At 70.5% G+C, this 55621-nt stretch carries 55 protein-coding genes and 2 tRNA genes (1 of these 57 cut by a window edge); 35 read left to right on the plus strand and 22 right to left on the minus strand.

Features of this window, described 5'->3' with window-relative positions:
- Positions 1-272: 272 nt before the first annotated feature.
- Both ACGFIO_RS42140 and ACGFIO_RS42145 read right to left on the minus strand, forming a co-directional pair.
- A complete protein-coding gene (locus ACGFIO_RS42140; protein WP_392836359.1) occupies positions 273-2186 on the minus strand; it encodes an intein-containing Rv2578c family radical SAM protein in 1914 nt (637 codons plus the stop codon).
- A 109-nt stretch (positions 2187-2295) separates the two neighbouring features.
- Entirely contained in the window at positions 2296-2658 is a 363-nt protein-coding gene (locus ACGFIO_RS42145) for a thioredoxin family protein (protein WP_392836361.1), read from the minus strand.
- A gap of 412 nt (positions 2659-3070) precedes the next feature.
- Here ACGFIO_RS42145 and ACGFIO_RS42150 point away from each other — a divergent pair, with 412 nt between their 5' ends.
- The 4 genes from ACGFIO_RS42150 (at position 3071) to ACGFIO_RS42165 (ending at position 5535) form a co-directional block, all read left to right on the plus strand.
- Positions 3071-3691 (plus strand): TrmH family RNA methyltransferase, encoded by a 621-nt coding sequence (locus ACGFIO_RS42150; protein WP_392836363.1) that lies wholly within the window; start codon positions 3071-3073, stop codon positions 3689-3691.
- 75 nt (positions 3692-3766) lie between these two features.
- Positions 3767-4438: a DUF6758 family protein gene (locus tag ACGFIO_RS42155; RefSeq protein WP_392836366.1), complete on the plus strand. Its 672-nt coding sequence runs from the start codon at positions 3767-3769 to the stop codon at positions 4436-4438.
- 116 nt (positions 4439-4554) lie between these two features.
- Positions 4555-4713, plus strand: a complete 159-nt coding sequence (locus ACGFIO_RS42160; RefSeq protein ID WP_189078560.1) for a hypothetical protein — start codon at positions 4555-4557, stop codon at positions 4711-4713.
- A gap of 9 nt (positions 4714-4722) precedes the next feature.
- On the plus strand, positions 4723-5535 hold the full coding sequence (locus ACGFIO_RS42165; RefSeq protein ID WP_392836368.1) for a PH domain-containing protein: 813 nt from the start codon (positions 4723-4725) through the stop codon (positions 5533-5535).
- A gap of 61 nt (positions 5536-5596) precedes the next feature.
- On the opposite strand, the gene ACGFIO_RS42170 is transcribed toward ACGFIO_RS42165, so the two are convergent.
- From ACGFIO_RS42170 to ACGFIO_RS42180, 3 genes are all read right to left on the minus strand, one after another.
- Positions 5597-6415 (minus strand): RecB family exonuclease, encoded by an 819-nt coding sequence (locus tag ACGFIO_RS42170; protein WP_392836485.1) that lies wholly within the window; start codon positions 6413-6415, stop codon positions 5597-5599.
- A 71-nt stretch (positions 6416-6486) separates the two neighbouring features.
- The gene (locus ACGFIO_RS42175; protein WP_392836371.1) at positions 6487-7104 is read right to left on the minus strand and encodes a MarC family protein; all 618 of its coding nucleotides are present in this window, start codon (positions 7102-7104) and stop codon (positions 6487-6489) included.
- 4 nt (positions 7105-7108) lie between these two features.
- Positions 7109-7963, minus strand: a complete 855-nt coding sequence (locus ACGFIO_RS42180; protein ID WP_392836374.1) for a PHP domain-containing protein — start codon at positions 7961-7963, stop codon at positions 7109-7111.
- 256 nt (positions 7964-8219) lie between these two features.
- On the opposite strand from ACGFIO_RS42180, the gene ACGFIO_RS42185 reads away from it, so the two are divergent.
- Positions 8220-8456 (plus strand): helix-turn-helix transcriptional regulator, encoded by a 237-nt coding sequence (locus ACGFIO_RS42185; RefSeq protein WP_392836377.1) that lies wholly within the window; start codon positions 8220-8222, stop codon positions 8454-8456.
- A 102-nt stretch (positions 8457-8558) separates the two neighbouring features.
- Here ACGFIO_RS42185 and ACGFIO_RS42190 read toward each other — a convergent pair whose 3' ends face one another.
- Genes ACGFIO_RS42190 through ACGFIO_RS42200 form a run of 3 tightly spaced genes read right to left on the minus strand, consistent with a single transcriptional unit; the run spans position 8559 to position 10485 of the window.
- The gene (locus ACGFIO_RS42190) at positions 8559-9131 is read right to left on the minus strand and encodes a dienelactone hydrolase family protein (RefSeq protein WP_392836379.1); all 573 of its coding nucleotides are present in this window, start codon (positions 9129-9131) and stop codon (positions 8559-8561) included.
- A gap of 46 nt (positions 9132-9177) precedes the next feature.
- Complete coding sequence (locus ACGFIO_RS42195) at positions 9178-10032, minus strand: oxygenase MpaB family protein (protein ID WP_392836382.1); 855 nt, start codon at positions 10030-10032, stop codon at positions 9178-9180.
- A gap of 30 nt (positions 10033-10062) precedes the next feature.
- Complete coding sequence (locus tag ACGFIO_RS42200; protein WP_392836385.1) at positions 10063-10485, minus strand: Fur family transcriptional regulator; 423 nt, start codon at positions 10483-10485, stop codon at positions 10063-10065.
- Between the two features lie 180 nt (positions 10486-10665).
- On the opposite strand from ACGFIO_RS42200, the gene ACGFIO_RS42205 reads away from it, so the two are divergent.
- Positions 10666-11133 (plus strand): DUF2231 domain-containing protein, encoded by a 468-nt coding sequence (locus ACGFIO_RS42205; protein WP_392836387.1) that lies wholly within the window; start codon positions 10666-10668, stop codon positions 11131-11133.
- Positions 11134-11182: 49 nt separating this feature from the next.
- Here ACGFIO_RS42205 and ACGFIO_RS42210 read toward each other — a convergent pair whose 3' ends face one another.
- Complete coding sequence (locus ACGFIO_RS42210) at positions 11183-11500, minus strand: translation initiation factor 2 (protein WP_392836390.1); 318 nt, start codon at positions 11498-11500, stop codon at positions 11183-11185.
- A gap of 63 nt (positions 11501-11563) precedes the next feature.
- On the opposite strand from ACGFIO_RS42210, the gene ACGFIO_RS42215 reads away from it, so the two are divergent.
- Positions 11564-11743, plus strand: coding sequence for a hypothetical protein (locus tag ACGFIO_RS42215; RefSeq protein ID WP_392836393.1), 180 nt, complete (start codon positions 11564-11566; stop codon positions 11741-11743).
- A gap of 10 nt (positions 11744-11753) precedes the next feature.
- Here the strand turns inward: ACGFIO_RS42215 and ACGFIO_RS42220 are convergent, their stop codons facing one another.
- Together ACGFIO_RS42220 and ACGFIO_RS42225 are read right to left on the minus strand one after the other, a co-directional pair.
- Positions 11754-12086: an FmdB family zinc ribbon protein gene (locus ACGFIO_RS42220; RefSeq protein ID WP_392836396.1), complete on the minus strand. Its 333-nt coding sequence runs from the start codon at positions 12084-12086 to the stop codon at positions 11754-11756.
- 65 nt (positions 12087-12151) lie between these two features.
- Entirely contained in the window at positions 12152-12757 is a 606-nt protein-coding gene (locus ACGFIO_RS42225; protein WP_392836398.1) for a 5-formyltetrahydrofolate cyclo-ligase, read from the minus strand.
- A 72-nt stretch (positions 12758-12829) separates the two neighbouring features.
- On the opposite strand from ACGFIO_RS42225, the gene ACGFIO_RS42230 reads away from it, so the two are divergent.
- From ACGFIO_RS42230 to ACGFIO_RS42255, 6 genes are all read left to right on the plus strand, one after another.
- The gene (locus tag ACGFIO_RS42230) at positions 12830-14824 is read left to right on the plus strand and encodes a diguanylate cyclase (protein WP_392836401.1); all 1995 of its coding nucleotides are present in this window, start codon (positions 12830-12832) and stop codon (positions 14822-14824) included.
- Positions 14825-14909: 85 nt separating this feature from the next.
- Positions 14910-15830 (plus strand): UTP--glucose-1-phosphate uridylyltransferase, encoded by a 921-nt coding sequence (locus tag ACGFIO_RS42235; RefSeq protein WP_392836404.1) that lies wholly within the window; start codon positions 14910-14912, stop codon positions 15828-15830.
- Entirely contained in the window at positions 15827-17137 is a 1311-nt protein-coding gene (gene glp, locus ACGFIO_RS42240; RefSeq protein ID WP_392836407.1) for a gephyrin-like molybdotransferase Glp, read from the plus strand. The genes ACGFIO_RS42235 and glp overlap by 4 nt, the downstream gene beginning before the upstream one ends.
- Positions 17138-17776, plus strand: coding sequence for a GNAT family N-acetyltransferase (locus tag ACGFIO_RS42245; protein WP_392836409.1), 639 nt, complete (start codon positions 17138-17140; stop codon positions 17774-17776). It begins immediately after the preceding gene.
- Positions 17777-17879: 103 nt separating this feature from the next.
- Entirely contained in the window at positions 17880-18602 is a 723-nt protein-coding gene (locus tag ACGFIO_RS42250) for a hypothetical protein (RefSeq protein ID WP_392836488.1), read from the plus strand.
- 74 nt (positions 18603-18676) lie between these two features.
- Positions 18677-18750, plus strand: a tRNA-Ala gene (locus tag ACGFIO_RS42255).
- A gap of 293 nt (positions 18751-19043) precedes the next feature.
- Here the strand turns inward: ACGFIO_RS42255 and ACGFIO_RS42260 are convergent.
- On the minus strand, positions 19044-19424 hold the full coding sequence (locus ACGFIO_RS42260; RefSeq protein WP_392836411.1) for a hypothetical protein: 381 nt from the start codon (positions 19422-19424) through the stop codon (positions 19044-19046).
- Between the two features lie 84 nt (positions 19425-19508).
- Positions 19509-19802: a GNAT family N-acetyltransferase gene (locus ACGFIO_RS42265; protein ID WP_392836413.1), complete on the minus strand. Its 294-nt coding sequence runs from the start codon at positions 19800-19802 to the stop codon at positions 19509-19511.
- A 61-nt stretch (positions 19803-19863) separates the two neighbouring features.
- On the opposite strand from ACGFIO_RS42265, the gene ACGFIO_RS42270 reads away from it, so the two are divergent.
- Complete coding sequence (locus ACGFIO_RS42270; RefSeq protein WP_392836415.1) at positions 19864-21282, plus strand: sugar porter family MFS transporter; 1419 nt, start codon at positions 19864-19866, stop codon at positions 21280-21282.
- A 1012-nt stretch (positions 21283-22294) separates the two neighbouring features.
- Here the strand turns inward: ACGFIO_RS42270 and metG are convergent.
- Entirely contained in the window at positions 22295-24088 is a 1794-nt protein-coding gene (gene metG, locus ACGFIO_RS42275; protein ID WP_392836418.1) for a methionine--tRNA ligase, read from the minus strand.
- A gap of 119 nt (positions 24089-24207) precedes the next feature.
- Here metG and ACGFIO_RS42280 point away from each other — a divergent pair, with 119 nt between their 5' ends.
- Positions 24208-25488 carry a hypothetical protein gene (locus tag ACGFIO_RS42280; RefSeq protein WP_392836421.1) on the plus strand — a complete coding sequence of 427 codons (1281 nt, stop codon included), beginning with the start codon at positions 24208-24210 and terminating at the stop codon, positions 25486-25488.
- 58 nt (positions 25489-25546) lie between these two features.
- Here the strand turns inward: ACGFIO_RS42280 and rsmI are convergent, their stop codons facing one another.
- Complete coding sequence (rsmI, locus tag ACGFIO_RS42285) at positions 25547-26395, minus strand: 16S rRNA (cytidine(1402)-2'-O)-methyltransferase (protein WP_392836422.1); 849 nt, start codon at positions 26393-26395, stop codon at positions 25547-25549.
- Positions 26396-26514: 119 nt separating this feature from the next.
- Between rsmI and ACGFIO_RS42290 the strand changes: the two genes are divergently transcribed.
- The 3 genes from ACGFIO_RS42290 (at position 26515) to ACGFIO_RS42300 (ending at position 31682) form a co-directional block, all read left to right on the plus strand.
- Positions 26515-28035, plus strand: coding sequence for a dolichyl-phosphate-mannose--protein mannosyltransferase (locus ACGFIO_RS42290; RefSeq protein ID WP_392836491.1), 1521 nt, complete (start codon positions 26515-26517; stop codon positions 28033-28035).
- A 543-nt stretch (positions 28036-28578) separates the two neighbouring features.
- Entirely contained in the window at positions 28579-29319 is a 741-nt protein-coding gene (locus tag ACGFIO_RS42295; RefSeq protein WP_392836425.1) for a hypothetical protein, read from the plus strand.
- A 59-nt stretch (positions 29320-29378) separates the two neighbouring features.
- Positions 29379-31682 (plus strand): bifunctional polysaccharide deacetylase/glycosyltransferase family 2 protein, encoded by a 2304-nt coding sequence (locus ACGFIO_RS42300; RefSeq protein ID WP_392836494.1) that lies wholly within the window; start codon positions 29379-29381, stop codon positions 31680-31682.
- Between the two features lie 78 nt (positions 31683-31760).
- Here the strand turns inward: ACGFIO_RS42300 and ACGFIO_RS42305 are convergent, their stop codons facing one another.
- Complete coding sequence (locus tag ACGFIO_RS42305) at positions 31761-32996, minus strand: GAF domain-containing protein (RefSeq protein ID WP_392836426.1); 1236 nt, start codon at positions 32994-32996, stop codon at positions 31761-31763.
- Positions 32997-33035: 39 nt separating this feature from the next.
- Positions 33036-34088, minus strand: coding sequence for a hypothetical protein (locus tag ACGFIO_RS42310; RefSeq protein ID WP_392836427.1), 1053 nt, complete (start codon positions 34086-34088; stop codon positions 33036-33038).
- A gap of 109 nt (positions 34089-34197) precedes the next feature.
- On the opposite strand from ACGFIO_RS42310, the gene ACGFIO_RS42315 reads away from it, so the two are divergent.
- Positions 34198-35058 (plus strand): TatD family hydrolase, encoded by an 861-nt coding sequence (locus ACGFIO_RS42315; RefSeq protein WP_392836429.1) that lies wholly within the window; start codon positions 34198-34200, stop codon positions 35056-35058.
- 94 nt (positions 35059-35152) lie between these two features.
- Here the strand turns inward: ACGFIO_RS42315 and ACGFIO_RS42320 are convergent, their stop codons facing one another.
- Positions 35153-35695, minus strand: a complete 543-nt coding sequence (locus ACGFIO_RS42320) for a hypothetical protein (protein WP_392836431.1) — start codon at positions 35693-35695, stop codon at positions 35153-35155.
- Between the two features lie 73 nt (positions 35696-35768).
- Here ACGFIO_RS42320 and rsmA point away from each other — a divergent pair, with 73 nt between their 5' ends.
- From rsmA to ACGFIO_RS42345, 5 genes are all read left to right on the plus strand, one after another.
- Entirely contained in the window at positions 35769-36656 is an 888-nt protein-coding gene (rsmA, locus tag ACGFIO_RS42325; protein ID WP_392836433.1) for a 16S rRNA (adenine(1518)-N(6)/adenine(1519)-N(6))-dimethyltransferase RsmA, read from the plus strand.
- Positions 36657-36696: 40 nt separating this feature from the next.
- A complete protein-coding gene (locus ACGFIO_RS42330; RefSeq protein ID WP_392836434.1) occupies positions 36697-37635 on the plus strand; it encodes a 4-(cytidine 5'-diphospho)-2-C-methyl-D-erythritol kinase in 939 nt (312 codons plus the stop codon).
- A gap of 8 nt (positions 37636-37643) precedes the next feature.
- Positions 37644-39443, plus strand: coding sequence for an ABC-F family ATP-binding cassette domain-containing protein (locus tag ACGFIO_RS42335; RefSeq protein ID WP_392836436.1), 1800 nt, complete (start codon positions 37644-37646; stop codon positions 39441-39443).
- Positions 39444-39524: 81 nt separating this feature from the next.
- Complete coding sequence (locus ACGFIO_RS42340) at positions 39525-39986, plus strand: DUF4383 domain-containing protein (protein ID WP_392836438.1); 462 nt, start codon at positions 39525-39527, stop codon at positions 39984-39986.
- Positions 39986-40405 (plus strand): DUF4383 domain-containing protein, encoded by a 420-nt coding sequence (locus tag ACGFIO_RS42345; RefSeq protein WP_392836439.1) that lies wholly within the window; start codon positions 39986-39988, stop codon positions 40403-40405. Before ACGFIO_RS42340 ends, ACGFIO_RS42345 begins: the two co-directional genes overlap by 1 nt.
- A gap of 2 nt (positions 40406-40407) precedes the next feature.
- On the opposite strand, the gene ACGFIO_RS42350 is transcribed toward ACGFIO_RS42345, so the two are convergent.
- Both ACGFIO_RS42350 and ACGFIO_RS42355 read right to left on the minus strand, forming a co-directional pair.
- Positions 40408-41010 (minus strand): TetR/AcrR family transcriptional regulator, encoded by a 603-nt coding sequence (locus tag ACGFIO_RS42350; RefSeq protein WP_392836496.1) that lies wholly within the window; start codon positions 41008-41010, stop codon positions 40408-40410.
- Between the two features lie 116 nt (positions 41011-41126).
- Positions 41127-42083, minus strand: coding sequence for an acyl-CoA desaturase (locus ACGFIO_RS42355; protein ID WP_392836440.1), 957 nt, complete (start codon positions 42081-42083; stop codon positions 41127-41129).
- A gap of 202 nt (positions 42084-42285) precedes the next feature.
- Between ACGFIO_RS42355 and ACGFIO_RS42360 the strand changes: the two genes are divergently transcribed.
- From ACGFIO_RS42360 to cysN, 9 genes are all read left to right on the plus strand, one after another.
- Positions 42286-42356 (plus strand) — tRNA-Gln (locus tag ACGFIO_RS42360).
- A 40-nt stretch (positions 42357-42396) separates the two neighbouring features.
- On the plus strand, positions 42397-43842 hold the full coding sequence (glmU, locus tag ACGFIO_RS42365) for a bifunctional UDP-N-acetylglucosamine diphosphorylase/glucosamine-1-phosphate N-acetyltransferase GlmU (protein WP_392836442.1): 1446 nt from the start codon (positions 42397-42399) through the stop codon (positions 43840-43842).
- Positions 43843-43936: 94 nt separating this feature from the next.
- Positions 43937-44917, plus strand: a complete 981-nt coding sequence (locus ACGFIO_RS42370; protein WP_392836443.1) for a ribose-phosphate diphosphokinase — start codon at positions 43937-43939, stop codon at positions 44915-44917.
- 344 nt (positions 44918-45261) lie between these two features.
- Positions 45262-45906, plus strand: a complete 645-nt coding sequence (locus ACGFIO_RS42375) for a 50S ribosomal protein L25/general stress protein Ctc (protein WP_392836445.1) — start codon at positions 45262-45264, stop codon at positions 45904-45906.
- Between the two features lie 79 nt (positions 45907-45985).
- Positions 45986-46567, plus strand: a complete 582-nt coding sequence (gene pth, locus ACGFIO_RS42380; protein ID WP_392836447.1) for an aminoacyl-tRNA hydrolase — start codon at positions 45986-45988, stop codon at positions 46565-46567.
- A 532-nt stretch (positions 46568-47099) separates the two neighbouring features.
- Entirely contained in the window at positions 47100-48557 is a 1458-nt protein-coding gene (locus ACGFIO_RS42385; protein WP_392836498.1) for a sugar transferase, read from the plus strand.
- Positions 48558-48574: 17 nt separating this feature from the next.
- The gene (locus ACGFIO_RS42390) at positions 48575-49462 is read left to right on the plus strand and encodes a 3'(2'),5'-bisphosphate nucleotidase CysQ (protein ID WP_392836448.1); all 888 of its coding nucleotides are present in this window, start codon (positions 48575-48577) and stop codon (positions 49460-49462) included.
- Positions 49463-49494: 32 nt separating this feature from the next.
- Entirely contained in the window at positions 49495-50406 is a 912-nt protein-coding gene (gene cysD, locus ACGFIO_RS42395; RefSeq protein WP_392836450.1) for a sulfate adenylyltransferase subunit CysD, read from the plus strand.
- Positions 50406-51704, plus strand: a complete 1299-nt coding sequence (gene cysN, locus ACGFIO_RS42400) for a sulfate adenylyltransferase subunit CysN (protein ID WP_392836453.1) — start codon at positions 50406-50408, stop codon at positions 51702-51704. The genes cysD and cysN overlap by 1 nt, the downstream gene beginning before the upstream one ends.
- A 51-nt stretch (positions 51705-51755) precedes the next feature.
- Here the strand turns inward: cysN and ACGFIO_RS42405 are convergent, their stop codons facing one another.
- Both ACGFIO_RS42405 and ACGFIO_RS42410 read right to left on the minus strand, forming a co-directional pair.
- Positions 51756-52493, minus strand: coding sequence for a hypothetical protein (locus ACGFIO_RS42405; protein ID WP_392836455.1), 738 nt, complete (start codon positions 52491-52493; stop codon positions 51756-51758).
- 2 nt (positions 52494-52495) lie between these two features.
- Positions 52496-53014, minus strand: coding sequence for a SigE family RNA polymerase sigma factor (locus tag ACGFIO_RS42410; protein ID WP_392836456.1), 519 nt, complete (start codon positions 53012-53014; stop codon positions 52496-52498).
- Between the two features lie 126 nt (positions 53015-53140).
- Here ACGFIO_RS42410 and ACGFIO_RS42415 point away from each other — a divergent pair, with 126 nt between their 5' ends.
- Together ACGFIO_RS42415 and ACGFIO_RS42420 are read left to right on the plus strand one after the other, a co-directional pair.
- Positions 53141-54127: a LacI family DNA-binding transcriptional regulator gene (locus ACGFIO_RS42415; RefSeq protein WP_392836457.1), complete on the plus strand. Its 987-nt coding sequence runs from the start codon at positions 53141-53143 to the stop codon at positions 54125-54127.
- Between the two features lie 141 nt (positions 54128-54268).
- A protein-coding gene (locus ACGFIO_RS42420) for an alpha-N-arabinofuranosidase (RefSeq protein WP_392836460.1) crosses the window boundary here: on the plus strand, positions 54269-55621 show its 5' portion. Its footprint extends 102 nt past the window's final position; only the first 1353 of its 1455 coding nucleotides appear in the window; its start codon is at positions 54269-54271; its stop codon lies off the right edge, out of view.

Genomic DNA, 55621 nt, shown 5'->3' on the forward strand with positions numbered 1-55621 from the left:
CCCCGAAGGAACTCAGCGCCCCCGAAGGAACTCAGCGCCCCCGAAGGAACTCAGCGCCCCCGAAGGAACTCAGCGCCCCCGAAGGAACTCAGCGCCCCCGAAGGAACTCAGCGCCCCCGAAGGAACTCAGCGCCCCCGAAGGAACTCAGCGCCCCCGAAGGAACTCAGCGCCCCCGAAGGAACTCAGCGCCCCCGAAGGAACTCAGCGCCCCCGAAGGAACTCAGCGCCCCCGAAGGAACTCAGCGCGGCCCACGCCAAGAGACCGGGAACGTCACAACAGCGTCAGCTGGGTCGGCTCGTCGACGGGCGGCGGCTCGACCGGCAGGGCGCGGGCCTCGCCGGGCGTCGGCCTGTGCAGACCGTGCCGCCGGGCGGCCATCCGCACCCGGGCCGTGATCTCGTCCTGGAACGGCTGGGGCAGGTAGGAACCTCGGCCGTAGAGCTTGCGGTAGCGCGGCATCATCCCGGGGTGGTTGTGGCGCAGCCAGGCCGCATACCACTCTTTGGCGCCGGGCCGCAGGTGCAGCGGCAGCGGCGTCACGCTGGCCGCCCCGGCCCGGGCGATCGCCGCCACCGTCTCTTCGATCGACTCGTCGGTGTCGGTCAGCCCGGGCAGGATCGGCGCCATCAGCACGCCGACCGCGAAGCCCGCGTCGGTCAGCGTGCGAACGGCGTCGAGCCGGCGACGTGGGCTCGGGGTGCCGGACTCGACCGACCGCCACACCTGCTCGTCGAGGAAGCCGACCGAGAACGAGAGGCCGACCCGGGTCACCTCGGCTGCCTGCTTGAGGAGCTCGAGGTCGCGCAGGATCAGCGTGCCCTTGGTCAGGATGGAGAACGGGTTGGCGAAGTCGCGCAGAGCCTCCAGGATCGGCGGCATCAGCCGGTAGCGACCCTCGGCCCGCTGGTAGACGTCCACGTTCGTACCCATCGCGACGTGCGCACCGGACCAGCGCGCCGCGCCCAGCTCGCGCCGGACCACCTCGCCCGCGTTGACCTTGACCACGATCCGGGTGTCGAAGTCGTGACCCGGGTCGAGGTCGAGGTATCGGTGGGTGTTGCGGGCGAAGCAGTTGTGGCTGACCACCCCGTCGGCCACGAAGTCGCCGGTGCCGGTGGTGATGTCGAAGAGCGGCAGGGTGAGCCCGAGCGGCTCGATGTCGACCACGGTCAGCTGCGCGTCGCCACGGACGCCGATGCCGGACGCGTCGAGCCGGGCGCCGGTCACCCCGGTCATGTGCCGGAACCGCAGTGCCGCCCACAGGTCGCGGGGCGTCTCGACGGTCGCCGCGCCGGGGCGGCGACCGGTCGGCATCCGGCTGGCCAGACCGAGCCGGGTCAGCGCGTCGGTGACATGCCGCAGGAACATCTCGTCGTGGCTGGTGAAGACCATCGCCAGCCGGTCGGCGCGGCCGGTGGAGCCGTAGGCGCCGGCCAGGAACCCCCGGTGCCAGTCGTCGGTCGGCAGCTCGGGCCAGCGCAGCGCGTCGTGCAGCGGGATCTCGTCGAGGTAGCCGTCGGCCCGGACCCACGCGTCGCCCTCGCGTGCCCGGCCGCCGTCGCCCCGGATCAGGCCGCACAGGAAGCCGGCCTGGTAGTCGGGTGTCTCTTTGGGTGGGTCGGCGAACCGGCCGACGCCGGGCAGCCGGTCGCCCACGGCCAGCGCGGGGCACTCGGCCCGGGCCGGGGACACGTGCCGCCAGCCGCGCTCGGTGAGGAAGCGGTGCTCGCCGCCGGCGACGATGCGGGTGCCGTCGGCCAGCGTCACGCGCCAGGCCGGCTTGGTGGTGCTCCAGTGGTCGAGCACGGTGGTCGGCACATATCGCCGGTGCGGGCCGGCGCCCATGGTCCCCAGCACCGCGTCGCCGGGGCGCAGGTCGGCGATCGCTCGCGTGCCGCCGTCGGCCAGCAGCACCGGTGTGTCGCCCGCGAGGCAATAGGAGCACGCGTGTGAGCAGCCCCGATAGGGGTTGATCGTCCACTCGAACGGCACCCGGGAGGCGCCGGGCACGCGGTTGATCATGGACTTGGCCCGCACCTCGTAGAACGTCATGCCCTGGAAGGCGGGCGTGTCGAAAGTGCGCACGGTCGCGCCGGGCAGCGCCAGCGGCAGGGGTGGAGCCGCCGGCGCTGCCCTGTTCAGGAGCGAGGAGTCGGCGTCGGCCGACAGATGGGACCATCGCATGCGGATGATTCGAACACACGTTCGATAGCGCTGTCCACTCGCCTCACCCGGCTGTGGACAAAGCGAGCGCCGCGGACCCGGGGGTCCGCGGCGCCCGGTAAGGAGGTGCTCAGCCGGCCTGGGCGGCCAGCTGCTTGCGTACGTCGTCCATGTCGAGCTTCTCGACCTGCTCGATCAGCGACTCGAGGGCCGACTCGGGCAGGGCGCCGGGCTGCGAGAACACGATCACGCTGTCCCGGATGGCCATGATGGTCGGGATCGAACGGATGTCGAACTTGGCCGCCAGCATCTGCTGAGCCTCGGTGTCGACCTTGCCGAAGGTGATGCCAGGGTGCTGCTCCGACGACCGCTCGTAGGTGGGGGCGAAGCGCACACACGGCCCGCACCAGCTGGCCCAGAAGTCGACCAGGACGATCCCGTCCTTCTTGGTGACCTCGTCGAAGTTCTCTTCGGTCAACGCAACGGTGGCCATGATCTCTCCGTCCACGGGAAATGGCTTACCTGACGTGAAACCCCTCGTCACCGTAGTCAATTCCCGGACACCTGGTGGCCGACACGTGTGCTGCGGCACCTTTTGGATGACCGCATTCACCTGCGACTTGTTACAGAAAGTGACGGAACCGCTTCCGGCAAGTGACCAGCTACCTGGCGATTTGCGACCGAGCAAGGTAGCTGGCAGATACATCCTGTCGCAGATAGCGACTGGTGACGTGAATTTCGATTCAACTGGTAACAAAGTTAAATGTGACCTGGGTCACTTTGTAAAACTCTTCACATCGATACGCAGGGTGAGGCAAACTGTAAGTCCAACAGAGCGTGGGCGGCGGGTGCCGGGGAGGGCCCCGCCGCTCATTGCGTCCCGGGTCACTTTTAGCGTGATCGCTATGACGATCGACGAGGTGGGCGTCGGCCCCTGGCCCGGCGAGTGGCCCACCGACGATCATTTTGATCCCGAGCTGCTCGAGCACGGCGACCGGCGCAACGTGGTGGACCGTTATCGATACTGGTCCCGCGAGGCCGTGGTCACCGACCTGGACGCCCGCCGGCACGATTTCCACGTCGCCATCGAGAACTGGCAGCACGATTTCAACATCGGCACGGTCGTACGCAACGCCAACGCCTTTCTCGCCCGTGAGGTCCACATCGTCGGCCTCCGTCGATGGAACCGCCGGGGCGCCATGGTCACCGATCGCTACCAGCACGTGCGGCACCATCCGGCCATCGAGGACTTCGTCGGCTGGGCCGCGGGCGAGCGGCTGCCGGTGATCGGCATCGACAACCTGCCCGGCTCGCGGCCGCTCGAGACGGTGACCCTGCCCCGGCGCTGCGTCCTGCTGTTCGGCCAGGAGGGTCCCGGGCTCTCCGAACCGGCGCGGGCCGCGTGCGCCGAGCTCTTCTCGATCGCCCAGTACGGCTCGACGCGGTCGATCAACGCCGGTGTGGCCAGTGGGATAGCCATGCACGCGTGGATCACCGCGCATGCCGGTCCGCCGCCGGCGGAATGAGTGAATGCGGCGTGAGCGCGTGCGGGTTCGCCCGATTCGCTTGACGGAGGACCAGTGGACCTCCACGGTTAAGGGGTGGGTGTCACGGTCAGTTGCCCTCGATGTGCTGCACAGGTCCGGCCGCCGGACCTGATGCACACCGAGTGGCGTTGTGACAGCTGCGGTGACGTTCCGCCGTTCCGGGTGGCCAAGCACATCGGCCCGGAGATCGTGGAGGCCGTCCTGCAGCAGCCCCGGCCCACCGTCGACCACATGCCGCTCTGGTGCCCCTGGCCGCTTCCCCCGGGCTGGATGGTCACCGGTGTCGGCTGGGCCGGCGACGACCGGCTGGGCGTACGAGCGACGGCGCTCGCGTGCAGCGGTCCCGACCCGCTCGGCGGCGGACCCGCCGATGTGGTGCTCATCGCCGAGCAACCCGGGGTCGGACTGGGCACCCGGTTCGGTGGCATCCCGGGAATCGACCCGGGTTACCTGATCACCGAGTGTCTGAGCGACATGAGTGGACATGGTGGTCCACACGCGAAGATCAAGGCCGGCGGGCACCGCATCCCGCTCTGGTCGGTGAAAAGTCCCGAAGATCGATCCGCCTACGTGTCCGAGGCGAAAGGGATGTGGCTCTATGCGGTAGCGTGGCCCGCGAGTGCGGGCTACTTCCTGGCCGAACATGTCGTGCTGCACGACCTGTCCGACGGGATTCCGCCTGAGCTCGTGTATGGAGCGCCGTCCCCGTACCTCATCGGTTCCTAGTGGACCAATGAGGCCAACGGATCTTTCTGGGACAACGTTCACACACAGCAGCGTTGCTGATACCGTCAGTACACCGCGGGATGAGCCGTCACCCGCCCCGGAGGAGAAGGCCCGCCATGATCAAGAAGGTTCTCACCTGGCTTGGCATCGCTTTCCTGATCTTCTTCATCGCGTTCAACCCCAACTCTGCCGCGCAGGTCTTCTCGTCGCTGGGTAGCACCATCGGCGACATCGCGCAGGGTTTCGGAACGTTCTTCACGAACCTCGTCGCATAACATCGCTCCATGGGTCCTGGCGAGCCGCGCGAACCACGTGATGAGGGCGCGCGCCGCCCTCAGGAGGATGATCCGGCGTTCGGATTCAACGATCCGGCGTTCGACGAAGACTCCGAGTACGCCCGCCGTCGTGCGTCGGACGACACCGGGTACGCGATGGACGATGACACCGCCGAGTACGAATACCAGCGTCCTCAGTTCACCGAGGAGGAGCTGGAAGGCCTGGGCGGCGGGGGTGGCGGCGGTGGCACCGGCACGTCACGCCGGGTCCTGCCGCTCGAGGACGAACCGACCGCGCTGGTCAGCCGCTACCTCTTCCCGACCGAGCGCTACCGCGGCGAGTGGAAGCGGCACTGGATCCACCTCTCCGGTCCGCTCGGCATCGGTGCCGGCGCCACCCTCCTGCTCGGATATCTCGCCGGCTTCCTGACCCGGCAGAACATCGACGGGCTGGTGACCGCGGCCGTGCTGATCTGGGTCGCGGTGATCGGCTGGGTCGCCTGGAAGGTCTTCGACTGGTATTACGACCGCTTCATCCTGACCAACAAGCGGGTCATGGTGGTCAGCGGCATCGTCACCCGCAAGGTCGCCATGATGCCTCTGGCGCGGGTCACGGACATGAAGTACGAGCAGAGCGCGCTCGGTCGGGCCCTCAACTACGGCACGTTCGTGCTCGAGTCGGCCGGCCAGGACCAGGCCCTGCGCGAGGTCAAGCACCTGCCCAACCCGAACGAGCTCTACCTGCGCGTGGTCGAGGAGATGTACGAGCCGCAGGCGGTCGAGGCGCGCCTGGGCAAGGACGCCGACGGCGAGGACGCCTGAGGCGCCCGTACCCACCGGGGGTCATGGACCGCGCCGCGGCCCGGCCGGGTAAGACACGCCTTCAGCTGCTGACCGCCGCCCAGGGTTCTTTCTCGACGGCCTTCACGCCGGCCGGACAGGACCGGCGGAAGTCGCACCACGAGCAGAGGGAGCCGGGCCGGACCGGGAACTCCTCATCCGGGTCGGCCCCGGCGGCCACGGCCTTTTCGGCGGCCACGATGTCACGGGCGGTGTCCTCGGCGCGGGACACGTGCCGGGCCAGCGACTCGGGCGTGTGTTCGTGGGCGGCGACCGTGCCGGTCGGCAGGTGGTGCAGCTCGACGCGGCGGCACGGGCGGCGGAACACGCGCTCGGCGGCGTACGCGTACAGTGCCAGGGCTCGCGAGCCGCGGGCGTCGTCGGCGTCCAGGCCCTGGCGGCCGGTCTTGTAGTCGACGATCACCGCCTCGGGCACGCCGTCGTCGTTGCGGCGGCCGTCGATGCGGTCGGCCCGCCCGTTGAAGGCGATGACCGCGGTCTTGGTGGCCACCACTCGTTCCACCCCGAGCGGTTCGTCATCGGGATCGAGGCCCGAGGTGTACGCCTCCAGCCACTCCAGCGCGCGGCGGTAGACGACCCGCTCCTGGTCGACATCGCGGTATCCCTCGCGTACCCACGTGGCCTTGAGAAGAGTGGGCAGCGAATCCACCCGGCGGCGGTCGACGGGCAGCGCATACCAGTTCTTCAGCGCCGTGTGGACGCTCGCGCCGAGCGAATTGTGCGCCCAGGGCGGCCCTTTGACCGGGGTCGGCCGGTCGACATAGGAGTAGCGGTAGCGCCGGGGACAGTCCTCGAACGCCCCGAGCTTGCTGGGCGTGCAGACGAAGAGGCGCTCGGGCATGCCGGCGAAGCCGAGCTGCTCTGAAACGACGGGCACGGTCCAATCCTGCCAGCCGGGTACGACAGGAAAAATCAGCCTCCGGTGGTGTAAAGCTTCACGAACGAGGCGACGGCGTCGGCGATCAGCTGCACCGCGATCGCCGCCAGCAGCAGACCGGCGATCCGGGTCAGCACCTCGATGCCGCCGGGCCGCAACAGCCGCACGATCAGCCCCGAGAACCGCAGCACGAGCCAGACCAGAAACATCACCAGAACGATGCCGAGGGCGATGACCAGGTAGTCGCCGAAGCCGTCGGCCCGCCGCACGAACAGCATGGTGGCGACGATCGCGCCCGGGCCGGCCAGCAGCGGCGTACCCAGTGGAACGAGCGCGACGTTGGACGTGCCGGCCTGGTCCTCGGGTTCGTCGGTCTTGCCGGTGAGCAGCTGCAACGCGACCAGCACGAGCAGCAGGCCACCGGCGCCCTGCAGGGCCGGCAGCTGGACGTGCAGGTAGTCGAGCAGGGTCTGGCCGGCCACCGCGAAGACGACGATGACCCCCAGCGCGAGCAGCACCGCCTGGGTGCCGGCCTTGATCCGCTGCCGGGCGGGCAGCGCGCCGGTCAGGGCCAGGAAGACCGGCACCATGCCGGGCGGGTCGACGATCACCAGCAGGGTGACGAAGACCTCACCCAAGAGCTTCAGATTCACTCGTTCACCCCAGGACTGGAACGCCGGTCGCGGCGGCGACGATCTTCTCGTACGCCTCCGTCGTGGTTTGGAAGGCACCCAGCTGGACCGTCTTGTGGGTGCCGTGGAAGTCCGACGAACCGGTCACCACCAGCCCGAGCCGGTCGGCCAGGGCCCGCATCGCGGCCCGCTCGGCCGGCGAATGGTCCTCGTGGTCGGCCTCCAGCCCGAACAACCCGGCCTCGGCCAGCTCCACCACCAGGCGGTCGGGCACCACCGGCCCACGCTTGGTCGCCCGCGGATGCGCGAACACCGGCACCCCACCGGCCGCCCGGACCGCCCGCACCCCTTCGAAGACATCGAGATCAGACTTGGGTACGAAGTAACGGCCACCCAGCCAGCCGGACTGGAACGCCTCGGTCGTGGTGGCCACCAGACCGGCCCGGATCAGCGCCTGCGCGATGTGCGGGCGGCCGACCGAACCACCCGCGGCGTATTCGTGCACCTCGGGCCACGAGATCGGCACGCCGTCCGCCCGGAGCAGGTCGACTATCCGTTCGGCCCGTTGCTCCCGGTCGTCGCGCAGCCGGGCCAGGTCGGCCGCGAACCGGGGCTCGTCCGGGTCGAAGAGGTAGGCGAGCAGGTGCAGGGCGATCGGCCAGCGGCGGCCGCCGTGCCAGCGGCAGGAGAGCTCGGCCCCGCGTACCAGAGTCAGACCCTCGGGCCGCGCCTCGGTCGCCTCGGCCCAGCCACCGGTGGTGTCGTGGTCGGTGATCGCCATCACGTCCAGACCGGCCGCGGCGCCCGCCCGGACCAGCTCGGCTGGCGTGAGCGTGCCGTCGCTGGCGGTCGAGTGGCAGTGCAGGTCGATTCTGGTCACCGGAGAACGCTACAAGAGCCGCGGGCTCCGACATCCCCCGTTTGAATGTCGGAGCCCGCCGCGTCGTCGTACCGGAGCACGATCGCCGACCCCGCCGCGGAGGGTCAACGCCCGCTGCCGCGCCGTCGGCCGAATTGCGGGATACGGAAACGCGCAGGTGCGGGATACCGCAGGGGTGCGGCGCATCCATCGACGCCGTGACCCGATTGTGGTTGCATTCGCGGCACCGCCACCTGCTCACTGTTGGAGCTTTCCCGTGCCGAAGATCACCCTGACCCAACGCGAGCGCGAGCTGATCGCGTTGCTCGCCGAGGGTCACACCGACGTGAGCGCGGCGGAGCAGCTGAGGATCAGTCCTCGGTCGGTTACGAACATCCTTCGTAGCCTGATGGACCGCCTCGGCGTGGAGAACCGGTTCCAGCTGGGCCTGGCTCTGGGATTCCTGCGCAAGGCCCACGTACCCCCCGCACCCCCCACCGAGAAGGACGTCTGACGGCCCGCCGCCTCCCGAAGCCTCTTGTGCCGCTCCTGGTCGGCGGGCCGGGATCGGCCTGGCCGCGCGGTCCAGCCGCCGACGGGATGAGGCCGGCCTCGGTCAGGACCGTGCGAGGAAGGTCAGGACGCGCTCGACGACCTGGGTGGTGGCCTTGTCGTCGTAGGACGGCAGGGAACTGTCGGTGAACAGGTGACCGTCGCCCGGATAGAGGAACAGCTCACCCGCCGGGGCCTCCTCGACCAGCGCGCGGGCGGCGTCGAGGTCGCCCTCACCGGCGAAGGACGGGTCGTGGTCCATGCCGTGGATCTGCACCGGGACCGCCGGCGGCCAGGGGGTCCCGAGCTCGGCCGGCGGGACGCAGGCCTCCAGCAGGACGGCTCCGCGGGCGTCGGCGCGGGTCTGGGCCAGGCGCTGGGCCGGGAGCACGCCCAGCGAGACGCCGATGTAGACGGCCGGCCCGGCCAGGGGCTCAGCGGCCCGGACACCGCGCTCGATGATCTCGCCGAAGCCGGTGTCGCGGGCGTGGGACACGCCGTCGTCGAGGTCGGTGAAGGTGCGGCCCTCGTAGAGGTCTGGCGTGTGCACGGTGTGCCCGGCCGCGCGGAGCCGGTCGGCGAGGGCGATCACGCCGTCGGTGAGGCCCTGGGCGTGGTGGAAGAGGATGACGTCCATGCTCCGCAGCGTAGGGCCGGAACCGGACGATCCGCTTCCGGAACGGTCAGACCAGGCCGGCTCGTTCCAGGGCGGCGCGGCGCATCGGCGGGATGCGGTAGTCGGCCGGCATCGCGGCCAGGGCGGCCTGCAGGAGGAGGCGCATGCCGCGGGCCGAGAGGCTGGCCGTGGCGTCGGTGGTGGGCCAGCCCAGGCCGCCGTAGATCTTGCGGGCCCAGGGCGGCAGCAGGGCGATCGCGGTGGAGGCGATGCCCAGATAGGTCCAGCGGGGTGGGCCCAGGCTGAGGGCCAGGCGGAAGGCCCGGCCGCCCCAGGAGGGCGGGATCGGCGGGACGGTGAGGAAGGCCGCGGTCTCGGCGCCGTCCTTGGTCAGTTCCAGTTCGGGCTGCATGGCCTCGTAGTAGGCGGCCACGTCGGCGGCGGTGCCGGGGACCGAGCCGGGATCGAGGCCGACCAGCTCGGCGGCGCGGCGCTGCTCGGTGTAGTAGCCGTCGACCTCCCGGTCGCTCAGCGGCAGGCCGGCGCGGCGGGCGGTGGAGACGAAGGACTCGACCTCGGTGACGTGGACCCAGCGGAGCAGGTCGGGCTGGTCGATGCGGAAGACCTCACCGGTACGCGGGTCGGTCGCCCGCATCCGCGAATGAAGGCGGCGGAGCCGGCTGGACGCCTGCAGAACCTCGTCGGTGGTGCCGTAGAGGATCGTGCCGACGTACTCCGACGTGCGGTTGAGACGGCCCCACGGGTCGCTGCGGTAGGACGAGTTCTGGGCCACCCCGGCGACCGCGCGCGGGTGCAGCGCCTGCAGGTAGAGGCTGCGGAGGCCACCGAGCGAGACGATCGGCTCGCTGTGCACCTTCCACGTCACCGAGTGCGGGCCGAACAGGCCGAGGTCGGGTTCCACGCCATCCAGCGTGCCACAAGTTGAACCTGTTCAGGATTCGCGGAGGGAAGCGCACGATGGGCACAGCCCCCAGAACGTGACTTCCGCCTCATCGACCACGAAACCGTGCCGTGAGGACGGCTCGAGGCAGGGCTTCTCGCCGACCGCGCAGTCAACGTCCTCGATCACGCCGCAGCCACGGCAGACGATGTGGTGGTGGTTGTCGCCCACCCGGGCCTCGTAGAGCGCGGGGCTGCCGGCGGGCTCGATCCGCCGGGCCAGTCCGGCCCGGGACAGGGCGCCGAGCACGTCGTACACCGCCTGGGTGGAGACCGAGTCGAGCCGGGCGCGTACCTGCCGGGTGATCTCGTCGACCTCGTGGTGGCCGCCCGCGGTCAGCACGTCCAGGACGGCCAGGCGCTGGCGGGTGACGCGCAGGCCGCTAGCGCGCAACATTTCGGCACCGATCGACATCCCACCATGACAGCAGACGGTGCCCCGCTCCTCAACCTGCCGTACGGTGGGCCGAGATTCTTGAAAGTTTGACTTATTCGGTGAACCGAACCGTCCGGTCAGAGGTACTCGCGAGCGAGGGGTGTCCGTGACTGTCCTTGTGCCGAGGCTGTCAGCCCCGCCCGAAACGAGGAGGAGTCCGTGTTCGATCAGATAAACGGCCTGCCCGTGCACGCGCTCGTCGTGCACGCGGTGGTCGTATTCGTCCCGCTGCTGGCGATCGGCGCGATCGTGTACGCGCTGGCCGCCCGGCTGCGCCCGCGCATCGACTGGGCCGTCGGACTGCTGGCCATCGTCGCCCCGATCACCGCGCTGGTGGCCATGCTCTCCGGCAACCAGTTGCACCAGCGGCTGCTGGACCAGGGACTGAAGGGTCGCGGTGCCGAGATCATCGCCGACCACCAGGGCTTCGGGACGCTGACCTTCTGGTTCACGCTGGGCCTGGGCATCGTCACGCTGGTGATGCTGGCGCTGTCCCGGCGGCCCTCGGCGCCGCGGGCCGCCGGTGTCGGCCTGTCGGTCGTGATGGTCCTGCTGGGTGCGGTGTCGGCCTACTTCTGCTTCCGTACGGGTGATTCCGGCGCCACCGCGGTGTGGGGCCAGTACTGACCTGGTGACGCGGAGCGGCCCCGACCGGGATGGTCGGGGCCGTTTCCGTTCAGAAGACCAGCCGCCCGCACAACAGGCACATCACGATCAGCACTATCGCGCCGGCCACCAGGCCCACGCCGAAGGTCACGGTGCGAGCCGAGCCCTCCGAGTCGTCCAGCGCGTCGATGTCCTGGGCGGGCATCGACCGAGGCGGCGGCGGTGGCGTCACGGTCGGCGGCCGCCACAGCGGGTTGGGCGCCTCGGTGCGGGGTGGTCCGGTGTACGGCGGCTCGGCCGGTTCCGCGGGCCGCGGCGACCGGGCGGAGTCGTAGGCCTCATCCGGCCGTCGCCAGTACTCGTCATCGCCACCGGTGGGGGTGCTCACGTTCACCGACGGTACAGCGGGCGGGGGACGACGACGGCGGCGACGCGGCCGTACCCTGATGCCGTGGACATCCTGGACCAGCCTGAGCATGACGCGGACGGCGAGCGCATCGTCGACTTCGAGTCGGAGGAAGCGCCGTTGCTTCCGGATCAGACCCGTGACGACACCGAGCGCGGGTGGGGCGAGGTCGACCATTCGAACGACGACCGGCTCTACGAGGACCGGCCGCCGCACTGGGCCTAGAAGACAGGTCTCAGGAGGTCGTTGAGGCCGTCGTCGTCGTGCTGGAGGCGGCCGGCTTGCTCTCCGGCTTGGTGCTGGAGCCCGAGTCGGACGACGACTTGCTGTCGCCCGACGGCTTCGCCTCGCTCGCGGAGGACGACGAGGACGACTCGCTGCTGGTCGACGTCTTGCGAGAGTCGTTCCGGTAGAAGCCGGAGCCCTTGAAGACGACGCCGACCGAGTTGAACACCTTGCGCAGCCGGCCCTGGCAGGCCGGGCACACGGTCAGTGGCTCGTCCGAGAACGACTGCACCGCCTCGAGTTGCTCTCCGCACTCGGTGCAGGCGTACTGATAGGTAGGCACTGGTCCTCCGGGAAGATCGGGCTGGCACTCGCGTTCTGAGAGTGCCAATGCTGCGTCATCGGAGTTTATTTCGTCCAGCCGGACGTCGCGATGAGCCCTCCCGACGGTGTGATGACCGCGCCGACGCGCTGGTCGTGCGGCTCGGCCGGGACCGCGTCGAGCAGCTCGCCGTCGTGCAGCAGGGCGACCGTCCGGGCGTGGCCGGCGCGGGCGAGCACCCGGTCGTAGGAACCGCCGCCGCGGCCCATCCGGACGCCGTCCCGGGACACCGCCAACGCCGGCACCACGATCATCGGCACCTCGGCGATCACCTGGGGACCCAGACGTTTTCCGGTCGGTTCCAACAGCCCTCGCCGGGTACGCCGGGCCGTGCCGTCGTACACGGCCCAGTCCAGGTCGCCGTCGTCGAGCAGCACCGGCAGCAGCACGGTGCACGCCTCCGCGAGGCGTTCGGGCAGGTCAGAGCCACCGGGCTCGGTGCCGACGGGTGCGTACGCCGCACAAATCGTCGGTTGCTGTGCGCGTACCCATGTGATTGTCGAGGCCTGGACCGACGCGTCGGCCGACCGGCGGACGGCCTCAGCAAGTGATCGGCGCGCAGTGATCAGCCGATCGCGCAGCGCAACCTTCGCGGCTTTCGATCGTTCCGCGTCAAGGGCGAATTCGGACATCAAGCCCCTCTTTCCAAAACCGACAAACGGTGCACACCATGTCAGTACTGCGCCTGCTTTGATGGAGGATGCGTGACGCTACGTGGCCGACTGACCACCGCCTTCCTGGCGGTCGTGCTCGGCCCGGTGCTGCTCGGATCCTTCTTCGTGGGCCTGACCGTGGCCACCGTCAACGCCGAGCGGGCCGACGAGCGGCTCGATCATGCCGCGACCACGGTACGCACCGCGATCGGCGCGATCTGCCGTCAGCTCCAGGCCACCGCCGACGCCGTGGCCGTGCTGCCCGGCCCGCACCGCGACACGGCCGTCCGCCAGCTCGTCGCCCGGGGCCTGGCCACCGAGATCAGCGACCGGGCCGACCCGCGCTGGCGGGACTGCGCCCGGCCGGCCGGCGGCGTGGCCGCGATCTCGGCCACCAGCACCGCCGCCGACGGTGACCAGGTCGTCGCCGCGCTGCGGCTGGACGCCGGCTTCGTCGACCGGCTGGCCGCCTCCAGCGGCGCCGACGTGCTGCTGCTGGCCCACGACGGCGCCGGCGCGTCCACCGTGCAGCAGAGCAACCAGGCGCTGGGGCCCGGCGGTGGTCGCGCCGGGCTGGTCCGCTACCTGGCCGCCGGCCCCGGGCAGCCGCTGCCGCTGGCCGTGACCGTGCCCGAGGACGACCCCCGCGGCCTGTACGCGCTGATGGTGATGGGGGTGCTCGCGGTCGCCGCCGGCGCGGTGCTGGTGGCCCGCTGGCTGGCCCGGTCGACCACCCGCCCGCTGGCCGAGCTGGCCCGGGCGGCCGACCGGGTGGCCGGCGGCGAGCTCGGCACCCGGGTCCCGCAGACCCGGGACGACGAACTGGGGCGGCTGGCCGGCGCCTTCAACCGGATGACCCGGGAGCTCCAGGCGTACGTGCAGGCCCTGACCGCCAGCCGCGACCAGCTCCGCGGCCACCTCGCGATCCTCGGCGACACCCTCTCCAGCACCCACGACCTGCACCGGATCCTGCGGGTCATCCTGCGCACGGCGCTGTCCGCGACCGGGGCCCGGGGTGGCGTGGTGCTGCTCGTCGATCCCGCCGACGGCCGGCTGGTGGCCCGCTGCGCCGACGGGCTGAGCGGGCGCTGGGGCGTGCCCGAGTCCGAGCTGGCGCGGCTGCGGGTGCCCGTCGGCCGTGGGGTGCTGGGTGCGGTCGCGGCCACCGGCGAGCCCCGGCGCGGCCGCTGCGGGCTGGGCGGCGAGGTGCTGGACGAGCCGGCCTGCCGTACCTATGTCGCCGTGCCGATCTGTCCTCCCGCGAATCCCGACGAAACGGACGCCGCGCCCCCGCTCGGCGTGCTCGCCCTCTACGACCGGCTCGGCTCGGACGAGTTCGACGACGACGACCTGCTCACCCTGGGGACCTTCGCCGGGCAGGCCGGGGTGGCGGTGAACAACGTACGGGTGCACGAGGAGGTGCAGCGGCTGTCGCTCACCGACCCGCTCACCGGGCTCTGGAACTACCGGTGCCTGCAGGACTCGATGCGCCGCGAGGTGGAGCGGGCCAACCGGTTCGGGCGGATGCTCACCGTGCTCGTCCTCGACCTCGACCACTTCAAAGAGGTGAACGACACATACGGCCACACGGCCGGGGACGCGGTGCTCGGCGAGTTCGCCCGCCGGCTACGCATCGGGCTGCGCGAGGTGGATGCCGCGTTCCGGCACGGCGGCGAGGAGTTCGTCGTGCTGCTGCCGGAGACCGACGCGTACGGCGGAATCATCGTCGCCGAGCGATTGGGGGCGGCAATTCGCGACGTACCGGTACCGATCGACGCCCGGCGGGTCGACGCGGTCACCGGCCGGCCGGTCGACCGCATCCCGGTCAGCGTCTCCATCGGCATCGCCGTCTATCCGGAACACGGTGGCAACGCGCAACAGGTCCTCGACGCGGCCGACGATGCTCTGTACGCGGCCAAGAACGCCGGACGTGACACGTATCGCTTGGCCGAAGTGGTTTCACAGCCGGTACGGGACGGGCACTTCGGGCGAGCGGGCACCTCTCCCGGCGGGCCGCAGCCTCCGCGACAGAGCCGCGGCCGATAGTCTCGGCGACATGTGACGTAGCCGCGATCCGACAATCGGGGCTATCTGGGGACGATTCCTACTGAAGGTGCGGGTGACCCCTCTGATGACGACGACAACCCCCGACGCGAATCGCCGGGCGGTCAAGGCCGTGATTCCCGCCGCCGGGCTCGCCACCCGGTTCCTGCCGGCCACCAAGGCTGTGCCCAAGGAACTCTTGCCGGTGGTGGACCGACCTGTCCTGCAGTACATCGTCGAGGAGGCGGCCGCGGCCGGCATCACCGACGTACTGCTCGTCACCGGCCGGGGCAAGACGTCGATGGTCGACCACTTCGACCGCCGCCCCGACGTCGAGGCCCGGCTGGAGGAGAAGGGCGACACCGAGCGCCTGGCCGAGGTCCGCCGGACCAGCGAGATCGCCGACATCTACACCTGCCGCCAGGGCGAGCCCCTCGGTCTCGGCCACGCCGTCGGCGTCGCCGCCTCGCACATCGGCGACCAGGCGTTCGCGGTGCTGCTGGGCGACGAGTTCTGCGACGTCGACGAGCCGCTGCTCCCGTCGATGCTCGACCTGCAGGCCGAGACCGGCGGCATCGTGCTCGCCTTCGTCGAGGTCGACCCGTCGGAGACCTCGCGCTACGGCATCGCCTCGGTCGAGCCGGCCGCGCCTGAGCTCGGCGGAGACGACGTGGTCGAGGTGACCGGGCTGGTCGAGAAGCCCAAGCCCGAGGACGCGCCGAGCAACCTGGCCGTGCTCGGCCGCTACGTCCTGCCCGCGACGATCTTCGACGCGATCGCCGACACCAAGCCCGGCAGCGGCGGCGAGATCCAGCTCACCGACGCGATGGCCACCCTGCTCGAGAACGGCACCCCGGTGCACGGCATCGTCTACCGCGGCCACCGCTACGACACCGGCATGCCGCTCGGCTACCTGCAGGCCGTCGTCCAGCTCGCGGTCAAGCGCCCCGACCTCGGCCAGGAATTCCGCCGCTGGCTGGGCGAATTCGTCGGGGGCGACAAGGGATGACCGCGACGGCCGACGCCGAGGCGGCCGCCAACGAGCTGATGCCTCTCGCGGAATACCTGGGCAGCGTGCTGCGCAGGCTCCGCGCGCTGCCCCCGCTCGACCTCGACCTCACCCAGGCGCACGGCAACGTGCTCTCCGGTGACGTGCTCGCCCCGCACCCGTTCCCGGCCTTCGACCAGGCCGCCATCGACGGGTACGCGGCGCGCTGGGAAGACCTGGCGGCGGCCGGCCGCATCGGATCGCACCCGTCCTTCGGCCGGGTCGAGGGCGGGCCGCGGCCGGTCCGGCTCAACGTGGTCGGCGACCTCGGCGCGGCCAGCTGGCGACCGGTACGCCTGACCCCCGGCACCTGCTTCTCGGTGGCGGCCGGCTCACCCCTGCCGATCGGCGCCGACGTCGTGGTGCCGGTGCACTGGACCGACCAGGGCATGGCCGCCGTCGAAATCCTGCACGCACCCAAGCGCGGCTCCGGCGTCCGGCGGGCCGGCGACGAGATCCAGGTCGGGCAGGTGCTCGCCGCCGACGGCGCGTACGTCACCCCGGCCATGGTGGCCGTGTTCGCCGCCGCCGGCATCGGGCACGTGGTGGTCCGGCCCAGCCCCCGGGTCGTCGTCGTGGCGACCGGGGACGAACTGGTCGACGTGGGCCGGCCCAGCCAGCCCGGCCAGGTGGTGGACGCCAACTCGCACGCGCTCACCGCGGCCGCGGTCGAGGCCGGCGCGCTCGCGTACCGGATCGGCATCTGCGACGACGACCCCGAAGGACTGCGCGGCCTGCTCGAGGACCAGACCCTGCGAGCCGACCTGATCATCACCACCGGTGGCACCGGCACCGGCCCCGGCGACATGCTGCGCCGCGTGCTGTCCCGGCGCGACAACGGCCGCGGCGTCGTCGAGTTCACCAACGTGGCGCTCTGCCCCGGCACCGCCCTCGGCTTCGGCACCGTCGGCGGCGAAGAGGTGCCGGTGGTGTGCCTGCCCGGCGAGCCCGGCGCCGCCCTGGTCGGCTTCGAGGTGCTGGCCCGGCCGGTCATCCAGCTGCTGGCCGGGGCCGAGCCGGTGTTCCGCCCCAGCATCAAGGCGCACCTGCTGGAGACCGTGTCCTCGCCCGGCGGGCTGCGCGAGTTCCGGCCGGCGCACGTCGCCGAGCGGCGCGGCGGCGGCTATACGGTGCAACCTCTCGCCGGTGGGCCGTACACTCTGTCCGGCCTCGCCGAAGCCAACGGTCTGCTGGTCCTCGGCGAGAGGGTCACCTCGGCCGCGGCCGGGTCGACAGTCGATGTGTTGTTGCTCGACCGGAGGCGATAGATGCTGGGGTCCACGCCCGGATGGCCTGCCGTCCTGGCCGACGGGCCCGTCACGCTGCGTCCGTACCGGCGTTCCGACGCCCGGGCCTGGTCCGAGGTGCGCATCGCCAACCAGAAATGGCTGGCGCCCTGGGAGGCGTCGCCCCCCGGCCCGTGGGTCGAGATGAACTCCCCACGCGCCTACCTCTATGTCTACCGCGACATGAAACGGGCCGCCCGGCGCGGTGAAAGCATGCCGTTCGCCGTCTGCTACCGCGACGACGACGGCGACCGGCTGGTCGGCCACCTCAACTTGGGCAGCATCGTGCGGCGGGCGTTCGGTTCGGCGTACGCCGGCTACTGGGTCGACGGCCGGGTGGCCGGACGCGGCGTCATACCCACCGCCCTCGCCCTGGCCGTCGACCACGCGTTCAGCTCCGGCGGCCTGCACCGCATCGAGGTCAACATCCGCCCCGAGAACGGCCCCAGCCGCCGCGTCGTCGAAAAACTCGGCTTCCGCGAAGAGGCCTACCACCCCCGCTACATGCACATCGACGGACAGTGGCGAGACCATCTCGGGTACGCCATGACCACCGAAGATGTCGCCGGCGAGGGCGGCCTGCTGGCCCGCTGGCGCCGGTTACGTACCACGACAAAATGATCAACTCGGCGTGACGCGCCCGGCGTGCCGCCGTTATTTCCGCTGGTCCCGCCCTTAGTCTCGAATTGATTGAGACTTCACAAGGTTGACGGGAGGGGTGAGGGTGCCGACCTCGGTGCTCCTCGCCGTCCTCGCCGCGGCCGGGCTGCTCGCCCTCGCACCGGCGCTCGTCCGCCGGTACGACGCCACCGAGCGCCTCGCCGCGGAGCGGGCGCTGTCGACGGCACGGGTGCTCACCCGCGACCGCCGTCGTCGCACCGTGCCCGGACGCCGCCCGGTCAACCCGTCCCGCCAGGTCACTGTCACCATCCCGGCCACGCCCACCCGCCCCCTCAAACTGGTCACCAGGCGCCCGGCCCGAGTGGTCCCGCCCCGCCGGCACACCCCCGCGGTGGTCCGCCGGCGCCGCGTCTTCGCCGCGCTGCTCCTGCTCAACGTGATCGAACTGGTCGGCGTGCTGGCCGTCGGCCCCGGCTTCTGGATCGGCTGCGCCGTCACCGGCTCCCTGCTCGGCTGGTACCTGGTCCACCTGCGCAACCGGGCCCTGGCCGACCGCCGGCGCCGCCGGATCGAAGCCCGCGAGGCGGCCTGGCTGGCTGCCCGCCAGGCCGAGGTGCGGCGCGAACAGGCGCGGCGGGCGGCGGCGCGGCGCGAGGCGCAGCGGCGGCTGGCGGCGCAGAAAGAGGCGGTGCGGCGTACGGCCATGGGCCTGGACGGTGCCGGCGACCTGCCCGCGGCGGCCAGCGGCGGCTCGGTGTCCTACCGCCCGGCCCGAGGGCTGCGCGGCCGCCCCTACGAGGCCGGTGGCCGTTCGTTCTCGGCCTGATCAGCCGGGTGGGGTATCCGGTTCGCGGCTTCCGACGGCGACCTGTTAGCCTTGTTTCGGCTCTTCGGAGTCAAGGGGCTGTGGCGCAGACCGGTAGCGCACCTCGTTCGCATCGAGGGGGTCAGGGGTTCAAATCCCCTCAGCTCCACGAGTTGGCTGGGTGGTCTCTGTCCGCTGAAGAGCGCGGACCGGGGCCACCTCGTAATTTTGCTCCGGAGGCCGAGCCCCCGGAAGCCCCGCGTTGCGGTGGGTGCGCTTTTGTTGTTGCCGCCGGCTTTCCGTCGTAATTGATCGCTTCGCATTTGTGCGGGGCTGGTCCGCGCCTAATTTGACGATCAACGACAGTTCCGGGTTCGTGACTTTCCGTAAGAGGGGTCGGGTTCAAATCCCCTCAGCTCCACGTCGACGGAGCCTTGACCGGCAATGATGCCAGTCAAGGCATCATGCGTGGAAGAACAACCGCCACTTGCCGGTGATGCGGCGACCGCGCCGACGGGTGTTGCGATCCAGCGCAGGGCGGTGGTCGAAGGGCTCGTCGATCTCGTCGTCCCAGTCGGAGTGGTCGCGGCGGACGCCGAAGTCCGGCGAGTCGAAGTTGGCGCCGAGTTCGGGACGATTGACGTCGAGGACGGTGCCGTGGGATCCGGCGAGGCCGCGCCGGCTGACGTCGGCCGGTACGAAGGCCGGGTTGTCCAGCCAGCTGGGCCGCCTGTCGTCGAAACCCCGCTGCACCCGCGCCGCGGAGCCGGTGCGGCGGTCGCGACGATCGGGTGCCGCCACGAGTCCGACGTTCGAAACCAGGGTCTCGTCCTCGAAACGCATCGGGGGCCTCCTACGACATGTGACGGTCAAGTGTCGATAGTCTGGCCAGGCCGTCTCCAGGAAGCCTCCACAGCGGCTTCATTGCTATTTGATCTTTTTCGTCGTACGGGCGACCAGGTTCTCGTACTCGGAGTGGGAATCGATCCAGGCGGTCACCGAGGGAGCCATCGGTACGACCGTGCGGCCCTTGTCGCGGGCGTCGTCCAGGGCCGCCCGGATCAACGCGTCCTCGGCCTCCGCACCCCCATCGACCTGCGTATGGGTGAGCACGATGATCGGGCCGGTCAGCTGATAGGTCAGCACCCCGGCCAGCGCGCCCTCGGCGTCCCGGGCCTCGAAGCGCTCGCGTTCGGGCTGGTCGGCAATCGTGAAGTTCACGGTCCCATCCAAGCATCCGGCCCGAGTTGCGGGGGCCGTCGCACCCGCTGAGACTTCACAGATGAGTCGGATCAATGAAGAGGCACCGGCGCAGCGGACCGATCGGCTCACCGGTTCGGTTGTGGTCGTGGCCCTCGTGTCGGCCATCTCCGGGCTGCTCTACGGCTACGACACCGGGATCATCTCGGGCGCGCTGTTGCAGATCGGCAAGGACTTCGACATCGGCCACGTCTGGGAGCAGGTGATCGCGGCGTCGATCCTGGTCGGCGCGGTCATCGGGGCGCTGACCTGCAGCCGGCTGGCCGAGCGACGCGGCCGCCGCGGCACCCTGTTGCTGGTCGGCATCGTCTTCGTGGGCGGCGCGCTGGCCGCGTCGCTGTCCCCCGACCCGGTGCTGCTGTCGCTCAGCCGCCTCGTCCTCGGCTTCGCGGTCGGCGGCGCCACGCAGACCGCACCGGTGTACGTGGCCGAGCTGGCCCCGACCGCGTACCGCGGCCGCCTGGTGCTGTTCTTCCAGATCGCGATCGGCGTCGGCATCGTCATCGCCACCATCGTCGGCGCGGCCGAGGTGATCGACTGGCGGGTGGCGATCGGGATGGCCGCCGCGCCCGCCGCGCTCATGTTCGCGCTGATGCTGCGCCTGCCGGAGAGCCCGCGCTGGCTGCTCCGCGAAGGCCAGGCCGACCGGGCGCGGGAGGCCCTCGGCCGGGTCCGTCATCCGGACGCCGACCTCGACGGCGAGTTCGGCGAGATCCAGGACAACGTCCAGGCCGAGAAGCGGGCCAAGACGCGAGGGTGGGCTGGTCTCAAGGCCGCCTGGGTACGCCCCGCGCTGATCGTCGGCTGCGGCCTGGCCGTCTTCACCCAGCTGTCCGGCATCGAGATGATCGTCTACTACACGCCGACGATCCTCACCGACAACGGTTTCGCCGACTCGACCGCGCTGCGGGTGTCGGTGGCGCTCGGGCTGACCTACCTGGTCGCCCAGCTCGTCGGCCTGGTCATCATCGACCGGGTGGGCCGGCGCCGGCTGACGCTGCTGACTCTGCCGTGCGCCGCGGTCGCGCTGGTCGTGCTGGGCACGTTCTTTGTCACCGGCCACGACGACAAGTCGATGATCCCGTGGATCGTCGCCACCCTGGTCGCGTTCATGGCCTTCACCGCCGGTGGCATCCAGCTGATGGGCTGGCTGACCGGCTCGGAGATCTATCCGCTGGCCACCCGGGCGGCGGGCGCCGCGGCCCAGTCGGCGTCGCTGTGGGGCACCAACGTGCTGATCACCCTGACCCTGCTCAGCACCATGAAGGCGATCGGCACGGGCCAGACCTTCTGGATGTACGCCCTGTTCAACGTGATCGCCTTCGTTTTCCTGTACCGCAAGATGCCCGAGCTCTCCGGCCGCAGCCTCGAGGACATCGAGCAGCACCTGGAGCAGGGCAAGTTCACCCCGCACGACCTCCCCTCCCACGCTCGCGGCTAACCGTTGTGCGATCGGTAAGCCCGGAAAGTCGTGTATGACGGATCTTGCTGCGTACCCACGCCCGACCGCACTACCCACAGTGACGGGGAGGGCGAGCGGCGGGCTACGACTGACCGGAGTGCGAGTCGCATTAATAGAGGTTGCCCTGCGGCTAGGCGCACTTCAGAAAATGGATCCAAAATGGCGTCATGGGACTAGTAGGCGCCCGACCAGGGTGCTCGACGTCGAGGGTCACCGCTGTCGGTCCCTGGCCGGAGCATGTCTGCCGCACCTGAGAAGGCGGCCCTCCGGCGCGTCGACGCCCCACCCTCGGGGGGAACGCCGCCTCGGGGGATCTCCCGCGCAGCTCATGGACGCTGTCGCAAGCGGCCGCGCCACTGTCGACCGAGCCGTGGCACCACAGCCGGTCCGGCGTCAACGGGTTCGATTTGCCGACGTATTTCGGCTCCGGTTCGAAAATGGAAACAGGTCGCGCGTGCAATTTTGCCGCTGTCGTACGGGCCACCGATCAGGGCGCGAATGAGCCCGCGTCGTCGACCATTGTTGAGTCGACGTGAATGGCGGCTGGAAGCCAACGGCGAAGTGGCTCGGCGCCGTACCGCAGAGTAGTCATGAGACCAGATGTCTCTGGCCAAGACTCAGACCGCCATCTACCAGCGGGTCTGCATCGCAAGGCATGCGTTTCCAAAATGGATCCATGTGCGTATAGTCGGCGACGGCACGGGGCCCATCGGCAGTGCGGTGATGGCCCTTGTCTTTGAGTCTGTCCGCACTAAACGGTGTGGATCAAATGGGTAGGAGCCCCAATGAGTCGCAAGGATCATGTCACTGTCCTCATTCGCCTACCGGGCGTGGTAATCATCCGGATTCTGGTGGTGATCACCGTGCTTGTCAGCGCCGGGACAACTCTTTCCAGGATCAATTGACGCGCCGGCACAACTGCGCACCGGCGCGTCGGCGCCCCGGCTGCCTCGGCGGCCGGGGCGCACCCCTACGTCTGTGGAGCGGCCGGCTAGCCCAGGCGGGCCAGCTCCTCCTCGATCACGGCGGTGTCGAGCTTCTTGAAGACCGGCTTGGGCGCCTGCAGCGGCGTACCCGCCACCAGCGGAACCGACTCCCAGCGCGCCCCGACGGTGTAATCGCCGGTCAGGATCGGGTAGGCCGGGCCGCCGTCCAGGTCGTCGACCTCGACGATGTCCGGCATCGGCTGGTGCACGCCGGTGCTGCCGAGCAGCTCGTGCACCTTCTGTGCGGAGTGCGGCAGGAACGGGCTGAGCAGCGTGTTCGCGTCGCTGACGACCTGCAGCGCGACGTGCAGGACGGTGCCCATGCGCGGCTTCGAGGCCTCGTCCTTGAGCTTCCACGGCGCCTGTTCGGACAGGTATTTGTTCGCCTCGGCGACCACGCGCATGGCCTCGCCGATCGCGGCCTTCTGCCGGTGCTTGCCGATCAGGTCACCGACCGTGGCGAAGCCGGCCTGGGCCACTTCCAGAAGGTCACGGTCGGCGTCGGTCAGGTCGACCGCGGGCGGGATGGTGCCGAAGTTCTTGGCGGCCATCGAGATCGAGCGGTTGACCAGGTTGCCCCAGCCGGCGACGAGCTCGTCGTTGTTCCGCCGGACGAACTCCGACCAGGTGAAGTCGGTGTCGTTGGACTCGGGGCCGGCCGCGGCGATGAAGTAGCGCAGCGCGTCGGCGTCGTAGCGGGACAGGAAGTCGCGGACGTAGATGACCACCCGGCGGGACGAGGAGAACTTCTTGCCCTCCATGGTCAGGTATTCCGAGGACACGACCTCGGTCGGCAGGTTGAGCCGGCCCAGCCGGCCGGGCTCGCCGGCCTTGTCGCCCTCGCCGGAGTAGCCGAGCAGGATGGCCGGCCAGATCACCGAGTGGAAGACGATGTTGTCCTTGCCCATGAAGTAGTAGGCCAGCGCGTCCTTGCCCTCGCTGTCGGCCGACCACCACTTGCGCCACGCCTCCGGGTCGCCGGTGCGGCGGGCCCACTCGACCGACGCCGACAGGTAGCCGATGACCGCGTCGAACCAGACGTAGATGCGCTTGTCGCCACGGTCGCGCCAGCCGTCCAGCGGGATCGGCACGCCCCACTCGAGGTCGCGGGTGATGGCCCGGGGCTGCAGGTCGTCGAGCAGGTTGCGGCTGAACTTGAGGACGTTGGGCCGCCAGTTCTCCCGCTGGTCGAGCCAGGAGCCGATGGCCTCGGCGAAGGCCGGCAGGTCGAGGAAGAAGTGCTCGGTCTCGACGAACTCGGGCGTCTCGCCGTTGATCTTGGAGCGTGGGTTGATCAGCTGCTCCGGGTCGAGCTGGTTGCCGCAGTTGTCGCACTGGTCGCCGCGGGCGCTGTCGTACCCGCAGATCGGGCAGGTGCCCTCGATGTAGCGGTCGGGCAGGGTGCGACCGGTGGACGGCGACTTCGCGCCCAGCGTCGTCTTGCGGACGATGTAGCCGTTATCGAGCAGGCCGGTGAACAGCTCCTGGGTGACCGCGTAGTGGTTGCGGGTGGTGGTGCGGGTGAACAGGTCGTACGACAGGCCGAGCCCGTGCAGGTCCTCGACGATCACCCGGTTGTAGCGGTCGGCCAGCTCACGGGGCGTTACCCCGTCGGCGTCCGCCTGCACCTGGATCGGAGTGCCGTGCTCGTCGGTGCCCGAGACCATGAGCACGTCGTGGCCGGCCATCCGCATGTACCGGCTGAACACGTCGGAGGGCACTCCGAAGCCGGAGACATGACCGATGTGGCGCGGGCCGTTGGCGTAGGGCCAGGCGACCGCGGCGAGAACGTGACTCATGGTTCCCCAGCGTAGTGACAGCGGAGGTACGCCTGCGACCGAGATGGGCTCGTACCGAAAAAGGCCGACACGCCCCTTTGGTAGGTGATCGTCATGAAATTGTGCAGTCTACTGAGGTGGTGACCGGAGACGCGCCGCAGCCAGGGGAAACGCCGCGGACCGAGAGCGAGCCGTGGTCCTTTCCCGACCCCAACACCGCCTGGTGGCGGGTCGAGGAGGAACGCGACCGGGCCGACGCGCTGGCCGAGGCGGCCGCCGCCCGTCCCCGCCACCCGCGCCGCCGACCGGCGTCCAACACCCCGGCCAACGCCCTGCCCGAGGCGTACGGCGGAACCGAGCCCGCCTTCGCACCCGAAGCCCTGGACGCGCATGCCGCCGGGGCACAGGACGCCGCCGAGGGCCTGAACCCGGCGGCGCTGGTCGAGGCCGAGCGGGAGCCCGGGATCGAGCAGGTCGAGGCGACCGCGGCGGCCCAGGCCGTACAGGACGCCGCCCCCGAGCCCGAACCGGTCGAGCGCGACCACCACCGCCGGCCCAAGGACCGTTTCAACCCGCCCGAGAAAACCGCTGAGGGGTACGCCGTGAGCAGCGCCGACGAGGCCCAGGCGGACGCGTCCGCCCCGGACACCGCACCCCCGGACCCGGAGCCGGAGCCGGAAGTGATGGTCCTCCCCGAGCCGAAGGAGCGGGTGCCGGTCCCCGAGCAGGGCATCTCCCGGCTCGGCCAGGCCGCCGACGAGGCGAAACGGGAGCGCCTGGAGAACCACCCGTTCTGGCTGAGCGAGGAGGAACGGGCCGCCGCCGGCAACGCCTGGCCCGCCCCGGAGATGCGGCAGCGCCTGGCCACCTCGGCCGGCCCGGCCGACCCGCTGCGCGGCAAACCGCCCGCCCGCAGGCCGCTGTCCCCGCGCGGCCCGGTGGCCGGACTGCTCGGTCTGGTCACGCTGGCCCTGGTGGCGTCGTTCTTCTCCTGGGTCAGCGCGGAGCCGTTCTGGCTGGCCGTCGGGCACGGCGACCGGGGGGTCGCGACCATCTCCCGGTGCGTCGGAAGCGGTGTCACGCAGCGCTGTCAGGGCTCCTTCGCGGCGGCCGACGGCGGCTTCACGGTCGAGAAGGTGACGCTGCTCGGGGTGGACGCCGCCTCCCGCAACAGCGGGGCGATCGCGCCGGCCCGGATGGTCAGCCCGGACAGCCGGCAGGCGTACGTGGGCGGCACCGGCCTGATGGTGCACCTGCGCTGGACGCTGGGCTTCGTGCTGGTGCTGCTGTGCGGCTACGGCATCGCCGGGATGACCGGGGCGCGGCGGCTGGAGACCGCGCGTACCCGTCGCAACGCGGTCCTGATCAGCCTGGCCGGACCGGTCCTGCTGCTGATCGGCTTCCTCGCCGCCGCCTACTAGAACAGTGGTAGCCCCGGGCGGCATCTCGTGCCTCGATACCGCCCGGGGCTACCACTGTCTACTGGGCCTGGTGGACCAAGGCGTAGACCTCGCGGCGGCGGAGGCCGAACTCGGTCGCCACCGCGGAGATCGCGTCGCGCCGCGAGTCGCCGGCCGCCTCCCGTTCGGCCACCGCGGCCCGGAGATCCTCATCGGCCGGGCGGGCCGCGGCGGTCACCGGGGCACCACCGAGCACCAGCGTGATCTCCCCGCGGGGCGGCGACGCGGCGGCCCAGTCGGCCAGTTCGGCCAGCCTTCCCCGGCGTACCTCCTCATAGGTCTTGGTCAGCTCCCGGCAGACCGCCGCGGGCCGCCCCGGGCCGAACGTGGCCACCAGGTCGGCCAAGGCGTCACCGACCCGATGCGGCGCCTCGAACAGGATCAGCGTGCGCGGCTCGGCCGCCAGCTCCCGCAGCCGGGACCGGCGGGCCGAGCCCGAGCGGGGCAGGAACCCCTCGAAGACGAACCGGTCACTGGGCAGGCCGGACAGCGCCAGCGCGGTCGTCACGGCACTCGGCCCGGGCGCGGCGGTGACCGGGAATCCGGCGTCCAGGGCGGCCCGTACCAGTCGGTAACCCGGGTCGGAGACGCTGGGCATGCCGCCGTCGGTCACGACCGCGACGGTCTGTCCGGCGCGAAGGGCGTCAACCAGTTCGGGCGTACGCCGCTCCTCATTGCCCTCGAAATACGACACGATCCGGCCACCGACCGTGACGCCGAGATCACGGGCCAGCCGGGTGAGCCGCCGGGTGTCCTCCGCCGCGACGACATCCGCCGAGGTCAGCGTGTCGCGCAGGCGCTGCGAGGCGTCTCCGGGGTTGCCCAGCGGCGCCCCGACGAGCACCACCCGTCCGTTGGCTTCTTCCACGACAGGAAGTCCATCACACCGCGCCACGCGGGCTGGACGAGCACGGGCCCCCACGCTCGGCCTACCATCGCGGGGTGAGTGTGGCGACCGACATCGCGCCCGTGCCCGTCGAGTCCGACATGGCACCCTTCGGGAAGAGACGGGTGCCCGACGTCGTGCGTCGCCGGCTGTCGAGCCTGGAAAACTGGCTCAACCCGTACTCCTGGCTGGTCACGCTCGTGATCACCGGGCTCGCGGCGATCCTGCGGCTGGTCGGCCTGAGCAAGCCCAAGGTGCTCGTCTTCGACGAGGTGTACTACCCGACCGACGCCTGGGACATGCTGCACCACGGCGTGGAGTGGGACGAGAAGACCAACGGTCCGGCGTACGTGGTGCATCCGCCGCTCGGCAAATGGTTGATCGGGCTGGGCGAGCTGGTGTTCGGCAACACGCCGCTGGGCTGGCGGGTGCCGGCCGCGATCGCCGGCACGCTGATGGTGCTGATCCTGATCCGGGTCACCTACCGGCTGTTCCGCTCGATCGTGCTGGCCGGGGTGGCCGGTCTGCTGATCACGCTGGACGGCTTCCAGCTGGTGCTGTCACGGACGTCGCTGCTCGACATCTTCCTCGGGCTGTTCATCCTGGCCACGTTCGCGGCGCTGGTCATCGACCGGGACGCGTACCGGCGGCGATGGCTGCGCGCGCTGGAGAACGGCTTCGACCCGGAAACGTCCCGGCTGCCGCACTTCGTGCCCTGGTGGCTGTTCGCCGCCGGGGTGCTGTTCGGGCTGGCCTGCGGCGTGAAGTGGAGCGCGTTGTTCTTCGCGCCGTTCTTCGCGGCCCTGGTGGTGGCCTGGCGGATCGGGGCGCGGCGCTCGGCCGGGATCCGGCACCCGATCACCGTACGGCTGTTCGGCGACATCGGGTGGCTGGTGGCCAGCTTCACCCTGACCGTGATCTTCTACCTGTCCACCTGGATCGGCTGGTTCGTCACCAACACCGGCTACTTCCGCCACTACCGCGCGCAGAACGGCATGAGCGAGCCGCCGATCCTGGGCGCGCTGCTCAACCTCGCGCACTACCACCAGCAGGCGTACACGTTCCACAGCGGCCTGACCGACAAGCACCCGTACCAGTCCTGGCCGTGGCAGTGGCTGCTGCTGGGCCGGCCGGTGGCCTTCCACTGGAACGGCAACGGCACCTGCGGCGCCAGCAACTGCGCGACCGAGATCCTGCTGCTCGGCACGCCCATCCTGTGGTGGTCGTTCCTGCCCGCGATCGGCGCGCTGATCTGGTTCGGCATCGCCCGGCGGGACTGGCGGGCCTGGGCCATCGGCGCCGGTCTGTCCGGTGGCCTGCTGCCGTGGTTCTACTACGCGGTCGCCGACAGCCGCACGATGTTCTCCTTCTACGCCCTGCCGGCCCTGCCGTTCCTGATCCTGGCGGTCACCTACACGCTGGGCGCGATAATGACGCCACCGGGCGGCATCGAGGCGGGCGAGCGGAAATCCGACCGGCAGATCGTCGGCACGGTGATCGCGGGCGCGTTCGTGGCCATCGTCGCCCTCTGCTTCGCGTACTTCTACCCGATCTTCGTCGGCGAGACGATCCCGTACGAATCCTGGCAGGCCCGCATGTGGCTGGGTTCCCGCTGGATCTGAACGAGGCGCTCGCGACCCATGACCGAACCGTAGCTCGCCCTGCAACTCTTCGGCTCAGCCGGAGAGTGGGGGCAACGTAAAGCGCGCTCCGATCGCCTGCCACGGGGGAAGCGGGCGATAGGAGCGCGCACCACGAAGCTTAGCCATGGGCGCCTCTGTCCACAACGGCTGTCCATGCTCAATCATCAGGAAATCGGGCCAATTTTGGTTGCGGTCGCACGGACTTCGCGGCACGCCCGGTCCGATACCGGCATTTCGGACATAAGTTTACTAAAGTGATTAATAGCAGAGCGGATATTTGCGAGGCGCATTCGGGAATGGAGTCGGGAAACTGACACCGAAATTGTTCCCACAATTGCGTAACCTATTTCTCTGAGCATATTCCGTCCAGCTCAGGCGGATCTCCAACGAGGTCGATCAGATGGCCCGCCATCAGGTCAAATGCTGACCATCACCGATTCGGATGAGATTCCGTGAAAAGGCGGCGTACCCCGCGGGAGTGACGCCGATCAAGATCTCCAAAGATGTTCCTAAGCTCGCCGGGTGACTTCGCAGGAGCTTGAAAACATCCCCGACACCGAGGTGCTCTCGGTGCCCTCGGCGGCGCCGGTGTTCGTCGACGAGTCCGGTCGCCGGCGCAAGCTGCTCCGTCGCGTTGCCTACGGCTTCGGCGCGCTGTGCATGGCCTACGGCGGCCTGGTCAGCGTCAGCCTGGCCGGTGGCCCGGTCAGCTCGAGCGCGGTGCTGCCCCTGCCCGACCTGGGCCGGGACGACGACCGGCCGGCCGACGCCGCGCCAATTCCGCCTGTGCCGGCGTTGACGACGCCACCCGCGTCGCAGCCCCCGCGGCTGATCACCGAGTCGCTTCGCCGCCCGTACACCCCGGCCAACGGGGGCCCGCGACGTGCGGAGGCGTCGCGAGCCAGTCGTAGGCCGAGCGAGTCGGGGAAGGCGCCGGTCCGCGTCACCCCGACGCCGGCCACCACCAAGCGGCCCACCGAGTCCGGCACGGTCAGCCCGGCGCCGACCAAGACGACCCCGATCTCGCCGGGGCCGGCCACCACGACCCCGGTCCCGGACCCGACGACCACCCCGCCGCCGCCGGTCCCACCCAAGCCGCCGGCGACCGGCGGTCAGGGTGGCGGCGGCGAGGTCGACGGATCCGGGGCCGGTACCTTCAGGCCGCCGGTCCACACCCAGAAGCCGGCCGTCTCGCACGTGCCGTCGACGCCGCCCGCCCCGTCCGAGCCGGACCGGGAGGACCAGGAAGAGGTCGCGGAGTGACCCGGCACGGACGCGGCCGGACCCGGGCCCGCCGGCGGCTGCTGCCCCGGCCACGGATCATGCTCGGCACGCTGCTGGTCGCGCTGTTCATCGGCGTGCTCGTCGTGCAGGCATACATCAACAGCGAGTTCACCGCCGACCACGTCGAGACCGAGGTCGGGGACCAGGCCGGCGTACCCCGTGCCATCAAGCACGGTGGCCCGGTCATCAACACCACCGGAGGGCAGGTCAGCTCCAACCGCCTGCCGCCCCGGACGATCGCGCTGACCTTCGACGACGGCCCCGACCCGAAGTGGACGCCGCAGGTCCTGAAGGTGCTCGAGGACAACGGCGCCCACGGCACGTTCTTCGTCGTCGGCTCCGAGGTGACCCGCCACCCGGACGTCGCCCGGCGGATCGTGGCCGGTGGGAACGAACTCGGCCTGCACACGTTCACCCACCCCAACATGCAGCTGCTCGCGCCCTGGCGCCGCGACCTCGAACTGTCACAGACCCAGGTGGCGATCGCCCGGGCCGCCGGGGTGCACACCAACCTGGTGCGGTTCCCGTACTCGTCCAAGCCGCAGGCCATCGACGAGACGAACTGGGCGCTGTTCAAGGAGACCGGGGCCAAGGGCTACCTGGTCGTGGTCAACGACCGGGACAGCCAGGACTGGCAGCGGCCGGGCGTACCCCGGATCCTGTTCAACGCCACCCCGGAGGGCGACCAATCGGCGGTCGTGCTGTTCCACGACGCCGGCGGCGACCGGGCGCAGACCATCGAGGCGCTGCGCGCGTTCATCCCGGCCATGAAGGCCCGCGGATATCGGTTCACCACCGTCACCGAAGGGCTCAACGTCGGGCTGAAGCAGGCCGACAACGCGCCGCCGCCACTGGCCTACAACGAGCCCGCGCCGGCGACCGACCGCTGGCGGGGACAGGCCCTGATGTGGACCGTCGACCTGGCCGACGGGCTGGTGTACGTGATCGCCGGACTCTTCCTCGTCGTCGGGTTGCTGACCATCGGGCGTACCGGCCTGCTCCTGCTGCTGGCCGGGCGACACGCCCGGCACCGGCGCAGGCCCGGCTTCCGCTGGGGCCCCGAGGTGACCGAGCCGGTGTCGGTGATCGTGCCCGCCTACAACGAGAAGGCCGGCATCGAAGCCGCGGTCCGCTCCCTGGCCGGCGGCGACTATCCCGAGATCGAGGTGGTGGTCGTCGACGACGGCTCCACCGACGGCACGGCCGCCCTGGTCGAACGGCTGCGGCTGCCCAACGTACGGGTCATCCGGGTGCCCAACGGCGGCAAGTCCAACGCGCTGAACACCGGCGTCGCCCTGGCCAAGCACGACCTGATCGTCACCGTCGACGGTGACACCATCTTCGAACCGGACTCGGTCCGCCGGCTGGTGCAGCCGTTCGGCAAACGCAACGTCGGCGCCGTCGCCGGCAACGTCAAGATCGGCAACCGGCGCAGCCTGGTCGCCCTCTGGCAGCACATCGAGTACGTGATCGGCTTCAACCTCGACCGGCGGCTCTACGAGGTGCTCAACTGCATGCCCACGGTGCCGGGCGCGATCGGAGCGTTCCGGCGGCGGGCCCTGGACGAGGCGGGCGGCTTCAGCGACGAGACGCTGGCCGAGGACACCGACGTCACGATGGCCCTGTGCCGGGCCGGGTGGCGGGTGGTCTACGAGGAGGGGGCGCGGGCCTGGACCGAGGCGCCGGCCACGCTGGAACAGCTCTACCGTCAGCGGTACCGGTGGAGCTACGGGACCATGCAGGCGATGTGGAAGCACCGCAAGGCGCTCACCGAACGCGGTACCTCCGGCGCCTTCGGCCGGCGCGGCCTGCCGTTCCTGGCCCTCTTCGGGGTCGCGTTGCCGCTGCTCGCGCCGGTCGTCGACATCATGCTGGTGTACGGCCTGGTGTTCTGGGAGCTCGAGGAGACGGTGGTGGCGTGGAGCGGCATGCTGCTCCTGCAGCTGGTCACCGCGGCCGTCGCGTTCCGGTTCGACCGGGAGTCGATGGGACCGCTCTGGCGGCTGCCGCTGCAGCAGTTCGCGTACCGCCAGCTGATGTATCTGGTCCTGATCCAGTCGGCCACGACCGCGCTGACCGGTGGGCGGCTCGGCTGGCACAAACTGCGCCGGGCGGGACTGGTCCGCTCCGGCGCTCCGGCCGGTCCACCGGTCGAGCCGCGGGCGGCGCCGCAGGTGGACTCGTGGCCGCCGACGCTGCACGAGATCCGGCTCGATCCGCATCCGGCGGCGGGGCGGGCGCCGGCCCGGCCGCACGTACCCACTCAGGCGTTTTCCACCGATGACATGCCGTCCGCCGGCTCGCCCCCGGGTGGCGGCTCCGGCCCGGTGCGCACCGGGTGAGAAACGGCCCCGCACCGCCCGAACTGCAGCCGGGCGGTGCGGGGCCGGTCTGTCGGTCCGTCGATCCGAACGACAGTCTCAGACGGCGATCAGGTCGCGGTCGGTCTCTTGCTCGGCGAACGGGAACACCACGTGCAGTGACGTACCGTCGCCGGGCCGGTCGGACAGCGCGACCGTCGCGTGGTGCGCGTCCAGGATCCGTTTCGCCACGGCCAGCCCGCGGTCCGGTCCCGGCACGGTCGCCGGGTTCGCGATCGCACCGTAGTAGAGGTGCGGGAACAGGTCGGGCCGCATGCCGTCAGGCAGGTCCATGTCGTCCAGCCGGACGGCCGGTCCCGACTCGATCTCGGTGCCGACCCGCACCCGGCCACCCGACGGCGTGTACTTGACCGCCGCGAACAGCAGCTGCATCAGCACCTGCTCCAAGCGGACCGGGTCGGCGACGATCGGCAGCGCCGGGCCGCCGGCCTGGTTGAGGATCCAGATCTGTTTGGTCGCGGCGATCGGCCGGACCGCCTCCACCGCGCGCTGGGTCAGGCGGGTCAGGTCGATCTGCCGCATGTGCAGGCTGTCGTGGCCGGCCCCGGCGTCGGCCAGCCGCAGCAGGTGGTCGAGCAGGTCACGGAGCCCGCGTACGTGGGCCGCGGCGGCGTGGCCGACCAGGTCGGCCAGCTCGGCGTCGTGGTAGCCGGTGCGGCCCAGGCCTTCGAGGTACACGTCCATCAGCCGCAGCGAGGCCTTGAGCTCGCCGCCGACCAGGGCGGCCAGCTCGTCCTTGCGGCGTTCCAGCTCCTGCAGCCGGGCGGTGGTGTTGGCCAGCGTCACCGCGTAGCGCCGCAGTTCCAGCTGGGCGGTCACCTGCCGGGCGAGCGCGCGCAGCGCCTGTAGCTGTTCCATGTCCAGGCGTCGCGGCTCGGAGTCGACCACGCAGAGCGTGCCCAGCCCGAAGCCGTCGGTGGTGATCAGTGGCGCGCCGGCGTAGAAGCGGACGCCCTCGGGCTGTGTCACCTGTGGATTGTCGGCGAACCGCGCGTCCTGGCGGGCGTCGGGCACCACCAGCAGATCGCGACCGAGGATGGCGTGGGAGCAGAAGGAGATGTCACGCGACGTCTCGGTGAGGTCGGTGCCGATCCGGGCCTTGAACCACTGCCGATCGGTGTCGATCAAAGACACCAATGACATGGGTACGCCGCAGACATTCGAAGCCAGCGCGACGATGTCATCGAAGTCCTTCTCCGCCTCGGTGTCGAGCACGCCGAGGGCGTAAAGGGCGGCCAGTCGATCGGTCTCGTTGCTGGGGCGGGGAGCATCCATGCCTTAGGGATACCACCGGAAAGTAGCAATCCTCGCTTTTTACTCTTTTTGCCCGACCGGCAACTCGTAGGGCAGATCCATGATGTGGTGGTCGGCCAGCTCGCCGAGCGGCGCCCACGCCTCGTAGACACCCCGCTCGTAGCACCGGGCCCCAGTCGTGGACAGGCTCTCCGCGTCCGGATGGAGCAGCCGCAGCCGGGCCCAGCGCTCGTCGCGCTGCAGCACCCAGCACGCCGTGCCGCGCCAGAGGGCCTGCTCGGCGCGGCGGCTCAGGGTCTGCACCGGGTAGCGGGCGGCGCGCGTGAGGGCGCGTACCCGGAACTCCTCGGGCGGGTCGGCTACAGCCTGATATTCGTGCTGGTTGATCCGGCCGACCAGCTGGGCGGTGGGCGCGTCGGTGCAGGGGATGTACTCGCGGTCGGGCGTGATGCCGGGCAGACCCTCGAGCATCCGGCGCCACTTCGGGCCGGCCAGACGCAGCCAGCCGTGCTGCTCCGGCTGATAGGTGAAGAGCACGACCTCCTCGCCGGTGGACGAGTAGCCGAGCAGCTGCGCGTTCGCCGGGATGGGCAGGTCGGCGAAGCCCGCGGTGACGTACTCCGGGATCAGGTCGTCGGTGCTGGGCGTGAAGCCGGTGCCCAGGACCAGGGCGCCGATCCGCTGGTGGGCCGGGAGTGAGGCGAGCCCGGGCTGGCCCGGGCCGCCGGGGATCTCGTAGTCGATCGGGTCGACCGCGCGCCAGCGCAGCGCGTACGCCACCTCGGTGTCGATCGCGCCGTCGGTGCGCAACAGGCCCAGATCCTCGGGCCGCCGCAGGTGCTCGATGTCGCACGAGCGATAGCAGAAGCCGTACGGCAACCAGCCGCCCAAATGCCCGGCGACCTGCGCGGCGGACAGGATCTTGGTCATCCGGGTGCCGCGCCGGACGGCGGCCGACTCGCGGATGCGGCGCAGCATCGGATCATCGCGGTGCGCGGCCGACTGGCTCATCCGCTGGACCTGTGCCCAGCCCAGGTCGCGGTGCAGCGGAGCCATCAGAGGTGGCTCCAGTGGCTCGAGGCCGACCGAGCTGTCCTCACCGGTCACGGTCACGAGCGGAAAGTAATCGCGCGGGATTGATTCAAGGTGAACGATGGGTTACCCGGACCTGGGTGTATGCAGGATCACTCACCCTATCGAGCGTATGGCAGAGTTGACCTCGATGAGTACGCGCGAGGAGCGGGCCACGCGCCGGGCGGGCGAGTTCCCGCCGCCGCCGGAACCGCTGGCAGTGCCGGTCTTCGACAGCCACACCCACCTGGACATCACCGTCCAGGAGACGTCCGGTCCCGGGGTCACCGAGCTGATCGACGCCGCCGTCCGGGCCGGAGTGGACCGGGTTGTCCAAGTCGGTGTCGATGTAGCCTCCTCGACATGGAGCGCTGACCTCGCCGCCCGCGACGACCGGGTGCTGGCCGCGGTCGCCATCCACCCCAACGACGCGCCCCTGCTGGCCGACCTTGACGAGGCCCTGCGCGAGATCGAGGCGCTCGCCGCGCGGCCGCGGGTCCGAGGGATCGGCGAGACCGGGCTGGACACTTTCCGTACGGGCGCGGCCGGTCGCCCGGCCCAGGAGGAAAGCTTCCGGGCGCACATCGCGATCGCCAAGCGTCATCACAGAGCGTTAATCATCCACGATCGCGACGCCCATGCCGAAGTCCTGGCGGTCCTCGACCAGGAAGGCGCTCCGGAAACCGTAGTGCTGCACTGTTTCTCCGGTGACGAGGCGTTCGCGGCCGAATGTGTCAGGCGGGGATACTTCCTCAGCTTCGCCGGAACGGTCACTTTCGGTAGTGCGGGCAACCTTCGCGACGCCGCCCGGATCACCCCGCCGGAACAGATGCTGGTCGAGACCGACGCGCCGTACCTGACCCCCAAGCCCCACCGCGGCCGGCCGAACGCGTCCTTCCTCATCCCGCACACCATGCGCGCGCTGGCCGAATACACCGGCCGCGACCTGGACGAGCTCTGCGCCGCGGTCTCGGCCAACGGCGAGCGCGTCTTCGGGCCCTGGGTGAACTGAGGCGCGCTCCGGACCACGCCTCGCTCTCGGCCGGGGGTGTGAAACGCGCCTCAGAAGCCGGTCTCCAGGGCTCGACCGCGAGGCCTGCCGCTTGTCAGTCCTCCTCCACCCAGGCGTTGACGCCCAGCTCGCGACCGAGGGCGGCGAGCTGATCGGCGAAGGCGCGCGGTGCGGCGTTGAGCGGGCCGCGGGACACGAAGCGGACCGCCCAGTGCCGGCCGGTCGCCACATCGAAGACGCGGTGGACGATGCGAGAACCGCGAGGGTCGGGCTCCACGCTGGTCACTCCGCGGTACCACCACTCGCCCTGCAGGGTGACCGAGCGCCGGGCCCGGTCGACGGTCACGGTGAGGACGCTGCCGTCCCTGGTCACGGTGAACTCGTCGCTCTCGGCCGGCCCCGCCTGGCCGGTCGCCGCCGGCGGTGCCTTGTCGCTCCCGGCCGGTGGCGCCTTGTGGCGCTCGGCGGAGCGCGCCTCGTTGCTCTCGGCGGGTGGCGCCTGGGGGCTTTCGGCCGGGGCCGTCCGGCCGGTTGTGGCCAGCGGGGAACGGCCGCCGGGGCGCACGTCGAGCAGGACGGCGGCGACCGCGTCGGGGGGTGCCTCGACGATGCCGTGCAGCTTCAGCAGCTCAGTCACGGCGGCGGGGTCGGCCGGTGGACAGGTCACTCATGCGTTCCGTTGTATCAGCGCACCCGTAAGCTCTGCCCCCATGGCTGACGCACTGCTCGGGCCGGTGGAGATCCGGGAGCTCGCCGCCCGGTTGGGGGTGGCGCCGACCAAGAAGCTCGGCCAGAACTTCGTGCACGATCCGAACACGGTGCGCCGGATCGTGGCCGCGGCGGGGCTGCGGGACGACGACGTGGTGGTCGAGGTCGGGCCGGGGCTGGGGTCGCTCACGCTGGGGCTGGTCGGCGGGGCGGCGCACGTACACGCGGTGGAGATCGACCCGGCGCTGGCCGCCGCCCTGCCCGAGACCGTGCGGTCCGACCGGCTGAGCGTGCATCCGCGGGACGCGCTGCGGGTGACCGCGGCCGAGTTCGACCCGGCGCCCACCATGCTGGTCGCCAACCTGCCCTACAACGTGGCCGTCCCGGTCGTCCTGCACCTGCTGGCCGAGCTCCCGACGCTGCGCGGGGGGCTGGTCATGGTGCAGAAGGAGGTCGCCGATCGGCTGGTCGCGGGACCCGGATCGAAGGTGTACGGCATCCCGTCGGTCAAACTCGCCTGGTATGCCGAGGCGCGCGCCGCGGGCCGGGTACCCCCGGCGGTGTTCTGGCCCGTGCCCAACGTGGACTCGGGGCTGGTCGCCTTCACCCGGCGTGACCCACCGGTGACCGCGGAGCGGACGAAGGTCTTCGCGGTGATCGACGCGGCCTTCGCGCAGCGCCGCAAGACCCTGCGCGCCGCCCTCGCCGGATGGGCCGGCGGACCGGTCCGGGCCGAGGCGGTGCTGCTCGCCGCCGGCGTCAACCCGCAGGCCAGGGGGGAGTCGCTGTACGTGCGCGAGTTCGCCGCGATCGCGGCCGCCGCCGATTCTTCAGAGTGCGGCGGTAAGCTCAGCGCGTCCGGCCAAGAGCCCGAGGAGGTCGACCAGTGACCCGGTGCCCGAGCGGCGCGCTGCCCGTGAGCCGCGCCGCGTGACCGAGGCATGGGGTCCGGAGGACGGACGGCGGTCCGGACCGGTGCGCATCCGCGTCCCCGCCAAGATCAACCTTCATCTCAGTGTGGGTCCGTTGCGTCCGGACGGCTTCCACGAGCTGACCACCGTTTATCACGCGATCAGCCTCTTCGACGAGCTGCGGGCCAGCCCGGGTGACACGCTCGCGCTGACCATGGAGGGCGAGGGCCAGGGTGAGCTCGCCCTGGACGAGACCAACCTGGTGATCCGGGCCGCCCGGGCGCTGGCCGCGCACGCCCGGGTGCCCGCGTACGCCCGCCTGCACCTGCGCAAGTCCATTCCGCTGGCCGGTGGCCTGGCCGGTGGCAGCGCCGACGCGGCGGCCACCCTGCTGGCCTGCGACGCGCTGTGGGGGACCGGCCTGCCCCGCGACGAACTGGCCGAGATCGGCGCCACGCTGGGCTCGGACATCCCGTTCCTGCTGCAGGGCGGCACCGCCCTGGGCACCGGACACGGCGAGGTGGTCAGCCCGATCCTGGCCCGGCCGACCACCTGGCACTGGGTGGTGGCGATCGCCGACGGCGGGCTGAGCACCCCGGAGGTCTACCGCGAGCTCGACCGGCTGCGCGACCGGGGCCAGGCGCCGGTCCCGCTGGACACACCGGACACGCTGATGGCGGCCCTGCGTCAGCGCGACCCCAAGGTGCTGGCCGACGTGCTCGGCAACGACCTGCAGGCCGCGGCCGTCTCGTTGCGCCCGGCCCTGGCCGGAGTGCTGGCGGCCGGCGCGGACGCGGGCGCGATCACCGGCATCGTCTCGGGTTCCGGCCCGACCTGCGTGTTCCTCGCCTCCGACGCGGCTCACGCCGAGCGCCTGGCCGCCGCGCTGACCTCGTCCGGCGTGTGCCGGGAGGCGCGCACCGCGCGTGGGCCGATGCCGGGAGCCCGGATAACCTAGGTCCTATCGTGGCCAACAACATTGTGAATCTCGACCGGGTCGGCAAGGGTTATGGCGCCGCCGGTCAACTGCTCACCGACGTCTCGCTCGGGCTGGACGACGACGCCCGGGTCGGCATCGTCGGCCTCAACGGCGCCGGCAAGTCGACCCTTCTGCGCCTGCTGGCCAAGTCCGAGGAACCCGACTCGGGTCGGGTCACCCATCGCCGGGACCTGACCGTAGCCACCCTGCCGCAGAACCTCGACCTGGCGCCGGGGCTGACCGTGCGCGACGTCGTGCTCGGGTCGGCCTGGCTGCCCGAGGGCATGGGCGCCGAGCACGAGTGGGCCGGCGACGCCGGAGTGCGGACGATCCTGACCGGTCTGGGCATGGCCCACCTGGGGCTCGACTCCCCGGTCGGCCCGATGTCCGGCGGCGAGCGACGCCGGGTGGCGCTGGCCGCTCTGCTGGTCCGGGACGCCGAGCTGCTGATCCTGGACGAGCCGACCAACCACCTGGACGTGGCCGGCGTCGACTGGCTGGCCCGGCATCTGCTGACCCGGCGCGGGGCGCTGGTCGTGGTCACCCACGACCGGTGGTTCCTGGACGCCGTCTGCACCGCCACCTGGGAGGTGGCGGACGAGGCGGTGCACACGTACGCGGGCGGTTATGCGGCCTGGATCCTCGCCCGCGCGGAACGCCAGCGGGTGGCCGCGGTGGTCGAGGCCCGCCGGCAAAATCTGCTCCGTAAGGAGATCGCCTGGCTGCGCCGGGGGCCGCCGGCCCGCACGTCGAAGCCGCAGTTCCGGATCGACGCGGCGAACGCCCTGATCGCCGACGTGCCGCCGGTGCGCGACTCGGTCAGCCTGCAGCGGCTGGCCACCTCCCGGCTCGGCAAACAGGTCTACGACCTGGAGCGGGTCACGCTCAAGGCCGGTCCCAAGACCATCCTCGAGGATCTGACCTGGCAGGTCGGCCCGGGCGACCGGATCGCGCTGCTGGGTGCCAACGGTGCGGGCAAGACCACGCTGCTGCGCCTGCTGGCCGGGGTCACCGAGCCGGACGGCGGGCGGATCGTGCGCGGCTCGACCGTGCGGCCCGCGTTCCTGTCGCAGGAGCTGCGGGAGCTGCCGGGCCAGTTGCGGTTGCTGGAGGCGGTGGAGGAGGTCGCGCGGCGGGTGCAACTGGGTGACCGCGAACTGTCCGCGTCCCAGCTGGCCGAGGTGTTCGGCTTCACCGACAAGCGGCTGTGGACGCCGGTCGGCGACCTGTCCGGTGGTGAGCGGCGGCGGTTGCAGATGCTGCGCCTGCTGGCCGCTGAGCCCAACGTGCTGCTGCTCGACGAGCCGACCAACGACCTGGACACCGACACCCTGGCCGCGCTGGAGGACCTGCTGGACACCTGGCCGGGCACGATGATCGTGGCCAGTCACGACCGTTACCTGGTCGAGCGGGTGACCGAGACGGCGTACGGGGTCTTCGGCGACGGCCGCCTGGTGCACCTGCCCGGCGGGGTGGACGAGTTCCTGGCCCGGGTCCAGTCGCCGGACGCCTCACTCGCCGCTTTCGACAGCAAGCCGGCCGCCGCCCAGCCGAGCGGAATGTCGGCCGCCGAGGCCCGCGCGGCCAAGAAGGACCTGTCCCGGCTGGAACGCCAGCTCGCCAAGCTGGAGGACCGGATCGCCAAGATCAACGAGGGTCTGGCCGAGCACGGGCACGACTACGAGCGCGTGATCGAGCTCGACGGCCAGCTCAAGGCCGTGCAGGCCGAGCGGGCCGAGACCGAGGAAGCGTGGCTGGAACTCGCCGAGCGGGTGCCCGAGGGGTGATCCGGGGGTGCTCCTGCGGCGCCGGATCACGATGAGCGAGAATCGTCGGCGAGACCACCGGCCCGACTTGGAGACGGACACATGGCGCACTATCCGGTCAACCACCCGCTGCGGCCGCTCTACCGCGCCCTCGCCGCGGTGGCCGGCCTCTTCCTGGTCCTCTACGGCGTCGTCGGGCTCATCACGGTGAGCGGTGGCGGCCTCTTCGGGCACCCCGACGAGACCATCCTCGGCCTGGGCGGCAATCTTTTCGCCTCGATCGTGGCGCTGCTGATCGGCGCCGTGGTGCTGGCCGCCACCGCGCTCGGCCGCAACGTCGACACCGAGGTCAACCGGGTGCTCGGCTGGGCGTTGCTCGCGGTCGGCAGCTACGAGCTGGCCACCAGCCGCACCGACGCCAACTTCCTCGACTTCACCATCGGTACGGTGATCGTGGTCTATCTCGTCGGCCTTATGCTGATCCTGTCCGGGCTGTACACGAAGACGGTGCGGTCGGCCGACGCCGGCGCACCGCGACAGGTGAGGGAGGGTCGCACGGCCTGATGGCGCATTTCCCCCTCAACCATCGCCTGCGTCAGACCTACCGCTTCGTCGCCGCCATCGCCGGCCTCTACCTTCTCGCGGCCGGCGTGATCGGCATCAGCCAGACCGCCGGCGATCCGTTCTTCGACCGTGCCGGCGGCGCCTGGTCGCTCGGCCTGCGGGTCAACCCGGCCGGGGCGTGGCTGCTGGTGCTGCTCGGCGTCGTCGTCCTGGGCGGGGCCGTGATCGGTGGCAACCTGCACCACCACCTGAGCATGGTGGCCGGCTGGGGCCTGCTCGGCATCGCGGCGATCCTGCTGGCGGTCATGCAGACCGACGCCAACGTGCTGCACGCCTCGATGATCAACGTGGTCGTGCTGATCCTGGCTGGTCTGGCCGTGCTGACCGCCGGCCTCTACGGCAAGCTCGAGACGGCCTAGCGCTACTTGGCCCGGCGGGTCAGCAGGGACGGCTTGGCCTCCAGGTGGGACAGGCCGTTCCAGGCCAGGTTGACCAGGTGCGCGGCCACCATCTCCTTCTTCGGCTTGCGCGCCTGCTGCCACCACTGGCCCACCAGCGCCACCATACCGACCAGCGCCTGCGAGTAGAGCTCGGCGAACTTCGGGTCGAGGTTGCGCTGCTTGAACTCGGCGCCCAGGATGTGCTCGACCTGGTGGGCCACGTCGTTCATCACGCTGGAGAAGTTGCCCGCGGGGGACAGCACGGGCGACTCACGGACCAACACCCGGAAGCCGTGCGGCTCCTCGTCGATGTAGTCCAGTAACGCCAGCGCGGCCTGTTCGAGCAGCTCGCGGGGATGGCCGGCGGTGAGCGCGGTGGCGATCCGGTCGAGCAGGGACCGCACCTCCCGGTCCACCACCACCGCGTAAAGGCCCTCTTTGCCGCCGAAGTGCTCGTAGACCACCGGCTTGGAGACCTTGGCCCGGGCCGCGACCTCCTCGACGCTGGTGGCGTCGAAGCCGCGTTCGGCGAACAACTGCCGTCCGATGGAGATCAACTGCTCCCTGCGCTGCGCAGCCGACATGCGTACGCGCGACGGCGCCGGGGCCCCGCTCGCCGCGGCCCGGGCACGTCGTCCCCGTGCCGCCGGAGCGGGACTGTCGTTCAACTCGGTCACCGGGCCATCCTGCCAGGACACCGTCAATTGGTGGCCTTCGCCATCTTCGCGGCCAGGCGCTCGGGGCGCGGCCACCGGACGTCGTACGCCGCGCCGGCCTTCTCCAGCAACCAGATGACGCGGGCCGAGATGTCGATCTGACCACGCAGGACGCCGTGCCGGGCGCAGGTCGGGTCGGCGTGGTGCAGGTTGTGCCAGCTCTCACCGAAGGACACGATGGCCAGCGGCCAGAAGTTCGCCGCCTTGTCGCCGTTGCGCACCTCGAACGGGCGCTCGCCGTAGACGTGGCACACCGAGTTGATCGACCAGGTGATGTGGTGCAGCAGGCCGATGCGGACCAGGCCGGCCCAGAAGAACGCGGTCACCGCACCTTGCCACGACCAGGTGATCAGGCCGCCGGCCAGCGCCGGTCCGAGGGTGGAGACGACCACGATCAGCGGGAAGAGGTTGTCGACCCGTGCGATCGCCTTGTCGGCCATCAGGTCGGGGGCGAAGCGGGCGCGGTTGGTCAGCTCCCGCTTGAACAGCCAGCCCATGTGCGCGTACCAGAGGCCCTTGGTCAAGGCCCAGAAGCCGGTGCCGAACCGCCACGGCGAGTGCGGGTCACCCTCCTGGTCGCTGAACGCGTGGTGCCGCCGGTGGTCGGCCACCCACTGGATGATCTCGCCCTCGATGGCCAGCGAGCCGGACACCGCGAGGGCCACCCGCAGCCACGGCTTGGCCCGGAACGAGCCGTGGGTGAAGTACCGGTGGAAGCCGACCGTGATGCCCAGGCCGGAGATCACGTAGAAGACCGCGCCGATCGCCACGTCGGTCCAGTGCAGCCAGCCGCCCCACGCGATCGGGACCGCCACCAGAACCGCCAGGAAGGGGATGATCACGAACAGGTAGAGCGCGACCAGGATGCCGCGGGACTGCGGGCCCTCGGTCAGCGGTTTCGGACCGGCCTTCGGGGCGGACTCGGCGACGGCGGAAGTCATAGGCACCTCAAATCTTCGGGTGGGGGAGATCAACAACCTACGGCTACGTCACCGTAACCTACGCAACCGTAGCTTGACCACACTCCGACTACCCGTTCGGCGGGCGCGCATGTGTGCTGAGGGTGAGGGGAGAAATCCGGCGGCGAGCGACCGCTAATATGTGCCCCGCGGGCTTCGCTCCAGAGGCGGTGCCCGATGTTGGTCCCGGATCGTCTAATGGTAGGACCGCGGCTTTTGGTGCCGTTTATAGGGGTTCGAATCCTCTTCCGGGAGCACTCAACCGCACATCTCAACGACCTCTGGAGTTTCTCGCGTGAGCCAGACTCAGCGAACCGTCATCGTTCTCGCCGCCGGTGAGGGCAAGCGGATGAAGTCCGCCACGCCCAAGGTGCTGCACCCGTTGCTCGGCCGCACCCTGCTCGGGCACGTGCTGCAGGCGGCGGCCGCGGCCCGCGCCGGGCACACGATCGTGGTCGTCGGACACAAGGCCGACCAGGTCCGCGCCCACCTCGACGAGGTCGCTCCCGAAGCCACGCCGGTGCTGCAGGCACAGCAGAACGGCACCGGGCACGCCGTACGCATCGCCCTCGAGGCCGCCCCCGACGCCGCCGGCACCGTCGTCGTGCTCAACGGCGACGTCCCGCTGCTCCGGCCGGAGACGGTCGAAGCCCTGGTCACCGCCCACGAGGAAGCCGGGTCGGCGGGCACCGTGCTGGCCGCCGAGGTCGACGACCCGACCGGGCTGGGCCGGGTCGTCCGCGACGCCGGCGGCCGCCTGGAACGCATCGTCGAGGAGCGCGACGCCGAGCCCGAGGTGCGCGCCCTGCGCGAGGTGAACGCCGGCATCTACGCCTTCGACGCGGCCCGGCTGCGCGAGGCGCTGAGCAAGCTCTCCACCGAGAACGACCAGGGCGAGGAATACCTCACCGACGTCTTCGGGCTGCTGACCTCGGTCGGGCACCAGGTCGGGGTGTTCGTCGCACCGGACGCCGAGGAGACCCTGGGCTGCAACGACCGGGCCGAGCTGGCCGGGCTCGGGGCGCGGCTGCGCGACCGGGTCAACACCGGCTGGATGCGGTCCGGCGTGACCATGCTCGACCCGGCCACCACCTGGATCGACGTGACCGTGACGCTGGAGCGGGACGCCGAGATCGAGCCGAACTGCCGGCTCATCGGGACGACCACGGTGGCCGCCGGTGCGGTCATCGGTCCGGACACCACGCTGGCCGACACCACCGTGGGTGAGGGGGCGGCCGTGCTGCGTACCCACTCGATCGGTGCCGAGATCGGGCCCGAAGCGACCGTCGGACCCTTCTCCTACCTGCGGCCCGGCACCAAGCTGGGACGCAAGGCCAAGGTCGGCGGGTTCGTCGAGACCAAGAACGCGGAACTCGGCGACGGGGCCAAGGTGCCGCACCTCACGTACGTGGGCGACGCCACCATCGGGGCCAAGGCCAACATCGGGGCGGGCACGATCTTCGCCAACTACGACGGGGTCAACAAGCACCACACCACGGTCGGCGAGGCCGCCTTCGTGGGCAGCGACACCGTGCTGATCGCGCCGGCCGAGATCGGACCGGGGGCGTACGTCGCCGCCGGCAGCGCGGTCAGCAACGTGCCGGCCGGCAGCCTCGGCGTGACCCGGGCGCAGCAGCGCAACATCGAGGGGTGGACGGAGCGTAAGCGGCCCGGCACGGTCTCCGCCGACGCGGCCCGGCGCGCGGCCTCCGAGCCGGCCGAGGCTGACAAGGAGAAGTGAGCAGTCCCACCCCGCTTACCTGAGCGGGTGGCCTTCCGGCGGTCGCGGGGGATACTGCAGTTGAACATCCCCTCGACCCACGGGAGTGCCACCGATGGGCAGCATCGTCGCGGAGAACCGCAAGAGTTTGATGCTTTTCTCCGGTCGCGGCTTTCCGGAGCTCGCCGAGGAGATCGGCCAGGTGCTCGGCATCGAGCCCACTCGTTCGGACTCGTACGAGTTCGCGAACGGCGAGATCTTCGTCCGCTTCAAGGACTCGGTCCGCGGCTCGGACGCGTTCGTCGTGCAGTCCATGACCGAGGGGATCAACACCTGGGTCATGGAGACGCTGATCATGGTCGACGCGTTGAAACGCGGGTCGGCCAAGCGGATCACCGTCGTCCTGCCGTTCTATCCGTATTCCCGCCAGGACAAGAAGCACCGCGGTCGCGAGCCGATCTCCGCCCGCCTGGTCGCCGACCTGCTCAAGACGGCCGGGGCCAACCGGATCCTCACCGTCGACCTGCACACCGCCCAGATCCAGGGTTTCTTCGACGGGCCGGTCGACCACCTGTTCGCCATGGACATCCTGGCCGAGCACGTGCAAAAGAAGTTCGAGGGCCGGCCGATGACGGTGGTCGCGCCCGACTCCGGCCGGGTCCGGGTGGCCGAGCGCTGGACCGACCGGCTGGGCGGGTGTCCGTTGGCCTTCATCCACAAGACGCGTGACCCGCTCAAGCCCAACCAGGTGGTCGCCAACCGGGTCGTCGGCGAGGTCGAGGGCCGGGTCTGCCTGGTCGTCGACGACATGATCGACACCGGCGGCACGATCGCCAAGGCGGCCGACATCCTCTTCGACACCGGCGCGGCCGACGTCGTCGTGGCGGCCACGCACGCGCTGCTCTCCGACCCGGCCACCGAGCGGCTCAAGAACAGCCGGATCAGCGAGCTCGTGGTGACCAACACACTGCCGCTCCCGCCCGAGAAGAGCCTGGACAAGATCACTGTCCTGTCGATCGCGCCGCTGCTGGCCCGGGCGATCCGCGAGGTCTTCGACGATGGGTCGGTCACCACCCTCTTCGGCGGCTTGAGCTAGCACGGGGGCCACCACGAGACCCCGTCCCGCGATCGGCTTCAGGGGCCGAGCGCCGCGGAGCGAAGCGACGCCATCCAACACCGCAACTTGCATCGGGCGGGGGCTCAATTCGCTCTTGGTGGGACCGATTCCTCAATCTGCGGCATGGGCAGGTAAGCTGGTGCGGTTGCCACGGCGAGGGTGCCCCGTGGACTGCTGAGTGTCGCAGTCCTGGTGGAGGCGCCGTTATCGACGCGGTGCTCCGGGCCTGTGCCCAGCGCGCCCCTCTCGCCTCGGCACCGCCGACGCCCGCAGCCCGCCGATTTGACGCCGCCAGTCAGTTAAGAAAGCGCAGGAGTTTCCCCGTGTCCGAGGTAAAGATCACCGCCGAGCCCCGCACCGAGTTCGGCAAGGGTGGTGCCCGCCGCACGCGCCGGGCCGGCAAGGTGCCCGCCGTGCTCTACGGACACGGCGAGAAGCCCCAGCACATCGCCCTGCCGGCCCGCGAGTTCGCGGCTGCCATCCGGCACGGCGGTCTCAACCAGGTATTCACCATCGACATCTCCGGCGGTACGGGCACCACGCTCGCCCTGCCGAAGGCGATCCAGCGTGACCCGATCAAGGACACGTACGAGCACGTGGACCTGATCATCGTCAAGCGCGGCGAGAAGGTCCAGGTCGACGTCCCGGTGACGCTGACCGGCGAGGCCGCTCGCAACACCTTGGTGGTCAGCGAGTCGACCACCCTGGCCGTGGTCGCCGAGGCCATGCATCTGCCGACCGGCTTCGAGGTCTCGATCGAGGGCCTGGAGGCGGGCTCGCAGGTCACCGCCGGTGACGTGCAGCTGCCGCAGGGCACCGAGCTGGCCGTCGAGCCCGACTTCGTGCTCGCGCTCATCAGCCAGGCGCAGACCGCCGAGCAGATGGAGGGCGACACCGGCGAGGCGGCCGAGGGCGAGTCGGCCGAGGGTGCCGAGGGCGAGGGCGCTTCCGAGGAAGCCGCTTCCTGACCCATCGATTTCGAACACATCAGGGGAAGCGCCGAGGGGCGCTTCCCCTGATCTGTTGTTGCGGAGCTGAGGAGAGGCGATGAGCGAGCCCTGGCTGGTGGTCGGTCTGGGCAACCCGGGCAAGGAGTACGCGGGCAACCGCCACAACGTCGGCTTCATGGTGGCCGACCTGCTCGCTTCCCGGGTGGGCGCGAAGTTCGGCCGGTCGAAACGGTCGCACGCCGACGTCGCCGAGGGGCATCTCGGGTTCGGTGGGCCGAAGCTGATCCTGGTCAAGCCGCTGACCTACATGAACCTGTCCGGTGGCCCGGTGGCCCAGCTGGCCCAGTTCTTCAAGGTGCCGGTGGCGAACGTGCTGGCCGTACACGATGAGCTTGATCTTCCGTACGGACAGGTGCGGGCGAAGCGCGGTGGTGGTGAGGGTGGTCACAACGGCCTGCGCTCGATGTCCAAATCGCTGTCCACCAAGGAGTACGCGCGGGTTCGCTTCGGCATCGGGCGCCCGCCCGGCCGGCAGGATCCGGCCGACTACGTGCTCTCCGACTTCCCCTCGGCCGAGCGCAAGGAGCTGGAGTTTCTCGTCGATCGGGCGGCCGACGTGGCCGAGGCGATCATGCTCGAGGGTGTCGAGTGGGCGCAGAACAAATACCACGGTTCTTAGCCCGATATGGCCGAAATGGATAGATCGTTTAGACCTTTTTGTCGGTCTATCCATGCCGTGACGCCGATTGGGTTCCGCGCGTTGGTCACGTGAGAGCACCGCACGGTGCGGTCCGTCCGGCTACTCGGGGAGGTTCGGGGTGGGAGGCGACCTGGGGGACCGCTCCCTGACTGATCCGACCGTGACGCTTCCGGTGGTCGGTGTTCAGCGCCGGGACGGCGAACCGCGTGGGACGGTCTACTCGCGCTGGGACCTGGACGACCCGGACCCGACGCCGCTGCCGGAGAACTACGGTCCGGCGAATCATCCGCCGGCCAACCACGGCCCGCGACCGCACCGGCCGTCGCCGCGCAGCCGCGCCAAGATCCCGGCACCGTCGATCCCGACCAGCCCGCCCCCGGCCGGCTCGCATGACGTCGAGGACAAGGGTCTCAATAATCCGCCGCTGGCCGGTGCGGGTGGCCGTGAGCAGGCCGGACGAGCACGCAACCGGGCCGTCGAGCGGCACTGGGCGCCGGAGCCGAGCCGGTCGATGGCGGTGCGCCCGCCGTCCCGGCCGTTCGTCCGGGTGCGCGGCCGGCACGCCGCCATGTCGCGGCGGCAGCGGTGGGAACGCAGTTACGTCCGGGCCCTGGTCCTCTGTGACCTGTTCGCCGGGGTGGCGGCCGGTGCGGCCACCTTCGGGCTGCGCTTCGGCGACGTGGTGACCCAGTACAACCGCTGGTACCTGCTGTTCTCCGCACTGTTGCCGGTGGTGCTGCTGGTCGTGCTGGCGGTGAGCCGGGCCTACGAGCGGCGGTTCCTCTTCGTCGGCACGGATGAGTACCAGCGGGTGTTCCGGGGTGGGGTCGGACTGATCGCGGGGGCGGCCGTCCTTTCGTACGCGCTCGATCTGGATCTTGCTCGTAGTTATGTCCTGGCCGCCATCCCGACCGCGATCCTCACGGCTGGTGTTCTTCGGTTCGCTCTGCGCAAGCGGCTGCATCGCGCCCGGTCCCGCGGCGAGAGGCTGCGCCGGGTGATCGTGGTCGGGCACGAGCTCAGCGTCATCGGCATCACACGTCAGCTGCGACGTGAGCGGTATCACGGTCTCGAGGTCGTCGGTTGTTGTCTGCCACCACAGCACGACGGTGTGGTGGACCTGCCGGTGTACGGGACCTTCGACGACGTGGCGACCGCGGTGGACGCCGCCGACGCCGACACCGTGGTCGTGCTGAGCTGCCCGGAGCTGGACGGCATGGTGCTACGCCGGCTGGCCTGGCGGCTCGAGCGCGACGAGGTCGACCTGGTCGTGGCCAGCGCGCTGATCGACGTGGCCGGCGCCCGGACCACCATCCGGCCGTTCGACGGGCTGCCGATGCTGCACGTCGAGCACCCGCGGCTGCACGGCGGCATCCGGGTGATCAAGGAGTGCGTGGACCGGCTGGGCGCCCTGGCCCTGCTGATCGCGTTCGGCCCGGTCCTGCTCGGCGTCGCACTGTCGGTCCGGGTCACGAGCCGCGGGCCGGTACTCTTTCGGCAGGTTCGCGTCGGCCGCGACGGCCGCGAGTTCCGCATCTTCAAGTTCCGCAGTATGTATGTCGATGCCGAGGCGCGGCTGGCCGAGCTGAGACACCTCAACGAGCACGACGGTGTGCTCTTCAAAATGCGCGACGACCCGCGCGTCACACCGGTCGGTCGATGGCTGCGCCGGTTCTCCCTGGACGAGCTTCCGCAGCTGCTCAACGTGCTGACCGGCCAGATGTCGCTGGTCGGGCCACGACCGCCGCTGCCGTCGGAGGTGGCCGCCTACGCCGACGACGTCCGCCGCCGGCTGGCCGTCAAACCCGGCATGACCGGTCTCTGGCAGGTTTCCGGCCGATCGGACCTCCCGTGGGAGGAGGCGGTCAGACTGGACCTTCGCTATGTGGAGAACTGGTCGCTCAGTTTGGACCTGGTGATCCTGTTGCGGACGATGACGGCCGTGGTCCGGTCCTCCGGGGCGTACTGACAGGGAGTGAGAGCAGCATGAGCGAGACGAAGGAGTCTGCGCGCATCACAGGGCAACGGGAGCCGATCGGCGAGGGCGGTGCGCCGCCGGTGATCGACGCGGCGTTCGCCCGCTGGCTCGCCGACCGTGCCGGGCAGTTGTTGCTCCAGGTCCGTGAGGACATGGGGTACGCCGACGGCAAGGCGCTCAAGGCGGCCGGTGACAAGGCCGCGCACGAGCTGCTGCGTACCGAACTGGCCCGCTGGCGCCCGGCCGACGCCGTGCTCTCCGAGGAGGACGACCAGTCCCGTCTGGCCTGGAGCGGCGAGAAGAACGCGATGCGCCCGGACCGGCTCGACGCCTCCCGGGTCTGGATCGTCGACCCGCTGGACGGCACCCGCGAGTTCTCCGAGGAGGGCCGGACCGACTGGGCCGTGCACGTGGCCCTCTGGACCGCCGACTGCCACAGCCCGAGCTGCCTGTCGGCCGGCGCGGTGGCGATGCCGGCCCAGCACCGGACGATCGCCACCGACCATCCGCCGGCGTACCCGCCGATGCCGCTCTCGGCCGCGACCGGCGGGCCGATCCGGATCGCCGCCAGCCGCACCCGGCCGCCGGCCTTCGTGACCGCGCTGGCCGAGGAGATCGGGGCCGAGCTGGTCCCGATGGGGTCGGCCGGGGTGAAGATCGCCGCCGTGATCAGCGGCGATGCCGACGCGTACGTGCACGCGGGCGGCCAGTACGAGTGGGACTCGGCGGCACCTGTCGCTGTGGCGTCGGCCACCGGCCTGCACGCTAGCCGGATCGACGGATCTGAGCTGAAATACAACCAGGCCGATCCGAAACTGCCCGACCTGGTCGTCTGCCGTAAGGATCTGGCCCCCCGACTGCTCGCAGCGCTGCAGCGTCATCTGCCGGTAACCTGACCACAGCCCCAGCGCGAGCCAGAAAGATAACCATGAGTCAGACGAAGCCCTACCGTGTGTCACATCTCGATGCCCTGGAGGCCGAGAGCATCTTCGTGATGCGCGAGGTGATGGCCGAGTTCGAGCGCCCGGTGCTGCTGTTCTCCGGCGGCAAGGACTCGATCGTGATGCTGCGCCTGGCCGAGAAGGCGTTCGCGCCGGGCAAGATCCCGTTCCCGGTCATGCACGTGGACACCGGCCACAACTTCCCCGAGGTGCTGGAATACCGCGACACCCGGGTGGCGGCGCTGGGCCTCAACCTGGTCGTCGCCAGCGTGCAGGAGGCGATCGACGTCGGGCAGGTGCGCGAGCTGCCGGACGGCACCCGCAACCGGATCCAGACCCCGGTGCTGCTGGCCGCGGTGGAGAAATACCGCTTCGACGCGCTCTTCGGCGGCGCCCGCCGCGACGAGGAGAAGGCGCGGGCCAAGGAGCGGGTGTTCAGCTTCCGCGACGAGTTCGGCCAGTGGGACCCGAAGAACCAGCGGCCCGAGCTGTGGTCGCTCTACAACGGCAAGCACCACCCGGGCGAGTCGATCCGGGTCTTCCCGCTCTCCAACTGGACCGAGCTGGATGTCTGGCACTACATCGCCAAAGAAAAGATCCCGCTGCCGGAGATCTACTACGCACACGACCGTGAGGTCGTCGAGCGGGCCGGCATGCTCTACGCGGTGAACGAGTTCATCCGCCTCAAGGACGGCGAGACCTCGTCGGTCCAGCGGGTGCGCTACCGCACGGTCGGTGACGCGTCCCAGACCGCGGCGGTGCGGTCCGAGGCCGACACCGTCGACAAGGTGATCGAGGAGGTCGCGGCGACCCGGATCACCGAGCGCGGCGCCACCCGCGGCGACGACAAGGTCAGCGAGGCCGCGATGGAAGACCGCAAGCGAGAGGGTTACTTCTGATGTCCCAGGCTGTTCTCGAGCCGGAGTCCGCGTCGGCTCGTGGCATGGACCTGCTCCGGTTCGCCACCGCCGGCAGCGTCGACGACGGCAAGTCGACCCTGATCGGGCGGCTGCTGTTCGACACCAAGACGATCTTCGAGGACCAGCTCGAGTCGGTCGAGGCGGTCAGTGCGGCCCGCGGCGACGAGTACACCAACCTGGCGCTGCTCACCGACGGCCTGCGGGCCGAGCGGGAACAGGGCATCACGATCGACGTGGCCTACCGCTACTTCGCGACGCCGCGGCGCAAGTTCATCATCGCCGACACCCCGGGGCACATCCAGTACACCCGCAACATGGTGACCGGGGCGTCGACCGCCGACCTGGCCCTGATCCTGGTCGACGCGCGCAAGGGGCTGGTCGAGCAGTCGCGGCGGCACGCGTTCCTGACCTCGCTGCTGCGCGTACCGCACCTGGTGCTCTGCGTGAACAAGATGGATCTGGTCGACTGGGACCAGTCGGTCTACGAGCGCATCGCCGACGAGTTCACCTCGTTCGCGGCCAAGCTCGACGCACCGGACCTCACGGTCATCCCGATCTCGGCGCTGAACGGTGACAACATCGCCTCCCGGTCGGACAAGAGCCCGTGGTACGAGGGCCCGTCCCTGCTCCACCACCTGGAACACGTGCACATCGCCTCGGACCGCAACCTGGTCGACGTGCGCTTCCCGGTGCAATACGTCATCCGCCCGCAGTCGACCACTGTCACCGACTACCGCGGCTACGCCGGCCAGGTGGCCTCGGGGGTGCTCAAGCCCGGTGACGACGTCATGGTCCTGCCGTCCGGGCTGACCAGCAAGATCGCCTCGATCGACACCGCCGACGGGCCGCTCGACGAGGCGTTCCCGCCGATGTCGGTGACGGTCCGGCTGACCGACGAGATCGACATCTCCCGGGGCGACATGATCTGCCGGCCGAACAACGCGCCCGCCGTCGCACAGGACATCGAGGCGATGATCTGCTGGATGGACGAGACCGCCCAGTTCGCGGTCGGCAACAAATACCTGATCAAGCACACCACGCGTACGGCCAAGACGGTCGTTCGCGGCCTGCAGTACCGGCTCGACGTGAACACGCTGCACCGGGACGAGTCGGCCGGCTCGCTGGCCCTGAACGAGATCGGCCGGGTCAAGCTGCGCACGGCGATGCCGCTGCTGGCCGATCAGTACCGCCGCAACCGCACGACCGGCGGTTTCGTGCTGATCGACGAGGCGACCAACCGCACGGTCGCCGCCGGGATGATCATCGAAGCTCAGTGACGGGAAAGGGCGGGCCCGAACCGGGCCCGCCCTTTCCTCGAGAGGCGAAGGTCAGCCGACGCCCTGCACCGCGTCCTTCTCGACGTGCACACCGGCCGCCAGCTCGGCCTTCTGCTGATTGCTGAAGCCCAGCCCGCCCCAGAACTGGACGGCCAGCCAGATGCCGTTGGGCTGCTTGACGAAGAGGGTCGAACCGTAGTCGCCGTCGGCGCGCGCGGGCTCGGGGGTCGGTCGGCCCTTGTCGTCCGACACGTCGCCACGGGGGCTCTGGCGCAGGATGCCCTCGCCGTCGCCGACCTTGATCTTCTCGCCCTTCGGCGGCTTCTCGTCCTTGCTCTGCAGCATGACGGCGATCTTGTCGCGGAAATCGTTCGGGTCGTAGATCGGCGACTTGGACGGGTCGACGTCCGGGCCCGGGTTCTTGGCCTTGTTCGGAGCGATCACCAGCGAGCTCTCGTTGACGCTCTGCACGAACCAGCCGTCCGGCACGGTGTCGACGGTGAAGCCCTTGGGCTGATCACCCTTGTAGGCGACCAGCTTGATGGTCTGCGCGGTCGCCGCCGGGGGCGCCTGCCCCTCGACGTTTCCCGGGCTCGTGGCGGTGCCGGAGGTCGCCACCGCGAAGGCGGCGACAGCAGCGGCGACGGCGAAGATCGATCCACCGGCGGCCTGCACCCCCCGGCGCTTGCGCAGCGCGCCGCGGCCGCGGTCGAGGTCGGCGTCGACCTGCTGCATGGTCGGTGCCACGGGCCGGCCCGCGACCTCGCTGAAGGCGTCCTTGAGTTCCATGATCAGTTCACTCCTTGCCGAAGAAACGAGCTCCGAGGCTCGAGGGCGGTGCGCAGCTTCTCCAGCGCACGGGCGGTCTGGCTCTTGACGGTGCCCTCGGTGCAGTTGAGGGCGTCCGCGGTCTCGGCCACGCCGAGGTCGTAGAAGTAGCGGAAGACGACTGCGGCCCGCATGCGCGGCGGCAGTTCCTTGAGTGCCCGGCGGACCCGGTCGCCGCCCGGCCCGTCGTCGTGGGCACCCTGGAACGCCTGGTCGGGCAGCTCGGCCACCGGCCGCTCGCGCCGGCGCCACAGCCGCCGCTTCTCGTCGGTCAGTGCGTTGACCAGCGCCCGGCGCACGTACCCCTCCGGGTTGTCGGCCCGGCGGAAGGACGGCCAGCCGACGTAGAGCTTGGTCAGCGTGGACTGAACCAGGTCCTCCGCCAGATGCGCGTCGCCGGCACACAGCAGCGTGGCCGTACGCACCAGGCCGGCCCGCCGGGCCAGCACGAAGTCGTGGAACTGCTCATCACGCTCGTTCATCACGAGCCTCCTGAAGTCTCACGCCCCCCTGACCGCCTCGACCGTCTCCGAGGTTGCATGCCGTCGACGTTGTTATAGTCCGGGGGTTGCCGGGCGGACGAGGGGGCGAGGCTGGTGCCTCCGGGCTTGAAGGACGTAGCCGCCCTCGCCGGCGTGTCCATCAAGACCGTGTCAAACGTGGTCAACGGCTATGTGCACGTGGCACCGGACACGCGCGCCCGGGTGCAGGACGCGATCGACCAGCTCGGCTACATCCCCAACGTCGCCGCCCGCCAGTTGCGCAGCGGCCGGTCCGGGGTGATCGCCCTGGCCCTGCCCGAGCTTCAGCTGCCGTATTTCGCCGAGATGGCCGGCCGGATCGTGCAGGCGGCCGAGCGCCGGTCCTGGACCGTGCTGATCGACCAGACCGACGGCCAGGCCGACCGGGAACGCAACCTGGTCGCGGGGCTGCGGCGGCACGCCATCGACGGCCTGATCTTCAGCCCGCTGGCGCTGACCGGTGAGGAGATCGCCCGCGCCGACGGCACGCCGATGGTGCTGCTCGGCGAGCGGGTGTCGCACGGGCCGGCCGACCACGTGGCGATCGACAACACCGCGGCCGCCGCCGACGCCACCCGGCACCTGGCCGAGTTGGGCCGGCGCCGGATCGCGGCGATCGGGGCCCAGGGCCAGCCGTCGGCCGTGACCGCCCACCAGCGGCTGGCCGGGTACCGCCGGGCGCTGGCCGAGGCCGGGCTGCCCGAGGATCCGGCGCTGGTGGTGCCGGCGACGAGCTTCCACCGGGCCGACGGCGCGGCCGCGATGGAACGCCTGCTGGCCCTGCCCGACCCACCGGACGCGGTGTTCTGCTTCAACGACCTGCTCGCGCTCGGTGCGATCCGCACGTTGCTGCGGAGCGGGCGAACGGTGCCGGGCGACGTCGCGGTGGTGGGCTTCGACGACATCGAGGACGGCCGGTTCAGCACGCCGACGCTGACCACGATCGCCCCGGACACCGCCCGGATCGCGGAGATAGCGGTGGAATTGCTGGCCGAACGAATCGGGCAGACCACCGAGCCGCCGCGTGAAGTGCGGGTCGAGCATCGGCTCGAGATCCGCGAGAGCACCAGCTGACCAGGGGCCGGCCGATCGGCGAGTGATGCGTATCTGTGCTCAGAGCGGCTCTGAGCACAGATATGCATCGGCGGAAATCTAGTTGTAACAAAATCAACTCGATCGCTTTACAACGTTGGATTCAACGTTGTAAACAGGGGCATGTCAGTGGCGCAGCTCACTCTCGACCCCGCGTACCCGATCGCGCCGGTCGACCCCCGGCTCTTCGGCTCCTTCGTCGAGCACATGGGCCGGTGCGTCTACACCGGCGTCTTCGAGCCCGGGCACCCGAAGGCCGATGCCGACGGCCTCCGCACCGACGTGCTCGAACTGGTCCGGGAGCTTGGGGTCACCACCGTCCGCTACCCCGGCGGGAACTTCGTCTCCAACTACCGTTGGGAAGACGGCGTCGGCCCGGTCGACCGCCGGCCGCGCCGGCTCGACCTGGCCTGGCGGTCGATCGAGACCAACGCCTTCGGGCTGAACGAGTTCATGCGCTGGGCCACGGCGGCCGGGGTCGAGCCGATGATGGCGGTCAACCTGGGCACCCGCGGGGTCGACGACGCCGCCGCGCTGGTCGAGTACTGCAACCTGCCCGAGGGCACCGCGCTCAGCGACCGGCGGCGCGAGCACGGGGTGAGCAAGCCGCACGACGTACGCCTCTGGTGTCTCGGCAACGAGATGGACGGCCCGTGGCAGGTCGGCCGGATGACCGCCCGCGAGTACGGCCGCCTCGCGTCCCGGGCCGGCGCCGCGATGAAGAAGGTCGACCCGAGCATCGAGCTGGTCGCCTGCGGCAGCTCCAACGCCGACATGCCGACCTTCGCCGGCTGGGAGGCCACCGTCCTGGAGGAGGCCTACGACCAGGTCGACTACGTGTCGCTGCACACCTACTACGACCCGGAGAAGGACGACCCGGCCAGCTTCCGGGCGTCCGCGTACGGGCTCGACGGCTTCATCGACGACGTGGTCGCCACCGCCGACCACGTGCGGGCCAAGCTCCGCAAACGCAAGCGGATCAACCTGTCGCTGGACGAGTGGAACGTGTGGTATCAGTCCCGGTTCACCGAGCCCGAGGACCGGGGCATCGAGGAGACGCCGGCGCTGATCGAGGACGACTACACGGCCACCGACGCCATGGTGGTCGGCAACCTGCTGATCAGCATGCTGCGGCACGCCGACCGGCTCAGCATCGGCTGCCAGGCGCAGCTGGTGAACGTGATCGCGCCGATCCGTACCCGGGCCGGCGGTCCGGCCTGGCGGCAGACCATCTTCCACCCGTTCTCGCATACCGCCCGGCTGGCCCGCGGCACCGTGCTGCGGACCGCCGTGACCGCGCCGACGATGACCACCGGCCGGTACGGCGACGTCCCGGTGGTCGACGCGGTCGCCACCCACGACCCGGAGACCGGCGCGCTCGCCGTCTTCGCCGTCAACCGCGGCACCGAGCCGGTCCGGCTCGACCTGGACCTGCGGGCCTTCCCCAAGCACCGTCCCGGCCGGCACGTGTGGCTG

It is taken from the genome of Actinoplanes sp. NPDC049265 (genome assembly GCF_043197135.1).
Taxonomy (GTDB): Bacteria; Actinomycetota; Actinomycetes; order Mycobacteriales; family Micromonosporaceae; genus Actinoplanes.

What these genes read in the sequence shown, in the direction of transcription:
- ACGFIO_RS42150 (WP_392836363.1), top strand. Translation starts at nt 3,071, where the DNA reads ATGACGATCGACGAGGTGGGCGTCGGCCCCTGGCCCGGCGAGTGGCCC.
- ACGFIO_RS42290 (WP_392836491.1), top strand. Translation starts at nt 26,515, where the DNA reads ATGGCACCCTTCGGGAAGAGACGGGTGCCCGACGTCGTGCGTCGCCGG.
- ACGFIO_RS42300 (WP_392836494.1), top strand. Translation starts at nt 29,379, where the DNA reads ATGCTCGGCACGCTGCTGGTCGCGCTGTTCATCGGCGTGCTCGTCGTG.
- ACGFIO_RS42345 (WP_392836439.1), top strand. Translation starts at nt 39,986, where the DNA reads ATGGCGCATTTCCCCCTCAACCATCGCCTGCGTCAGACCTACCGCTTC.
- ACGFIO_RS42355 (WP_392836440.1), bottom strand. Translation starts at nt 42,083, where the DNA reads ATGACTTCCGCCGTCGCCGAGTCCGCCCCGAAGGCCGGTCCGAAACCG.
- glp (WP_392836407.1), top strand. Translation starts at nt 15,827, where the DNA reads ATGACCGCGACGGCCGACGCCGAGGCGGCCGCCAACGAGCTGATGCCT.
- ACGFIO_RS42385 (WP_392836498.1), top strand. Translation starts at nt 47,100, where the DNA reads ATGGCGGTGCGCCCGCCGTCCCGGCCGTTCGTCCGGGTGCGCGGCCGG.
- ACGFIO_RS42170 (WP_392836485.1), bottom strand. Translation starts at nt 6,415, where the DNA reads ATGCCCGAGCGCCTCTTCGTCTGCACGCCCAGCAAGCTCGGGGCGTTC.
- ACGFIO_RS42245 (WP_392836409.1), top strand. Translation starts at nt 17,138, where the DNA reads ATGCTGGGGTCCACGCCCGGATGGCCTGCCGTCCTGGCCGACGGGCCC.
- ACGFIO_RS42260 (WP_392836411.1), bottom strand. Translation starts at nt 19,424, where the DNA reads ATGCGTTTCGAGGACGAGACCCTGGTTTCGAACGTCGGACTCGTGGCG.
- ACGFIO_RS42315 (WP_392836429.1), top strand. Translation starts at nt 34,198, where the DNA reads ATGAGTACGCGCGAGGAGCGGGCCACGCGCCGGGCGGGCGAGTTCCCG.
- cysN (WP_392836453.1), top strand. Translation starts at nt 50,406, where the DNA reads ATGTCCCAGGCTGTTCTCGAGCCGGAGTCCGCGTCGGCTCGTGGCATG.
- ACGFIO_RS42370 (WP_392836443.1), top strand. Translation starts at nt 43,937, where the DNA reads ATGGGCAGCATCGTCGCGGAGAACCGCAAGAGTTTGATGCTTTTCTCC.
- ACGFIO_RS42405 (WP_392836455.1), bottom strand. Translation starts at nt 52,493, where the DNA reads ATGGAACTCAAGGACGCCTTCAGCGAGGTCGCGGGCCGGCCCGTGGCA.
- rsmA (WP_392836433.1), top strand. Translation starts at nt 35,769, where the DNA reads ATGGCTGACGCACTGCTCGGGCCGGTGGAGATCCGGGAGCTCGCCGCC.
- ACGFIO_RS42390 (WP_392836448.1), top strand. Translation starts at nt 48,575, where the DNA reads ATGAGCGAGACGAAGGAGTCTGCGCGCATCACAGGGCAACGGGAGCCG.
- metG (WP_392836418.1), bottom strand. Translation starts at nt 24,088, where the DNA reads ATGAGTCACGTTCTCGCCGCGGTCGCCTGGCCCTACGCCAACGGCCCG.
- ACGFIO_RS42190 (WP_392836379.1), bottom strand. Translation starts at nt 9,131, where the DNA reads ATGGACGTCATCCTCTTCCACCACGCCCAGGGCCTCACCGACGGCGTG.
- ACGFIO_RS42140 (WP_392836359.1), bottom strand. Translation starts at nt 2,186, where the DNA reads ATGCGATGGTCCCATCTGTCGGCCGACGCCGACTCCTCGCTCCTGAAC.
- cysD (WP_392836450.1), top strand. Translation starts at nt 49,495, where the DNA reads ATGAGTCAGACGAAGCCCTACCGTGTGTCACATCTCGATGCCCTGGAG.
- ACGFIO_RS42270 (WP_392836415.1), top strand. Translation starts at nt 19,864, where the DNA reads ATGAGTCGGATCAATGAAGAGGCACCGGCGCAGCGGACCGATCGGCTC.
- ACGFIO_RS42235 (WP_392836404.1), top strand. Translation starts at nt 14,910, where the DNA reads ATGACGACGACAACCCCCGACGCGAATCGCCGGGCGGTCAAGGCCGTG.
- pth (WP_392836447.1), top strand. Translation starts at nt 45,986, where the DNA reads ATGAGCGAGCCCTGGCTGGTGGTCGGTCTGGGCAACCCGGGCAAGGAG.
- ACGFIO_RS42340 (WP_392836438.1), top strand. Translation starts at nt 39,525, where the DNA reads ATGGCGCACTATCCGGTCAACCACCCGCTGCGGCCGCTCTACCGCGCC.
- ACGFIO_RS42165 (WP_392836368.1), top strand. Translation starts at nt 4,723, where the DNA reads ATGGGTCCTGGCGAGCCGCGCGAACCACGTGATGAGGGCGCGCGCCGC.
- ACGFIO_RS42225 (WP_392836398.1), bottom strand. Translation starts at nt 12,757, where the DNA reads ATGTCCGAATTCGCCCTTGACGCGGAACGATCGAAAGCCGCGAAGGTT.
- ACGFIO_RS42350 (WP_392836496.1), bottom strand. Translation starts at nt 41,010, where the DNA reads ATGTCGGCTGCGCAGCGCAGGGAGCAGTTGATCTCCATCGGACGGCAG.
- ACGFIO_RS42160 (WP_189078560.1), top strand. Translation starts at nt 4,555, where the DNA reads ATGATCAAGAAGGTTCTCACCTGGCTTGGCATCGCTTTCCTGATCTTC.
- ACGFIO_RS42200 (WP_392836385.1), bottom strand. Translation starts at nt 10,485, where the DNA reads ATGTCGATCGGTGCCGAAATGTTGCGCGCTAGCGGCCTGCGCGTCACC.
- ACGFIO_RS42410 (WP_392836456.1), bottom strand. Translation starts at nt 53,014, where the DNA reads ATGAACGAGCGTGATGAGCAGTTCCACGACTTCGTGCTGGCCCGGCGG.
- ACGFIO_RS42305 (WP_392836426.1), bottom strand. Translation starts at nt 32,996, where the DNA reads ATGGATGCTCCCCGCCCCAGCAACGAGACCGATCGACTGGCCGCCCTT.
- ACGFIO_RS42145 (WP_392836361.1), bottom strand. Translation starts at nt 2,658, where the DNA reads ATGGCCACCGTTGCGTTGACCGAAGAGAACTTCGACGAGGTCACCAAG.